Source organism: Streptococcus halichoeri, assembly GCF_009870755.1.
GTDB classification, from domain to species: domain Bacteria; phylum Bacillota; class Bacilli; order Lactobacillales; family Streptococcaceae; genus Streptococcus; species Streptococcus halichoeri.
The window spans coordinates 1-57,671 of sequence record NZ_WLZU01000001.1 but is presented as its reverse complement, the minus strand read 5'-3'; the positions used below and the strand labels follow the sequence as shown (position 1 = coordinate 57,671).

Below are 57,671 nucleotides of genomic sequence, written 5' to 3'. Positions count from 1 at the left end.
GACGGATACACCTCAATTAATCGACCAATTTTATTCTTTTCGCGTTTTCGGCCATTCTCAAGGGTGAGTTCCACTAATTGGCCTTCATGAGCCTTGATTTCCTCTTTTATTTTTTTCATTTTTGCTACATCAGCAAATGCATCACTCATAACACTTTTCTCCTTTATCTTTCCTCAAATTGGGCTATACTTGAAAATTTATTGTATTCTTTTTGGAACATCAATTTGACTGTCCCACGTGCACCAGAACGGTTTTTCTCAAGTATCACTTCAATAGTGTTATCTTCCATCGCATCGTCAGAGTCTTCTCCTTCTTTACGATAGTAATCATCACGGTATAAGAAGGCTACAATGTCCGCATCTTGCTCAATCGAACCAGATTCCCGAATATCTGATAAAACTGGACGCTTATCCTGGCGCTGCTCAACTCCACGTGACAACTGACTAAGGGCAATCACTGGAACTTTTAGTTCCTTAGCTAGAATTTTTAGTTGACGTGAAATATCTGACACTTCTTGTTGACGATTTTCAGGTCTAGTCCCGGTGATTAACTGTAAGTAGTCAATAACAATTAAGCCTAAGCCTTCTTCAACTTCCTGCGCCAATTTACGTGCTCTAGCTCGAATCTCAGTAATTTTAATCCCAGGAGTATCATCAATATAGATTGGAGCTTCTGCAAGGGCTCCTTGCGCTATGGTGACATTAGTCCAATCCTGATCGGTTAATTGACCTGTTCTTAGGCTGTGTGAGTCCACCAAGCCCTCAGCTGCAAGCATCCGATCAACCAAACTTTCTGCACCCATCTCCAAAGAAAAAATGGCGACTGCTTTTTTTTGCTTTGTTCCAACGTTTTGGGCAATATTCAATACAAAAGCTGTTTTCCCGACAGCTGGTCTTGCTGCAAGAATAATCAATTGATCAGGGTGTAAACCTGTTGTAATCTTATCCAAATCTCGAAAGCCAGTTGGTAAACCTGTCACATCTGAGGTTTGCTTAGAGCGCAGTTCCAGATTTTCATAATTGATTTTTAAAACATCTGCTATCTTTCGAAAACCACTCCGATTGCTATGCTCATTAATTTCTACCAATGCTTTTTCAGCACCAGCAATTATCTCATCTGAGGCGGTTGCACCTTCAAAAGCTTGGTTGACAGTCTCTGTCAACCTGGCAATAATATCACGCAGCATAGCCTTTTCAGCTACAATCTTAGCATAGTATTCTGCATTTGCACTTGTTGGCACACTATTGACAAGTTCAACAATGTAGGATAAGCCACCAATATTTTGTAAATCACCTTGATCATCAAGAATGGTTCGAACAGTGGTAGCATCAATAGCATCATTACGATCACTGAGAGTAATCATTGCCCGAAAAATGACTTTATGTGCATATTTGTAAAAATCATCTGGGCTAATAAATTCTCTAACCGTTATCAATTTATCAGGAGAAATAAAGATTGAACCTAAAACAGATTGCTCTGCTAATAAATCTTGGGGTTGAACGCGTAGTTCTGAAACTTCAGGCAACCTCAGCACCTCCACATCTTAACACATTTAAGCTTCTTTAATATTTAATTTGATTTCAGCAAGGACTTCTTTATGCAATTTAACAGGAACTTCAATTAGACCAATTGCTCGAATGGGATGGTCTAATTCAATGTGGCGTTTATCCACTTTTAAGCCATATTGTTTTAACAGCTCTTCTGAAATCTTTTTAGCTGTAATCGAACCAAAGGTGCGACCATCCGGTCCAACCTTCTCAGTAAATAAAACAACTGTTTTTTCATCAGCTAACTTTTCTTTAAGTGCTTTAGCTTCTGCTAGAATTTCAGCTTGTGCTTTAACTTCTGCCTTTTGCTTACCCTTTAATTCACCAATTGTTTGGCTAGTTGCTTCCTTTGCTAACTGCTTTTTCAATAGAAAATTTTGAGCATAGCCATTAGGAACTTCCTTAATTTCTCCTTTTTTACCTTTACCTTTTACATCTTGTAAGAAAATAACTTTCATTATTCCACCTCTTTAGTTTCTTTCATTGTAGTATCAATAGTGTCAATAAGTAATTGCTTGGCATCATCATAGGAAATGTCTTCCATTTGGCAAGCGGCTAAATTGAAATGGCCTCCGCCTCCCATTCGCTCCATAATCCTTTGCACGTTAATTTTACTTCTGCTACGTGCTGATACAATAATTCGGTTTGGGCTAGTTTTAACCATTGCAAAGCTTGCCTCAATACCTGCCATTTGCAACATGGTGTCAGCAGCCTTACTAGCAAAGACATTATTATAAAAGGTTTCTGGATTACCAGTTGCGACCATGATTGATTCATGATACTTTTCCCCTCTCAAAATAATCTCGTTAATTTGCTTATATTCTGTAAAATCTGTCGCAGAAATTTGTTGGATTTCTACACTATCACTTCCTCGATTTCGCAGATAGCTAGCGACATCAAAGGTACGACTCGTAACCCGCGTTGTAAAGTTTTTCGTATCTAACATGATCCCTGCCATCAAAATACTGGCTTGGACTTTACTAAGGCGTGCCTTCGCATTTTGAAACTGAATCAGTTCGGTTACCAATTCAGCTGCGCTACTAGCACCACTTTCGATAAAAGTGAGAATCGCATTTTCTGGAAAATCATCATCACGCCTGTGGTGATCAATGACAATAACATCTTTAAATAGGTCAAAAAAGGCTTGAGATAAGGTCAAAGAGACTTTTGAGTGGTCAACCATAATCAGTAGTGAACGTGAAGTAACCAGGCGCGTTGCTTGAGCCAAGCTAATCAAGCGTGTCTTACCATCGGCCTGCAAACGCTCTATCGCCCGTTCAATGTCAGAACCTAGTTCATCAGGATTGTATACAGCATAGCTATTTTCAATAATATTATGAGCAAAAAACTGCATTCCTACCGATGCCCCTAAGGCATCCATATCTAACTTACGGTGACCAACAATAAAAACATTGTCTACAGTCTTTATTTTATCAGCTATGGCCGTCATCATCGCGCGCGTCCTTGTTCTTGAACGTTTAACAGTTGATACTGATCCCCCACCAAAATAAATCGGATTTTTAGTATCGTCATTTTCTCGGATAACAATCTGATCACCCCCACGGACTAAGGCGATATTCAAATTTTCTAGGGCGACCTGACCGATTTGGTCATGGTTGTCATCACCATATGAAATCCCCATACTCAAGGTTAAGCGCAGCTTTTCTTCCTGAGCCTCTTTTCGAAAAACCTCAAGGATGGCAAATTTATTTTCCATGAGTTCAGATAAATTCGCATAATCTGTAAAGAAGTAAAACCGATCCATGTTGACACGGCGATAAAAAATATGGCGACTTTCCATGAATTCGGCAATAAAGCTAGCGACAAAGCTATTGATTTTTGAGACTTCTGTATCAGGTAGATTATCAGTAATGTCATCGTAATTATCAATAGAGATAATCCCAATAACCGGACGTAGCATATTAGCATCTGAGCTTTGACGACTGCCATGACTACAATCAAAAAAGTAGAACATGCCCGCAGACTCATCAACATACGAAGTATAGCGATTTCCTGAAACTTCAAAGGTCTGAGAAATATCACCCTTACGCTTTTCAGCAAGAATTTGCTGAATGCCTGCATCATCTAGGAAACCATCTTCTGTAGTAAAAATCAGCTCTGTATAGGGATTATACCATTCAACAGTATTCGTTTCTTGGTCAAATTGCACGATTCCAACAGGCATTTTTTCTAACAAGGCCTTAAGATTATTTTCTGTTTGCTCATTGAGCACTTCAATATGACCGAGATTTTCCAATTCATAGACTTCTTTTTGATACCACAATAGAGCCACTACAAAAAGCAAAACGAGAAAAATGGCTGATATAATAAGCTCTTTGGATTCAAGCAAACGAACGCTCAATGCCAATAAGCCAAATAAGATTAAGCCCATCATGACAAGATGGATTGTCCTAAACCGAAATTTTTTCATCATATATCCTCTTAAGCCCATATTATACCATAAAACAGCCCTGAGATACAGAACTGTTCCTTGTGATTATCTGGATTAAGTGATTAATCGATTTTGCGGCGAGCCTTTCCGTTACCTTCAATATAAACCATTAATATAGAAATATCAGCAGGATTAACCCCAGAAATACGGCTGGCTTGGCCAATTGTTTCAGGATTAATTTTTTTGAACTTTTGCCGAGCTTCAGTAGCAATCGAATCAATGGCATCCCAGTCAATAGTTTTTGGAATACGTTTTTCCTCCATGCGCTTCATCTTAGCTACCTGGTCAAGTGCCTTATTGATATAGCCTTCATATTTGATTTCTGTTTCCAGTAATTCAATGATTCTAGGACTTAGTTCTTCAGCTGCTGGACCAATAAAAGAAACCACTGTCTCATAATTGACACCCGGACGGCGCATGAATTCTTTGGCTGTCATAGCATCTGTTAGTGGCTTAAAGCCTAGAGCCTGCACCTTCTCATTGGTTTCCTTAATTGGTTTTAATTTGATACTCTCTAGGCGCTTTAGTTCATTAGTAAACTGATATTTTTTAATATTGAACTGCTGGTAGCGCACATCATCCACTAGTCCAACCTGACGTCCAATTTCTGTCAAGCGCATGTCTGCATTGTCATGCCGTAAAATCAGACGGTACTCAGCGCGGGACGTCAAAAGACGGTAGGGTTCCAATGTCCCTTTTGTCACCAAATCATCAATCATCACTCCAATATAAGCATCACTTCGCTTGAGAATAAGCTCTGGTTTACCTTGGACCTTTAGCGCAGCATTAATTCCCGCAATTAATCCTTGACCGGCTGCTTCTTCATAACCAGAAGTGCCATTTGTTTGACCTGCGGTAAATAGCCCAGCAATAACTTTGGTTTCAAGAGTTGCTCGCAATTGATGTGGCAAGACAATATCATATTCGATGGCATAGCCTGTTCGCATCATTTCTGCTTTTTCCAAGCCTTTGATGGAATGAATTAATTCTTTTTGGACATCCTCTGGAAGGCTAGTTGACAAGCCTTGCACATAAACTTCCTCCGTGTCCCAGCCCTCAGGTTCCAAAAATAGCTGATGCCTTGGTTTATCAGCAAACCGCACAATCTTATCTTCAATAGATGGACAGTAACGTGGACCAACGCCTTTGACAATCCCTGAGAACATTGGTGCACGGTAAAGATTTTTATTAATAATATCGTGACTAGTTTGATTCGTGTAGGTTAGCCAGCAAGGCACCTGGTCTTTTAGGTAATCCTCATCTTTGGATAAGAAAGAAAAATGGTTAGGTTTTGAATCACCTGGTTGAATCTCAGTTTCATCATAATTAATTGTTGAGGCTTTCACACGAGGGGGAGTTCCGGTTTTAAACCGTCCAATTTCTAAGCCAAGTTTTTTCAAATTATCAGCCAAGGTTACTGATGCCAAACTGTTATTAGGCCCAGAAGAATATTTAAGCTCTCCTAAAATAATCTCCCCACGCAGGGCTGTTCCTGTTGTCACTATCACAGCCTTAGCCGCAAATTTTTGTCCCGTTGCTGTTAAGACTCCAATAACCCGACCGTCTTCAACCAAAATATCATCAATCATAGCCTGTCTTAGGGTTAAGTTGTCCTGCTTTTCAACCGTATGCTTCATCTCCCGTGCATACAAAGCCTTATCAGCCTGCGCACGTAGGGCCCGAACAGCTGGCCCCTTACCCGTATTGAGCATTTTCATCTGGATATAGGTCTTATCAATGTTCTTACCCATTTCACCACCAAGAGCATCAATCTCTCGCACCACTATCCCTTTGGCAGAACCTCCAATTGAAGGATTACACGGCATAAAGGCCAGCATATCAAGGTTGATTGTTGCTAATAAGGTTTTACACCCCATACGGCTAGCCGCTAAGCTCGCTTCAACCCCAGCGTGACCTGCCCCGATGACAATAACGTCATAGCTTTCTGTAAATTCATGTGTCATTTTTTTCAAATCCTTTATTTAAGTCTATTAATTAAAGTAATCTTCTTTAGTTTAGTCTTCAATGTGAACAATATGACCTGACCATTTAGCCAGCTCAGTTTGTAAAAATTCAGGAACTAGCTTAATCTGATCTAGCCGATTAATTGGAATCCATTCACAAACCTGTTGCGTGGCATTCTCCATCATCTTGAGTTTAGGTTCTTCTAAAGGTCGTACGAAATAATGAAATTCAATATTATGCCAAAAAACATCGTTGATATAAAACCGATTTTCAACAATAAAAGCAAGTTGACCTACCTCAACTGGAATGTTAATTTCTTCCAACGTTTCACGTAAAACAGTCTCGCGTGTTTTTTCACCCACTAGGCTTGCACCACCAATCGTGTAATATTTGCCAGTTGCATCTCTGGTTAAAAAAATCTTATCATCTCTAACAATCAAAGCACTAGCTCTTAAACTGAAAGTTGTTTTGCCCTGAGTTGTTCTAAAATCTTGTTTCATTTTGTTTCCTCGCTACACAGACCAAACCATAAAAAGAGCCAAAACCCGAGAAGATTGCAGGACAAAAAACCTACAATTTTCATGAGCTTTGACCATCACTAATATTGTTGCTATCTATTTTACCAAAAGCTGGAAAGATGTCAAGAATCACAGTGTAAAGATGGCGTCAACTTATTTGACAACGGTGTAAAGATAGTGGCAACTGTGTCATAAGGTCATCTTAATTCCAGTCATTAACATTTCAATTCCGATTGTCATCAATATTAAGCCCATCATTCGTGTCATGACATTCATGGCATTAGAACCCAGTAGCTGTGTTATTTTCTTTGCACTAAGGAGGATCATGTACATCATCAGACATAGGAGAGCAAAAGCTAAAATAGTAATAAGCTTGGTTGAAGTATCATTTCCTACTAAACTAATTGCAGTAGCAATAGTGCCAGGCCCTGCTAGTAGTGGCATGGCTAAAGGTGAAATCGCAACATCCATGGGATCTTGCCTGCTTTCTTCTAAGTGTTTATTAGTAGGTGAATGCACACCATTAATCATTTTATAGCCAATAGCAGCAACTAAGATACCGCCCGAAATTTTTAAAGCACCCAAAGTAATCCCGAAAATGGTAAAAATAAAGTGACCTGTCAAAATAAAAAATACGACAATAATGAAGGCTGTCAACACTCCTTTACCAGCAATTTTACGTGAAATATTCTGATCATCATCAGCCACCAAAGCCATAAAAGCAGGTAAATTAGAAATAGGATTCATAATGGCAAAAAACGCCATAAAGGCTAGGAAAAATTTCGACAACATTCAACCTTCCTCTTATTCTTAGTCTGATTGCCCAGAAAGATTTAAATATACTGACAGGCTTGCCCATCTTGATAAGCCATGTCAATCAATCCACCGCCAAGGCATTCTTCTCCATCATAAAACACCACCGCCTGTCCAGGTGTAATAGCTCGCTGCTTTTCATCAAAGACAACCTCGGCCTGGTCACCCTTGACATGAACCGTTACCTTTGAATCAGGTTGACGGTAACGAAACTTGGCTGTACAGGTCATGGTAAATTCTTCAGGCATCTCCCGTGTAAAGTGAACAGTAGAGGCATCCAAGCTAGTTGACATCAATGACTCATGATAAAATCCTTGCCCAACATATAAAATGTTTTGACTAAGATCTTTGCCAACCACAAACCAAGGTTGATTATCACCGCCGTGTTGACCACCAATACCAAGCCCACCTCGCTGACCAATTGTATAATACATCAGCCCAGCATGCTGCCCCATATCACGTCCATCAACTGTAAGCATGCGTCCAGGCTGAGCAGGTAGATATTGACCAAGAAATTCTTTAAAATTCTTTTCACCAATAAAACAAATCCCTGTAGAATCTTTCTTTTTAGCAGTTGCTAATCCAGCTGCTTCAGCAATTTTACGTACCTCTGGTTTTTGCAAATGCCCCAGTGGAAAGAGTGTTTTTTGCAACTGTTCTTGTGATAACTGACTTAAAAAATAAGTCTGATCTTTTCCATTATCAGCTCCCCGAAGCATGTGCACCGTTCCATCAGAATCACGTACAGCTTGTGCATAGTGACCAGTAGCCACATAATCGGCACCCAAAGTCAATGCATAGTCTAAGAAAGCCTTAAATTTAATTTCTTTATTGCACATCACATCGGGATTTGGCGTTCGTCCAGCGCGGTATTCTGCCAAAAAATATTCAAAAACTCGGTCCCAGTACTCTTTTTCAAAATTTACGGAGTAATAGGGAATACCGATTTGATCTGCTACCGCAGCCACATCCTTGTAATCTTCCGTCGCGGTGCAGACACCAAATTCATCAGTATCGTCCCAGTTTTTCATAAATACACCGACAACATCATAGCCTTGTTCTTTTAATAGCAAGGCGGTAACGGAGGAGTCAACACCTCCACTCATGCCAACAACAACACGAGTATTTGCATTATCTGCCATAATTAGTCTCCCATCTTTTCGTTATAACGAACGATTTGAAGGTCGTCGTTAATCAAAAGTCGATTTGAAGGTCGATTTTGATGCGCCCTTTCAGCGCAGTCTATATTATAACAATTATATAGAAGGAAAGCCAATAATATCGCGATAAGAATAATTTTTTATTATAAGAATAATTTTTTATTTTAAATCACACTATTTTTAATCTTTTCTGTTATAATAAAGGTAGATAAAAAAAGATGGAGTTGCTTATGAAAACACAAAAATTTCAATCCGTTTTCGATATTATTGGCCCAGTAATGATCGGACCTTCCAGTAGTCATACAGCTGGCGCTGTAAGAATTGGCAAAGTTGTCAACTCAATCTTCGGAGAAATCCCTGAAGAAGTAACTTTCCACTTATATAACTCCTTTGCTAAAACCTACCGTGGACATGGGACTGATAAAGCACTAGTTGCCGGTATCATGGGAATGGATACTGATAATCCCGATATTAAAAACTCTCTTGAAATTGCTTCCAAAAAAGGCATCAAAATCTATTGGAATGTCATGAAAGAAAGCAACGCTCCCCATCCAAATACTGTCAAGATTTCTGTCAAAAAAGGGGATAAGAGCATGAGTATCACTGGAATCTCAATTGGTGGAGGTAATATTAACGTTACTGAACTAAATGGTTTCCCTGTCTCTTTATCAATGAACACCCCTACTATCATTACTGTTCACCAAGATATTCCTGGTATGATAGCTCAGGTAACTGAAATTCTTTCTGAGCATAATATCAATGTGGCACAAATGAATGTCACGCGCGAATCTGCTGGGCAAAAAGCAATTATGATTATCGAAGTTGACAGTCGTGATTGTCAAGAAGCTGTCAAGCAAATTGCTAAAATTCCCAACCTTCACAATGTCAATTTCTTCGGATAGAAAGGCTCGCCATGTTTTACACGATTAAAGAACTTGTTCAACAAGCCGACGACAATTACAACGGTAATGTCGCTGAATTAATGATTGCAACTGAAATAGAGTCAACGGGACGTAGCAAAGAAGAAATCATTTCTATTATGTCTCGTAATCTTGAAGTTATGAGAGAAGCAGTGGTTGATGGTTTAACACCTAGTAAGTCAATTAGTGGCTTAACAGGTGGCGATGCTCTTTTGATGGACAAATACATGGCAACTAAATCAACCTTGGCCGATTATACAGTGCTTTCTGCTGTACGCAATGCAATGGCTGTTAATGAACTCAATGCTAAAATGGGGCTTGTCTGTGCGACACCAACAGCAGGCAGTGCTGGTTGTTTACCAGCTGTCTTATCTATGGCAATCGAAAAGCTCAATCTTTCAGAAGAAAAGCAGTTAGAATTCTTGTTTACTGCTGGTGCCTTTGGCCTTGTTATTGGTAATAATGCTTCCATTTCTGGAGCAGAAGGTGGCTGTCAAGCTGAAGTGGGCTCAGCATCAGCTATGTGTGCAGCTGCGCTCGTTATGGCAGCTGGTGGAACAGCCTTTCAAGCCAGTCAGGCGATTGCCTTTGTTATCAAAAATATGTTGGGATTAATTTGTGATCCTGTAGCGGGACTTGTTGAAGTACCATGTGTAAAGCGTAATGCTCTAGGAGCAAGCTTTGCTATTGTAGCAGCTGATATGGCCTTAGCTGGTATCCGTTCTCAAATTCCAGTAGATGAAGTGGTTGACGCTATGTATCAAGTTGGCTCTGCTTTGCCATCTGCCTTTAGAGAAACTGCAGAAGGTGGCCTTGCTGCAACGCCAACAGGACGAAAACTACAAGCCCAAATCTTCGGAGAGTAGAGAAGAAGGATAAGAGGCACATGCATTGTTTGACTTAGATGGAACTCTAGCTCACTCAAGTAAAGGCGAAGGTATGAAAAATGCTTTTCAACAATCACAAATACCTAGCCCTGATTTAGCCACTTTAGCAACCATTAATGACACCCCTTTACCTGTAACCGATCATCTTATTTTCTCTTATAAGATGATTAGTTATATTAAATCTAGACGCATACAAAAAGTGGAGTAGAGCAGATGAATTTTCTCATCATGCTTTACTCCACTATTTTATAACCTAAGAATCAACGTTTTATTAAAATGCTCTGATTGCCTTACTTATGAAGACACTAGACAGGGAACACTTAGATAGAGTGTATAAGCCACCTCTTACAAGTAACCTAATAAGCCTATGTCAAGCCCAATCTCTATATAAAGCCATGACACAAGTTCTCCATTATGATATGGCACCTTCAGATGACAGTTTTAATAACCCCAAGCTGCTAGACCTTGAGCATTATAGGCCCTAATAGCTGAATTTACTTGATCTTGAACAGTTGCAGTTGACCCCCAGCCTGGCATTGTTTGGAAAAGTCCTGATGCCCCTGAAGCATTAGCTACATTGGGGTTACCATTAGACTCACGGGCAATGATGGCTTCCCAGGTTGCTTGTGAAACTCCTGTCGCAGAAGCCATCTGAGCTGCTGCTTGTCGACCCACAGCTCCTGCAGTATTCCCATTAGAAGCACTGACAATATGGCTTGTTTGAGCAACAGTATAAGCCTGTGCTTGTGGTTGGTCAGCTGTTGTTTGAACAGCAGCTACTTCTTGTAATGGGGCTTGAGTATCTTGTGCTTCTGCAGCGGCAGCTTGAGTTGCCGCTGGTGCAGCTGGCTTCGCCTCTGTTTTTACTTTTGCAGGCTCTTTGGGCACAGCTTTTTGACTTGCTTGCGTTTTTTTATTAGCAGAAGACTGCTTTGTTTTTGTACTTTTGACTGCTTTAGCATGAGATAAAGAGTCAGTGTTTACACTTTTACTGGAAAATGTAAATAAGATAGCAAGTATGCTCACTGCAATTGCAGCAACTCCAAAACTAATATAGCGTTTTTTAAACATTTCTTTCTTAAACATAAAATAATACCTCTTTTTTCTCCAGTGTCCATCATAACCTATGATTATTACTACGCGGTAGAGAATATATTAAAAATGTTACAAAGAGATGTAATTATAATAATAAAGACACTATATCTAGTTGTTTGAAGGTGATTTTAAGCAAAATAACACTATACCTAGTATTACCATCCCGACAATGGCTAAGCTATCTTGAAAATGCCATTGTAATAGACGATACTTACTTCGGCCTTCTCCCCCCTGATAACCACGTGCTTCCATTGCAATTGCTAAAGCATCAGCACGCTTAAAACTCGAAGCAAACAAGGGAATTAAAATCGGAATAATGGATTTAACCTTTTGAAAGAGACTGCCTTCTCCAAAGTCAACGCCTCTTGCTCTTTGTGCATTCATAATACGAGTAGTATCATCCATTAATGTAGGCACAAATCGTAAACTAAGAGACAGCATCAGCCCAATTTCATGTGCCGGAATTTTAATCACTGCTAAAGGTTTCAAGAGCGACTCTACAGCATCTGATAAACTCAAAGGTGTAGTGGTTAAGGTTAATAGAGTCGAAAAAAAGATAATTAAAACAAAACGCGTAAAAATCAATGCCGCCTGATTAAATCCATTTGAGGTGATATTTAGAATTCCCCAATGAAAGTAAGTGTGCCCCCCAGTAGCAAAAAACATTTGAAACAAGGTTGTAAAAAGAATAATTCCAATCATCGGTTTTAAACCTTTCAAAAAGAAAGACAGGCTTACCCTAGAAAGGAAGACCACAAGAAGTGTAAACACAAGCATAATAATATTGGTGATTAAGTTATTAGCCCAAAAAATGATTATAATATAGACAATCATAGCTAATAATTTACTTCTTGGATCTAAGCGATGAATAATCGAATCTCCAGGAATATATCTTCCTAGAATTAATTTATCCATGTTGCATTTCCTCTCTCAATTCTTCTAAGGTAACAGGTAACTGTTCTAGTTGCCATCCCCTTTTAACCAAACCTTCTGCAAACTTAGTCACTTTAGGAACCCCTAACTGTTTTGCTTCTAAAAAGGCAACATGTTGAAAAACCTGTTTTGGTGTTCCAGATAAGATGATGCGTCCTGTTTCTAATACGTAGACAAAATCAGCATAATTAGCTACATCATCCATTAAATGCGTTACTAAAACGATAGTCAAACCAGCTTGATGCAATTTTTTAAATAAGGTCATGAGCTCTAGACGTCCCTTTGGATCAAGTCCAGCTGTTGGCTCATCAAGTACCAATACTGAAGGCTGCATCGCAAGAATTCCAGCAATTGCCACACGGCGCATCTGACCACCAGATAACTCAAAGGGATTTTTAGTAAATAAATCCTCTGTAATCCCCACAATAGCTAATTTTTCACGGGCAATCTGCTCAGCTTCTTCTTGCGCAATACCAAAATTTTGTGGTCCAAATGCTACATCCTTTAAAACGGTTTCTTCAAATAATTGGCTTTCAGGAAATTGAAAAACTAGACCAACTTTTTTACGGATGGCTCTGATAGATTTGTGTTTTGTTTTAGATGTAATGACTTGATCATCAACCCTAATCTCTCCAGTGGACGGGACCAGTAAACCATTCAACAACTGCATAATCGTTGACTTACCAGATCCTGTATGGCCAATGAAAGCAGTATAGGAACCGTCTTGAATATCCAGAGAAATGTCAAAAAGGGCACGCCCTTCAAAAGGTGTACCAGCTTGATAAGTATAGTCTACATTTTGGAAATGAATTGCCATAATTGATTTTCTAATTCCTCTTCTGTAAGGTAGTGACCACTGATAGGATAACCTTCAGCTTGCAGCATGTTTACTACTGCATTAGTAAAAGGAACATCCAAGCCAAGCTCAATAAGTTCATTACCTCGTTCAAACAACTGGGCAGGGGTCGAACTTGATTCAATTTGACCTTTCTGCATAACAAGAACACGGTCACTTAACGCAACTTCATCTAAATCATGAGTAATCGAAATAACTGTCAAACCATAATCCTTACGAATCGCTTGAATGGTCTGAATCAGGTCTAAACGCCCTTTTGGATCAAGCATACTCGTGGCCTCATCTAAGATAATAATCTTTGGGCGCAAAGCAACTGCCCCAGCAATGGCAACACGTTGTTTTTGCCCTCCAGACAGTCGCGCCGGCTCACGAGAAGAAAAATGAGTCATTCCAACCAACCGCAAGGACTCTTGAACCCGTTCAACCATTTCTTGATGAGGGATCCCTTTATTTTCTAAACCAAAGGCAACATCATCTTCTACTGTCGCACCAACAAATTGATTATCTGGATTTTGAAAAACCATGCCTATTTTTTGTCGGATAGTCCACACATTATCTGCAGTTAGCTGTTCACCGTCAATAAAAATCCGACCGGATTCAGCTTCCAAGAGACCATTTAATAAACGCACAGTTGTGGATTTGCCAGAACCATTGTGACCAATAATAGATAGCCATTCACCTTGTTCCACGTGAAACGAAACATCCTTGAGAGTATAATCTGACTGCTCTTTATGGTATTTAAAAAAGACATTTTCCACTTCAATCATTGTTGCAACCATTATTTGAACGTATCCTTAAATAAGAAACGAGCACCCTTAAAGTAGTCATAGCCTGAATATATAGTAAAGAATAATGCAATATATAAGAGAATCGTTCCTACAAGAGTGAGATGACATAGTAAAAAGATAATAGAAAGCATCTGCGTGGCTGTTTTAATCTTTCCGGGCATAGCTGCCGCAAGCACCGTTCCACCAGTTTCCACAAGGAGGAGGCGCAGACCAGTCACCGCTAACTCTCGACAGACAATGATAGCTGCAATCCAGGCAGGAGCTAATCCTAATCCAACTAACATGATAAAAGCACTCATAACAAGCATTTTATCAGCAAGAGGATCCGCAAATTTACCAAAGTTACTAACCACTTGCCACTTGCGAGCCAGGTATCCATCTAGGTAATCTGTTATGCTGGCAACTGCAAAAAGAATAGCCGCAAATACATGCCAACCAACTGCATGCGTCAATGACGTTATCAGCAAAAAGAAGGGAATCAGCAGGATTCGCAAAATGGTCAATACATTTGGCAGATTTTCTTTTTTTGTCATAATTTGTCCTTTTTAATCTTCAAAAGTGAACGTAATATAATTGGTTGCAGTATTTGCTAGACCAGATAAATCAACTACTTGACCATCAACGGTGACTTCCATTCCTTGAGTAATTCCTAAGGTGAGAATAGATTGTTTGGTTTGCGCTGGAAGAACCGCACTATAAGACGGTGTCTCTTTGGTTAAGGTCATTCCGGTTTCAGCAATATCAGATGATGTCAAGGAAATCCAACTACTATCACCTTCTTTAAGCGTAACTGTGATTTCAGGTTGCTCTTTTGCACCTTTTACCGTCACACCTAGATTATCTTCTTGTGGGACAAGGACTAATTTGGGTTTATGATTTTTCGAAGAAGATAAACCTGTCGAATTATCCTTTAAATATCTGTCATCTGCCGTCTCTTGAACTGTTTTTTGAGCTTGAGGAGAAACATGTGATTTTCCAAATTGCTTCCACACAGCAAATAAGACCAAACTAAAGACTAGTAAAGTTAATAAACCTAGTAAAAGACCTGATAGAAAAGGTTTGGATTTTTTTTCTAAGACCTGTTGACGACTCAAACGTTCGTGATGAGATTTTTTGCGAGAGTGAGGCTTAGCTGCAAGAAATTCTGGTTCATTTGCCGTTTTATAGGGTTTATAAGGTTTTTTATGGGAATAGGATACTTTATAAGTATTTTTCGCATTTTGAAAATTACTATGTGATAAATCAGAATGTGGTAAATCAGGCTCTGAATAAGCATGTTGCTTGCTTAATTTTTCTTCTACAATTTCCGTCACACTGGGATGATCAGACACTTTTTTCATCCGTGTTTGCTGCATGTAACGTGCCTTTAGCAAATCATAATCCAGACCAACTTCTTGACCATAGACTCTTAAAAAATAATCAATATCATTGGTTGGAATAATTTTAAATTGGTTTAATTCCATGGCCAACAAATAGTGAGAGGAAATGCCTGTTTTCCTCTCAAGATCATCTAAAGTAATTTGTTTACTAACACGTGTTTCGCGTAGTAAGTCACCTAAACTATAATTTCTCATACTGGTACCTCTATGAAATTTTTACGTTATTACTATTATATCAAATTTCTACATTAAATTTACTTTTACTTTGGAAAAACAGTAAAATCAGAAGTTTCAGCATTTTTAAAAAAATGCTCACCCGCTGCTATCACATGCTTTAACGTTAAGGATTGCAGGACACTTGGCAAATCATAATAAGATTCATCCTCACTGAAATAAAGATTAAATTGGCTACCTAACTCTTCAATATTATCTAAACTTTGAATAAAATCTCCATAGAGTTCCTTTTTAACCAACTCTAAATGTTGCTCATTAACATCCTCAGCTCTTTGATAATGCTTAATTTTTTTTCTGATATTACTGGACATAGCTATCGGTTGATTAGAATCCAAAGTAATCATTAAAAAAATAAATTCTTGTTGAACTTCTATTTCAACAGTAAAAGAATCATCAATTTTTCCTTCTTCGTACCACGCCTGGTAGGTCTTAGAAGTCCATCCAAACAGCATATTTAATAATAACCGTAGTGCAAGTTTATAAGTCAAAAGAGAAATGTCGTCTCCTAACGGCTTTCCTCGGTAGCCAATAGCTAGCTTGGGAAATGAAACTTCCATACTGATAGAGCTGGTTGTAATTACTGGGTGGTAAGTTATTGATTCTCTTGTTATAGTTGCTCTTCTTTTTTTCTCAAATTGCTGTTCAAAACTTTCTAATTGGCTAAACAATTCAGATGGGTTAAGGTCACCTATGATAATCATGTTCATTTGAGAGGGCCTGTAAAACAAATGATAGTTTTCCAGCAGGAATTCTGGACTAATCTTTTCAATAGACGTTTTTGAACCAGCAATATCTTCTGCTAAACTGGTTTTGGGAAACAAATTTCCCAACATTCCACTGTAAAGCCTGAAGTCAGGATCGTCAAGGTACATGTCAATCTCCTGGGCAATTATTTTCTTTTCCCTATCTATTGAATCCTGGGTGAAGTGAGCAGTATTAACTAGTTTTAACAGGAGTAGTAAACTTTGATAAAAATCTCCGCTCGTTGACATTACAAAGCTTGTCTTATCAAAAGTTGTAAAGGCATTGACATCAGAACCTATTTCTGTAAACTTTAGTGTAAAATCTTTTCCATCTTCATCTTCAAATAACTTATGCTCCAAAAAATGCGCAATCCCTGTAGGATAGGACCGTCTCTTTCGGTAATAAGTAAATATATTGTCAAGCGAACCAAAGGCGACTGACAGTATCGCTAACTTTTCTGAGTAGGCCTTCTTAGGAATAAACTGCACTGTCATACCATTAGCCAACTTAGCGGAAATTATTTCTTCATTTATTATTGGAAAAAGGCGTTGTGTCAGCTTAACCATTTTATATTCCTTTCAAAAAGTAAATTGCTTGTAGCCTCATTTGTTTAGCCAGCAAAATTAAGTCTAATTTTTTTACCTTGTCAACCTTGTTAACCCATGTTGACAGAGCATAATCCTTGTCAATATAATCTCTGATATAGGAAATATCAATTAAATTTTTATAATAGTCATCTGTTTGAAGGGCTTCATTGATAATCATTCTTTTAGTCTTATTTAGCATATCAATAGAAAAACGTCCCAGCTTAATGTCATTTAATTCTTTGATAATGAGCTGAAGTGCCTTTGTTTTATCCTCTTTAGAAATGCCTACATAGATTTCAAACAAGCCTGTGAAACTATCAAAACGACACCCTAGGTGATAAGCCAAGCCCTCTTGCTCTCTTAGCCGACTAAATAACTTGGAGTGGGCAAAGGATCCTAATAAACCACTAAGCACAATCAGTGCATAATAATTTTCATCAGCAAAAGAAACAGGGTGATGGTAAGCAACTTCTAGAACTGACTGGTTAGCTGGCTTACTTTCAGTAACCTCTTGGACAACATTATGATAAGGCTGCTCATATTGGAATTGAAGACTTTTCTTTCGAGCTTCAAATGGATAAGTATGAAATAATTGGACAACTCTATAGTCATCAAATTCACCCACCAAGTAGATGTCAATCTGATCTTCCATTATCATTTTATGAAATTCTTGGTAGGCTGTAAAGGCAGTTTCCTTGTCAACTAAGTCAGCATCTGCTTCATTAGACACCTGTAAATCTAACTGGTGATAGAATAATTTTTTTAATGCTAAATGACTATAATAGAAAGAATCTTCATTATCTGCCTGCAAATAAGAGATTAAATTCTTCTTTTCTAACTCAAAGACCTTTGGTTGGTATTGGGCAACTTTTAATAAAGGAGAAAAGAGAACGCCTTTAATAAAGGTGATAACTTCTTCTAAGAGTGACTCTCTTTGTAACGTAAAAGCATCTCGAATAAAGATAACATCAATATCAACAATATGCGTCAAACCTTTACTTGAGACACTTGTTGACAAGGTTGCACCATATAAATGAGCTAAAGCTGCGCGAAACTGCTTTGCCGTTGGAAATACTTCATTTGCTGTTTCCAACATTTGAGCAACTAAAGCACGCTTAGCAACAGACTTTGCTGCCAATTCTCCAGAGAACCGGATAGTGAGATGATTAGTCTTAAATTTATCGGTTTTAAGCAGATGTAGGTTAACACCTTCAACAATTTCCATATTATTTCCTTGCATCAAACGGTATTTCCTTAAATTATACCATTTTTAGAGCTATTTATTTAGCTTTAGGTTTAGACTTTTACATTTAATCTCTCTCAAAAAGTTTCAAACCTGCTTTTTTATTTAATGACCTACCATATAAAATAAGAATCTAGCATATAACTGCAGCATCGATTACTTCTTTGTAAAAATGTAATTTACCTTCATTTATGCTATAATGACTTGAATTAGTTAGAGGAGAACACCATGCAATACAAATTATATTCTGAATACATAACCCTTCAAGCCCTCTTAAAAGAATTATCTCTTATCCCAAGTGGCGGTGCGATCAAAGGCTTTCTTGCCGAGCATGTAGTCTTGTTCAACAATGAGGTCGAAACAAGGCGCGGCAAAAAAATCCGTCTTGGTGATATGATTACATTACCTGAGCAAGACTTAACAATCACCATTATTGAGCCAACACCTGAAGAACAAGAACAACACCTTGTAGAGATAGAAGAAAAAAAGCGGGTTGCTCAAATGGTCAAAGAAATAAATCAACAGCAAAAGGGGAAAACGAAGAAAAATGCGCAGACGCCAGCTAAAACTAAACGCATGCGCTTTCCAGGAGTTAACTAATGTGGATTGAGCAATTAACCCTACATCATTATCGTAATTATCTTTCTTTAAATGCTGAGTTTTCTCCACATTTAAATGTTTTTATCGGAAATAACGCACAAGGGAAAACTAATTTTTTAGAGGCCATCTATTTTTTATCTTTAACGCGCAGCCATCGAACTAGAACCGATAAAGAACTAATCCATTTTTCTAAAAAAGAGGTCGAACTCTCCGGTAAAATTAATCGTCTAAGTGGTAGTATTACTCTAGAGATTCAACTCTCAGACAAAGGACGAATCACCAAAATCAACTCACTTAAACAGTCTAAGCTATCGGACTACGTTGGTAATATGATGGTTGTTTTGTTTGCACCAGAAGATTTACAATTGGTAAAGGGAGCACCTAGTCTTCGACGAAAGTTTATTGATATTGATTTGGGGCAAATAAAGCCTGTCTACCTTGCTGATCTTTCTCAATATAACCATGTTTTAAAGCAACGCAATAGCTACCTTAAGCATAATCAGATAATTGATAAGGACTTTTTGGCTGTTTTAGATGAACAACTTGCTTACTTTGGCAGTCGTGTCATCCAACAACGCCTTGATTTTATCACTGCTTTAGAAAAAGAAGCTAAAAAGCACCATTTATCCATTTCTAATCAACAAGAAGAATTAGCTATCCATTACCAGTCATCCTTTCCTCTAAATAAGAATGAAGAACTCCTCACACAGTTTATGAAGGCACTCGCAGCTAATCACAAACGAGATATGTTTCGACGTAATACTAGCCTTGGCCCCCACCGCGATGACTTAATTTTTTATATTAATGAGGTAGACGCCAACTACGCAAGTCAAGGCCAACACCGCAGTTTAATCCTTTCATTAAAACTAGCAGAAGTTGGCTTAATGAAAGCTTTAACCGGGGACAATCCTATTTTACTTCTTGATGATGTGATGAGTGAGTTAGACAATACCAGACAGACTAAGTTATTAGAGACTGTTATTAATGAGCATGTCCAGACATTTATCACCACAACTAGTCTTGAACACCTCTCACAATTGCCAACTGATATTAAAACGTTTACAATCGAAAAAGGTAGCATAAAAGCAGACTCCTAAAGTCTGCTTTTTATTGGCTTAACTAAGCTTTTACAATTCCTAACATAACTGCGCCAAGGACAAAACAGGCAATACCAATCCAGACCCAACGCATTTCTCGTTTTGACTTTTTCTCACCTAACAAAAAGATACTGCCGATAATAGAAATAATTGCTCCTACTTGTGAAAAACTAAATGCAATTGCTAAGCCGGCTTTTGAAGCAGCTAGTAGCATAAAGACATTTCCAATTCCCCACATGAGACCGACAACACTGTTTTTTATGACATAACGATCAAAACTAAGCTTGAAGGACATAAAATAAGCTGCACCAAGGACCATCCCAATAGCCATAGGAAATAATACTGCAAGAAGATCAAATTTCATGATGTTGTTAAATAACACAACATACATAACATAACCTATTGTTGAAATGGTTAAGGCTCTAAAACCTTTTGGATAATCGCGGTGCTGCGTATCCGATTGACCCGTGCTATCTTTTTTACTTGAAAAATAAAATCCAATCGCTAAGAGTATTAAAGCGGTGAAACCTAAAACATAGTGCCAAGTTTGGACCCATTCATGAAAAAAGAGCACTCCAATTAGGCTCCCTAAGACTAGCTGTGATCCACTTGATAATGGATTTGCGACTGAGACTCCCATGTATTGCATGGCTTTGAACTGGCCATTTTGCCCAATAGCCCATAAAATACCACCTAAAATACCAAATACCCATAAGTTCAGAGAGGTCTCTGGTTTTACAACGATAAAAACCATAAGGGCAAACCCTAAAGCCCCAAGGGTCATACCAAAGGTTTGTTGCGATGGCTTTCCACCAAAAATATTGCTCACTAAACCAATACTTCCCCAGGCAACCATTGGAACTAGAGCATATAAAATCCCTTCCATTTACACTCCTTTTACTGTCAATATAATTTACAAAACTGTAAACAACTAGTAAAGATAGCTTTATTTACAGCACTTGAACAATTATTATATCGTAAGCTGCCATTAATTTCAAGGAACTAAAAAAGACTAGCATCGATTCTTCGATTGCTTTTTCTTAGTCCACAAGAATTGCAGAGCAAAAAGTATGTAAGGCAAACCATAGCTCGGCAACTCTTACAAGGAGCTGCTTTTTCTTATCACTTAAACAACCTTCTTTTCATCCCTACTTCACGCAAACAAAAAAGAATAGTTAAAAATCAGCCAACTATTCTTTAGAGTAAATCACATTTCATTTATCATCATAGAGCAAAAAAACAAGTTATGCTTTATTGATAAAGGTGAGAAAATAAGCAACGCTTGCAACTAAGTCACGATTATATCTTACTTTATTTGACAGAGTAATTCGGTGCTTCATTGGTTATTTGAACATCATGTGGATGGCTTTCAATCAAGCCTGCACCTGACATTTCAATAAATTGAGCCGTGTCATGTAATGCTTTTAGATCGGCAGCTCCAACATAACCCATCCCAGAGCGAATACCACCTAGCATTTGAAAGACAATATCGGCTACTGCACCTTTATAGGCCACACGTCCTTCAATTCCTTCTGGAACAAGTTTGTTAGCTTCATTAACTGAACCTTGGAAGTAGCGATCACTTGAACCTTTTTTCATAGCTGCGATTGAACCCATTCCGCGATAGGTTTTGAATTTGCGGCCTTGGAAAATTTCTGTTTCACCCGGTGCTTCATCAGTACCTGCAAACATAGAACCAAGCATCACGGCATTACCACCAGCAGCAAGGGCTTTAACAATGTCACCAGAATACTTAATCCCACCATCAGCAATAATAGTTTTTCCATATTCACGCGCAACAGCTGCGGCATCATAAATAGCTGTTATTTGTGGAACACCTACACCAGCAACTACTCGAGTCGTACAAATAGATCCTGGGCCAATTCCCACCTTGACCACATCAACGCCGGCATCATATAAAGCGCGTGCCCCAGCGGCAGTTGCAATGTTACCAGCGATGAGTGTTTTCTTAGGGAAGTGCGCTCTAATCTCAGCAATTTTACGAAGGACACCGGCAGAATGACCATGTGCTGTATCAATGACAATAGCATCCGCCCCAGCCTCAAATAGGGCCTCTGCCCGATCAAAAGTATCAGAAGTAACCCCTACAGCAGCAGCAACTAATAAGCGGCCAAATTCATCCTTAGCAGCATTAGGGAATTCGATAACTTTTTCAATATCCTTAATTGTAATTAAACCAGATAATCGCCCGTTATCATCTACCAACGGTAATTTCTCAATACGATGCTCATGTAAGATGCGTTCTGCTGTTTCCAAATCAGTCCCTACTGGAGCAGTTACCAATTTTTCACTAGTCATGTGTTGAGAGATTGGAGAATTAAAATCAGAGATGAAACGCATATCACGATTGGTAATAATCCCTACTAATTTGCGATTTGCAAGGGAATCAACAATCGGCACCCCACTAATGCGATAACGTTGCATCAATTCTTCAGCTTCAGCTACTTGATGATCAGGAGTTAAAAAGAACGGATCAATAATGACCCCATTTTCTGAGCGCTTTACCTTACGAACTTCCTCGGCTTGTTCAGCTATGGACATATTTTTATGAATAATACCAAGCCCCCCAGCACGTGCTATTGCAATGGCCATCTTACTGTCTGTAACGGTATCCATCGCTGCTGTAATAATCGGGATGTTCAATGTTAAATTAGGAGCAAGTTTTGTTTTAAGATTCACTTCGTTTGGAAGAACATGGCTTTCAGCAGGAATTAGCAAGACATCATCAAAGGTATAGCCTTTTTTTACGAATTTATTATCCCAATTCGACATTCAATCATCCTCTTTTCTTTAGACATTATAGGTAAAAATACCCAGCTTATTTTTATTGTTACTATCATAACACGCTATTACCATTTGTCAATAACGGAAAATGACGACCAGAAAGCAAGCAAACTTTCCTGATTTTAAAAATAATTAATTCCCATAGCTGCTTTTACTTCTGAAAGGGTTTTTGCGGCAACGGCTTGCGCTGCTTGACTTCCTTGATCTAGTATATGAAAGACTTCTCCCATATCTTTAGCATAGTCTAAGCGGCGCTCACGAATAGGTGCTAATTCCCGTTCCAAAATATCCAAAAGGTAGCGTTTTGTTTTGACATCGCCAAGCCCACCTCTTTGATAATGTTCTTTCATTGCCTGCACCTCTGCCAAATCTTCCTTGCGGGCAAATATATCCAGATAGTGAAAAACCATATTTCCTTCAATCTGACCGGGATCTTCCACCTTAATATGATTAGGATCTGTATACATACTCATAACTTTTTTGCGAACAGTATCCATATCATCAGAAAGGTAAATACCATTGCCTAATGACTTCGACATTTTAGCATTGCCATCTAGCCCTGGTAAACGACCAGCTCCTGCACTACTTGGGTAAATCCCTTCTGGTTCCACTAAGCAAGTTGTTTTATAGGTATGATTGAAACTACGAACAATTTCACGTGTTTGTTCAATCATTGGTTTTTGATCATTACCTACTGGTACTAAGTTTGCTTTAAAAGCAGTAATATCAGCGGCCTGTGAAATGGGATATACCAAAAAGCCTGTTGGGATACTCTCTCCAAAACCTTTTTGAGCAATTTCTGACTTAACAGTTGGATTGCGTTCTAAGCGAGCCAAAGAGACCAAATTCATATAGTACATCGTTAATTCAGCTAACTCCGGAATTTGACTTTGAATGAAAAGGGTTGATTTTTTAGGATCCAAGCCAACTGATAAATAATCCAAAGCCACATTGCCAATAGATTCTTTAATTATTTCAGAATCCTTTGCATGATCTGTTAATGCCTGTTGGTCTGCTAGAAAAACAAACAATTGATATTTGTCTTCATTTTGCAATCGTACTCGATTTTTCAGACTGCCAACGTAATGACCTAAATGCAGTTTTCCCGTTGGGCGATCGCCTGTTAAAATAATTGGTTTTGTCATTATTACCTCCTTAAACTATTAAAAAATCCCTCACGTCAAAAAACGCGAGGGCGTCTAATCTTGTTAGCGCGGTACCACCTCAATTAATTCCTCCTAATTAGGAATTATCTCATTCTTCTCTATAACCAAAGAAGCTGCACGATAAGGAGTGCTAATCCTGAGAGTTATGGTTTGCTCTCAATCATACCATTAGTCCAATTCATCCTGAGGCATACTAGTTTGCAGCAACCACTAGCTCTCTATAAAGCTCTTCAAGACTACTCTCTAATTAAGCTTCATTTTATGAAAATTTGAAACCTTTGTCAATAACTTTTCATTTTTTTCAGAGATTTTACTTGACTGATGTCCTGTCTTTAAGAGATAATAAGTCTCTACAATTTCAACATAATCTAAAATAAAGAAAAGGAGTTGATGACATGCAAAAAAGGGTCATGGATTTTTTTTATGTTACCATTGGAACTTTAATTACCGCTGTGGGTTTTAATACGATGTTTGTTCATAATAACATTGCCTCAGGTGGAATGGTTGGTATTTCTGTTATTATAAAAGAATTATTTGGCATCAGTCCATCACTCTTTTTAATGCTTAGCAATATTCCATTATTATTGCTTTGTTACTTTTTTCTAGGTAAGCAGACTTTTTTAAAAACCTTGTATGGTTCGTGGATTTATCCCTTTGCTATTAAGTTAACCAACTTTCTCCCCACAATAACGACTAATCAATTACTAGCTGCTATTTTTGGCGGCATTATTGTTGGTTTAGGCCTTGGCTTAGTTTTTTGGGGAAATTCCTCAACCGGCGGAACAGGGATTTTGACCCAAATCTTACACAAATACTCACCACTATCGCTTGGAGTAGCCATGACAATTGTTGATGGTATCAGTGTATTACTAGGCTTTATTGCTCTATCACCTGATGATGTTATGTATTCAACTATAGGTTTACTGGTGATTGGCTATGTTATTAATGCCATGGAAACTGGTTTTGTTTCTTCTAAAAATGTTATGATTATTTCAGAACACTATCAACCAATTAAAGACCATATCACCCAAGTTATGGATCGTGGCGTTACCAAAATCCCTATTCGAGGTGGTTACACAGTTACTGACAAGGTCATGTTAATGGCCATTGTTACCACCTATGAGCTACCTGCTCTTCAAGATAAAATCCTAGAGATTGATGATACCGCATTTATGGTCGTTATGCCCGCAGCACAAGTTATGGGACGCGGCTTTAGCCTTACCAAACATTACAAAATGGAAGATCAAGATGTCTTACTTCCAATGTAGACTGATAACTCCCCCTTACAATTGAAAAAAGGGGCTTTTTTAGGTACAATAATGTTTAGAGAAAATAGATGAGGTGAACTAGTGTTAACAGTTTCTGATGTGTCACTCCGTTTTAGTGACCGCAAACTTTTTGATGATGTTAATATCAAATTTACAGGTGGAAATACCTATGGTTTAATTGGTGCCAACGGTGCTGGAAAATCTACCTTTTTAAAAATTCTAGCTGGTGATATTGAACCAACAACAGGTCACATAGCTTTAGGCCAGGATGAGCGTCTGTCAGTATTGCGCCAAAATCACTTCGACTATGAAGAAGAACGAGCTATTGATGTTGTTATCATGGGTAATGAACAGCTCTATAATATTATGAAAGAAAAAGATGCTATCTACATGAAAGCAGACTTTTCAGAAGAAGATGGTGTCCGAGCAGCTGAATTAGAAGGGCAGTTTGCTGAATTAGGTGGTTGGGAAGCTGAAAGTGAAGCTTCACAATTGCTACAAAACCTCAATATTGCTGAAGCCCTTCATTATCAAAATATGAGTGAACTCGCAAATGGTGATAAGGTTAAAGTCCTTTTAGCAAAGGCTTTATTTGGAAAGCCAGATGTCTTATTACTTGATGAACCAACCAATGGACTTGATATTCAATCGATTGCTTGGTTAGAAGATTTCCTCATTGATTTTGAAAATACAGTTATTGTTGTTTCCCATGACCGGCATTTCCTAAATAAAGTATGCACCCATATGGCTGATTTAGATTTTGGAAAGATTAAGTTATATGTCGGTAATTACGATTTCTGGAAGCAATCCTCAGAATTAGCCGCCCGCTTACAAGCTGATCGCAATGCAAAAGCAGAAGAGAAAATCAAAGAATTACAAGAATTCGTGGCCCGTTTTTCAGCTAATGCTTCTAAATCTAAACAAGCAACCTCTCGGAAAAAAATGCTTGATAAAATTGAATTAGAAGAAATAGTCCCGTCCAGTCGGAAATACCCTTTTATCAACTTCAAATCCGAACGTGAAATGGGAAATGATTTTCTAACCGTAGAAAATTTATCTGTCACAATTGAAGGTGAAAAAATCATTGATAATATTAGCTTTATTCTTCGACCAGGTGATAAAGCTGCTATTATTGGTCAAAATGATATTCAAACAACTGCCTTAATGCGTGCTCTTATGGATGATATTGATTATGAGGGAACAATCAAATGGGGAGTAACCACCAGTCGCTCTTACTTACCAAAAGATAATTCCAAAGATTTTGCCACAGATGAGTCTATTTTAGAATGGCTTCGCCAATTTGCTGCAAAAGAAGAAGACGATAATACATTTTTACGTGGTTTCTTAGGACGCATGCTCTTTTCTGGCGATGACGTTAACAAGTCTGTCAACGTGCTTTCAGGTGGAGAAAAAGTACGTGTCATGTTATCAAAACTCATGTTATTGAAATCAAATGTCCTGATCCTTGATGATCCGACTAATCACCTTGATTTAGAATCTATTTCAAGTCTTAATGATGGTATTAAGGATTTCAAAGAATCCGTAATCTTTGCTAGTCATGACCACGAATTTATCCAGACAATCGCCAATCATATTGTTGTAATTTCAAAAAATGGCGTCATTGACCGCATTGATGAAACCTATGATGAATTTCTGGCAAATGAAGAAATTCAAGCAAAAGTTGCACAACTATGGCGTTAACACTTTTTTATGTTTCGAGGATTTACTTCGTTAAGCAACAAAGAGAACTTTAAAAATATAAATTCTTATAAATCCTGTTTTAACAGAGTTTATAAGAATTTTTTGCTTAAGCGATAAACTAATGATAGAAGCAAATAGGCCAATCAATTTAAGCTTTTATCTGAGATAAGACTAGTTGAGCTTATCTTTTTGGCATAGAAAGGTATCAATAATGTCTACCAAGTCCAAGAGTTCTATTTATTACTATTTGTGCAGTTTTCTACTTCCTCCGCTTATACTTGGAAGCGTTCTTTTTTCAATGGGAATTTACTGGGGAAGTGATAAGACGATTTTAGCAAGTGATGCCTTTCATCAATATGTGATTTTTGCACAAGCATTCCGCAACATTTTACATGGAAATGACAGCTTCTTTTACACCTTTACAAGTGGTCTTGGCTTAAATTTTTATGCCTTAATTAGTTATTATCTCGGTAGCTTCTTTTCGCCTTTATATTACTTTTTTGATATAAAGAGGATGCCAGATGCAATCTATCTTGTTACCCTATTAAAGTTTGCTAGCATCGGCTTGGCTTCCTTTTTTAGCTTCAAGCACATTTACAAGGGTGTCAAGGACTACTTGACATTGCTACTAGCCATGTGCTTTACACTTATGAGTTTTTTGACCAGCCAACTTGAATTGAATACCTGGTTAGATGTCTTTATTCTCATTCCCTTAATCTTATTAGGATTTCAACACTTAAAAAGAAAACAGCAAAGTTTACTTTACTACTTTACCTTAGCCTTATTATTTTTCCAAAATTATTATTTTGGTTATATGATGTCCTTGTTTCTCATTATCTACTTCAGTATTGAAGTTTCTGAAATAAGGCCTTTAAAACAAAAAGTGGCTTTTTTTGGTAAATTTACATTTGTGTCAATATGTGCAGCCTTAACCAGTGCCGTGATGCTTTTGCCTACTATTTTAGATTTAAAAGAACATGGTGAAACCCTGTCAACCAGCACTCATTTCTTTATTGAAGGAAGGGGGGTACTAGATCTATTAGCAAAATACCAATTAGGTGCTTTTGACACCACTAAATTTAATGCAATTCCTATGATCTATGTTGGGATTTTGCCTTTGTTTTTATCTTGTATCTTTTTCACCATGTCTGCTTTCTCCATTAAGCGTCGTCTTGCCTATGCCGTGAGCCTCTTGATTATTGGTGTCAGTTTTTACATTGAACCCTTGGATTTAGTTTGGCAAGGAATGCACGCGCCAAATATGTTTTTGCATCGTTATGCTTGGTGTTTTTCATTATTGCTTATCCTCATCTCATTTGAAACCTTATCACAATTTCACCAAATAACTAAAAAGCAACTCTATCTTAGCTTTCTTATCTTAGGAACCTGTTTAGCTCTTCCTTATATTAATCTTGATCGTTATTCTTTTTTAGCAGTTCATCTTTTATTTCTAACACTAGCAATTTTAGTGGCCTACTTCATTATTATTTGGGTAGAGTTTGAAAATAATGTTCCTCGTCTGGTGATTATTAGTTTTTTACTTATTTTTAGTTTACTTGATGTATCTCTAAATACTTTTTATCAAATTCAAGGAATCAGTAATGAATGGGTCTTTCCTTCACGTTCTGCCTATCATAAAAATTTAACAGCGATAGATACACTAGTCAAACAAACCCGTGCTACCCATTCAAATTTCTACCGTATGGAGCAGTTAGTTCCCCAAACAGGTAACGATAGTATGAAATACAATTATTATGGTATATCTCAATTTTCATCTATCCGTAATCGTTCTTCCAGCCAGTTGCTTGATCGCCTCGGCTATAAATCAGATGGTAGCAATCTCAATCTGAGATACCAAAACAATACTCTCTTGATGGATAGTCTTTTTAATATAAAATACAATCTAAGCCCCTGGCCCTTAGCTAAATTTGGCTTTAGTAGGCAAGCCTTCAAAAATGGCATTATCCTTTATCAAAATCACTATGCCAATGATTTGGCAATCATGTCCAAAAAAGTGTATCAAGATATTCCAATCTCCATAAACACACTTGATAATCAAACGCGATTTTTAAATCACATCAATCAAACCAAGTACAACTATTTTAAAGAAATTCAGGCAAAGCCAGTAACTAAATTAGTAGGCCTTAATCATCGCTTTACGGTTAAAGCTTTAGAAAACTCCAAAGATACGCTCGTTCGCTATACCCTTAAAATACCAGCCAATCAGCAAGTCTACCTTAGTTTGCCTCACTTAAATGTTTCCAATGCTCAAGAAAAAAACCTTTCCATTCGAATAAACCAAGGTTTAATGAACTATACCCTTGATAATACCTTTTCATTGTTTGATTTAGGATACATTAATGAAGAAAAAACTAGTGATGTCGAATTGATTTTTCCAAATAGTCAGAGCGTTTCTTTTGATCAACCGCATTTTTATGCCTTGGATATTGACACTTATCAAAAAAGCTTTACAGCTATCATGCAACGAAAAGTAACAAGTCAAGTGGCTAAAAACAACATTTTCACAACATATCAAGCTCCCCACCCTTCCACCTTAATCTACACTATTCCCTACGATAGGGGCTGGAAGGCTAAGGTGAACGGTCGATCTGTCACCTTACGCAAAATTCAAAATGGTCTTGTTGGCATTAACATTCCATCTGGTAAAGGTAAAGTGGTTCTAACTTTTCTTCCTTATGGGCTAAAAACGGGCGGTTTAATCAGTGTTCTAGGTTGCCTATTATACTTTAGTAGCTATTATTACAGTAAGAAAAAAAGACAGGCTTAATGTTTTAAGTCTGTCCTTTTGGGTTAACTGATGCTTGGTAAGAGGACTGATGTTTAACACAAGAGTAAATCAAGTTAATCCTCACTTGGCCCTAGTGACGCACTCTTGTTGAGAATCAATCACTTTTTAAGACTCCGGCAGTAGGACTCGAACCTACGACATCATGATTAACAGTCATGCGCTACTACCAACTGAGCTATGCCGGATAATTTAACATAAAAAAACTCTATAATTTCTGTAGTGGGTAACGCCACTCTAGAGATTATGAGCCTTTTTTCCAGCAGACAAAAAGTCCCATATGACTTATAATGAAAAGTAACCAAACCACTCATTAGAAAGCATCATATGGAACAACTCTATCACATACTACAGAAGTAATCGGAATTAAAGATAAACATATCACATTAGATAACGTTTTTAAATGTGAGACGCACATTGAAGTCTATGTAAGGTTTGATTATGAGCCTAAAGGGTGTCCGACTTGTGGAGGAAAACAAGTAAAATACGACTTCCAAAAGCCGTCGAAAATGCCATTTCTTTGACCTGATAACAGAGGCTTGCCCCAACCTCAATCAAGCTTTCAGGATTGCTCTCAATACCCTTGTTCGCTACAAAAAATAGGTCACTAATGCCATCCAACTGCCTTATTCGAACGCCAAGCCTGAGGCAACAAACAAACTTATCAAAGATATTAAGCGCAATGCCTTTGGTTTTCGAAACTTTGAACATTTTAAAACTCGCATCCTTATCGCTTTGAACATAACAAAAGAGAAGACGAATTTCGTCTCCTCTCGCGCTTAGCTATAAGTCACCCACTACAGTAAACATAGAGCTAAATAATTGCCATAGGCAATTAAATAGTCCGTACGGGATTCGAACCCGTGTTACCGCCGTGAAAAGGCGGTGTCTTAACCCCTTGACCAACGGACCAGAAGTTGTTTAAGAGAGGCATCTCCTTAACACTCTTATTATTATATCAGAATGTTTTGGTTTGTCTAGACTTTTTTAAAAAAATTTTTTATTTTTTCTAAATGTTTTTTATTTTATCAATGACAATCATAACAAGTAGTGTTAAAGGCAATTTGACAAAAGTAGAGCATTTTTGTAAAATAATGGAGTTGAGGTCTCATAGCTCAGCTGGATAGAGCATTCGCCTTCTAAGCGAACGGTCGCAGGTTCGAATCCTGCTGGGATCAAAGGAAAAGTAGCAAGTGATTACTTGCTGCTTTTTTTGTTTCACATGAAACCGTTATTGTTTATTTATGATAAGGACTACCTTCTTGAATCATAAAACCACGATAAATTTGCTCAACAAGAACTAAGCGCATTAATTGATGAGGGAGGGTCAGCTTTCCAAAACTTAAAAGCTGGTGGCCTCTGTTTTTAATCTCTTTTGCTAGGCCTAAACTGCCTCCAATAATAAAGGTTAAATCGGAATATCCCCTTAAAGTAGCTTGCTGGATCATCTCACTAAATTGTTCAGAGGATAACTGCTTTCCTTCAATAGCCAACACAACAATGAAGTCTCTTGCGCCAATTTTGTTGAGAATTCTCTTTGCTTCCTTTGCCATGATAAGCTCTTTTTCAGTCGAACTTGCTTTATCTGGTGTTTTTTCATCCGGTAACTCAATGACCTCAAACTGGCAAAAACGCGATAGCCTCTTTTGGTATTCAGCAATACCGTTTTTAAGATAAGCTTCTTTTAATTTGCCGACACAAATAATTTTTACTTTCATGCTCATCATTATAGCATAAAATAATGCAAATCACACTTTATCCACATTTCTTAAAGGCTTAGTTTTTCCCTTAAAGTGCATAAACTAAGCTTTTTTATAATCCTTAGTAAAAGTTTTCCACAAGCTGTGGATTTCTTTCATTTTACAGGCATTTAAGGTATAATTAAGCAGAGTTTTATAAGCTATGTAGAAAATTAGGAGGAAAGTTCGTGTCAACATTCAAAAAATATTCTCAATTTTTCTGGGTTCTTATTGCAGGTTTTTTAGGTGGCTTCCTTGCGACCCTCTTATTAAATGGAATCAACCATTCCAATACGCCACAAGAAGTCAATTCTAATCCTACAACCGTCAGTAAAGTAACCTATAAAAACACAACTAACACTACAAAGGCTGTTAAAGTTGTGCAAAATGCGGTCGTTTCAGTTATTAACTATCAAAAAGTATCCTCTGGTTCCATTCTTGATCCATCTAAAAATTTATTTGGCAATAATAATGATAATTCCAAAAAAGATGATGGGTTAGCTATCTACAGCGAAGGCTCCGGAGTAATCTATAAAAAAGATGGGAACTCTGCTTATTTAGTTACCAATAATCATGTTATTGACGGTGCTGAACGTATTGAAATCTTACTAGCAGACGGAACAAAAGTTGTTGGTAAATTAATTGGTGCAGATACTTATTCTGATTTGGCTGTTGTTAAAATTCCATCTGATAAGGTAAAAACAGTTGCCCATTTCGCCAACTCTGCTAAATTAAGCGTTGGGGAAGAAGCCATTGCTATTGGTAGCCCACTTGGAACTGAGTATGCTAACTCTGTTACTGAAGGGATTGTCTCAAGTTTGAGTCGAACAGTAACCCTTAAAAACGAAAGTGGCCAAACTGTTTCTACAAACGCTATTCAAACAGATGCTGCAATCAATCCTGGGAACTCAGGAGGGCCTCTTATTAATATTGAAGGTCAGGTTATCGGGATTAATTCTAGTAAGATTTCATCTACTTCTGCCAGTGCATCTGGTGGTGCTGTTGAAGGGATTGGTTTTGCCATTCCAGCAAATGATGTCCTTAAAATAATCAATAAATTAGAAGCAAATGGTGAAGTTATCCGCCCAGCACTTGGCATTGGAATGGTGAACTTAAGTGATCTTTCTACTAATGCACTTAATCAAATAGGGGTCCCCAAAAATGTCACAAGTGGTATCGTCGTAGCCTCTGTCAACAAGCATATGCCAGCAGCCGGTAAGTTAGAACAATATGATATTATTACTGAAATTGACGGTGAGGCCGTCCAATTAAGCAGTGATTTACAGAGTCAACTTTATGGTCATGAAATAAATGACACCATTAAAATCACATTCTATCGAGGAAATAGTAAAAAAACAACAACTATTAAGTTGACAAAAACTACTAAGGATTTACCTCGAAGATAGCTTAGCTTGACAAACTATCCTAAAAACCTTTACACTAATGTAAAGGTTTTTACAGTGTAAAGAGGTACTTATGACTGAACAAATTATTAATATTCCGGTAGAAGAAATTGTAGCAAATCCTCACCAACCTCGTCTAACATTTGACCAAGCTGAATTATTAGAACTAGCAGAATCAATAAAAATGAATGGGCTGATTCAACCCATCCTGGTCCGAAAATCAGAGGTATACGGTTATGAATTAATCGCTGGTGAAAGGCGCTTTAAGGCCACTCAAATAGCAGGCTTAACGCAAATTCCAGCTATTGTCAGACAGTTATCAACCACTGAAAGTATGCAGCAAGCTATTGTTGAAAATTTACAGCGGAGCAATTTAAGCCCGTTGGAAGAAGCTAAAGCTTATCAAAAGATTCTTGATAAAAAGCAAATGACCCATGAGCAATTAGCCAAATTTATGGGCAAATCACGACCTTACATTACTAATACTATTCGTTTATTGCAACTTCCTGCACTAATAAGTCAGTCCTTGGAGGCAAAAGAAATCAGCTCTGGTCACGCACGCGCCTTATTAAGTGTTGACGACCAAAAAGAACAGCTTTTGTTTTTTGATAACATTCGGCGCTATCATTTAAGTGTTCGTCAAACAGAACAGCTCATTAGAGAGCAACATCAAAAGGTCAAAAAAGTAAAATCTAAGGACATTTTCATTCAAGCAATTGAACAAGAAATAGCCCAATCTTTAGGCTTAGATACTTCTGTTTCTTATCATCCTCAAAAACAAAGTGGTGCTATTACGATTCATTTTGCCAATGAGCAAGAAATGAACAGAATTATCAACAAATTGACATAAACTGTTTATAAGCCTACTATCTTGTACGGATTTTTCCACAGAGAGAATGGTGTTACTTCCTTGATTCTAATGGTTTTTAAGTTCTTTCCACAAGCTGTGGAAAACTATAAATAACAATGTGCAAAACTTATCCACATCCTGTGAGTAAGTCCAGTTTTCCACACACACTTGTGGAAAACTTTTTTATTTTGTGGTAGAATAAAGCACGTATAACCTACTAGAAGGAATTCCTAATGACTGAAAATGAACAATTGTTTTGGAATAGGATCTTAGAGCTTGCACAAAGCCAATTAAAACAAGCTACTTTTGAATTTTTTGTGCTTGATGCACGCCTTATTAATGTCGAAAACCAAGTAGCAACAATTTACCTAGACCATATGAAGGAACTTTTTTGGGAAAAAAATCTAAAAGATGTTATTTTGACAGCCGGTTTTGAGATTTTTAATGCTCAAATTTCAGTCAAATATGTCTTTGAAGATGATTTAGAAGCATTAAATCCACAAACCCAACCACAGCATCATGTTTTTTCCAGAGAGGCTATCCAACCAGTCCCTCTAATGACTTCCGATTTAAATCCTAAATATAGTTTTGAAAATTTCATTCAAGGAGATGAAAATCGCTGGGCTGTAGCTGCATCAATAGCTGTCGCTAATACCCCAGGGACCACTTATAACCCTTTATTTATTTGGGGTGGACCTGGACTTGGAAAGACGCATCTATTAAATGCCATTGGTAATGCTGTCTTATTGGAGCGGCCAAATGCTCGCATTAAATACATTACTGCTGAAAATTTTATTAATGAATTCGTAACTAATATCCGATTAGACACTATGGATGAGTTAAAAGAAAAATTCAGAAACTTAGACTTGTTGTTAATTGATGACATTCAATCTTTAGCTAAAAAAACCCTTCAAAGTACCCAGGAAGAATTTTTTAACACCTTTAATGCTCTGCATAATAACAATAAGCAAATTGTTCTAACCAGTGATCGAACACCAGACCAGCTAAATGATTTAGAACAGCGGCTTGTGACGCGTTTTAAATGGGGTTTGACGGTTCAAATCACACCACCAGATTTTGAAACACGTGTAGCTATTTTAACCAATAAAATTCAAGACTATCATTTTACTTTTCCACAAGATACCATTGACTACCTGGCTGGGCAATTTGATTCCAATGTACGTGACCTAGAGGGGGCTTTAAAAGACATTAGCCTAGTGGCTAACTTTAAGCAAATTGATGTGATTACCGTTGATATTGCAGCTGAAGCTATCCGTGCCCGCAAATTAGACACACCAAAAATGACCATTATCCCAATTGAAGATATTCAACAAGAGGTCGGTAAATTTTATGGGGTTACTGTAAAGGAAATCAAAGCTACCAAACGCACTCAAGATATTGTCTTAGCAAGACAAGTAGCCATGTTTTTAGCGCGTGAAATGACGGATAATTCACTGCCCAAAATTGGAAAAGAATTTGGTGGCCGAGATCATTCAACTGTTCTACACGCTTTCAATAAAATCAAAAATATGATTGCCCAAGATGACAGTCTTAGAATTGAAATTGAAACCATCAAAAATAAAATAAAATAGGGCTGTTGATAAGTCTTAGCAATTCTTCTAAGTTATCCACAAGTTGTGAACAGACTAGAAGCATTGCCCTCACTATACTAGGCTTACTTATCCCCTTTGTACACAAGACCTACTACTACTATTACAATTTATATTATAATTAAAGGAGTTCCCATGATTCAATTTTCTATTAATCGCTCTTTATTTATCCAAGCACTAAGTGCTACTAAACGAGCTATCAGTTCAAAGAATGCTATTCCGATTTTATCTACTATCAAAATTGAGGTTAATCAAACAGATGTTACCTTAACAGGATCTAATGGGCAAATATCTATTGAAAATACCATTCCAGTAAGTAATGAAAATGCAGGGCTGTTGATTACTGATACAGGAGCTATTCTATTAGAGGCATCTTTTTTCATCAATATTGTTTCTAGTATGCCAGATGTCAGCCTTGAGTTTAAGGAAATTGAAAATCAACAAGTTGTGTTAACCAGTGGTAAATCAGAAATCACCTTAAAGGGAAAGGATGTTGTTCAGTATCCACGGTTACAGGAAGTTTCAACTGAAAATCCTCTTGTTTTGGAAACAAAATTGCTAAAAACGATTATTTCAGAGACTGCTTTTGCAGCTAGTCTTCAAGAAAGTCGGCCAATTCTAACAGGGGTGCACTTGGTCTTGAGTAATCATAAAGAGTTTAAAGCTGTGGCTACAGACTCGCATCGTATGTCGCAACGCCTTTTAACCTTAGATAAAACAGCAAGTAATTTTGATGTGGTTATCCCAAGTAAATCACTTCGTGAATTTGCCACCGTCTTTACAGATGATATTGAACAGGTTGAAATTTTCTTCTCACCTAGTCAAATTCTCTTTAGAAGTGAACATATATCCTTTTATACGCGGCTGCTTGAAGGAAATTATCCTGATACCGATCGTTTGTTAATGAAGCAATTTGAAACCGAAGTCGTATTTAATACTCAAGCTTTACGCTACGCCATGGAACGAGCTTTCTTAGTTTCAAATGCTACCCAAAGTGGAACGGTTAAGCTTGAAATTGCTGGTGATACCATCACTGCTTTAGTTAATTCACCAGAAGTTGGTAAAGTTAATGAAGAATTGGAAAGTTTAGAAAAATCAGGTTCTGATTTAACCATTTCTTTTAACCCCACTTATTTAATTGAGTCATTGAAGGCTTTAAAAAGTGAAACAGTCCGCATTCGTTTTGTTTCTCCTGTTCGTCCATTTACACTAATGCCTGGTGAAGAAGAAACGGATTTTATTCAGCTCATTACGCCAGTTAGAACAAATTAAGACTAGCCCCCTTAAACACGACTCTTCTTATATCAAAAATAAGTCCTTGGGGCTTATTTTTTGGTATGATATAACTAAACTAATCATGGTAAGGAGACCTTATGTATCAACTTGGTTCAATTGTGGAATTAAAAAAACCCCATGCTTGTATCATTAAGGCAACTGGAAAAAAAGCAAATGAATGGCAAATTATGCGACTAGGGGCAGATATTAAAATTCAGTGCACTAACTGTCAGCATTTTGTGATGATGAGTCGGCATGATTTTGAGCGGAGATTAAAAAAAGTGCTGCAACCGTAAAAATCCTTTTAAGCCAGGGATTTTAGTCATATTTGCAACCCATGTTTGCTTCAATAATTGCTAGTATGTCTTTGAAAAATCAGTTATTCTAAAGGTATTAAAAGACGAAAGGTAATCATAACTAATGACAACAGTTGCAGAACAATTAAAGCAATTACGATTGAAACATCAGTTATCTCAAGATGCCCTAGCAGCACAGTTATTTGTTTCTCGGCAGGCCGTATCAAAATGGGAAAACGGAGATAGCACTCCGGATTTAGATAATTTAATCAGGCTAGCTGACATTTTTGACGTGACACTTGATTACTTAGTGAGAGGAAAAGAATCAGCGTCATCATTAGATAAGGAAACTATTCTAGAAAATGACAGCCTGAATCTTCTTAAAGGTAGAGAATATGCCATTAATCCAGAGACAGGAAAATATGAAAAACGTGATGGCCTTGCAATTTTCATTGACCTTGTATCAGAATATTGGTGGATTGTAATCCTGATATTTTGGATAGTTTTTATCTTTTGGATAATATTTTAATATTCTCGGGTATAAAATGCTTCTTAGTTAATAGGCATTTAACCCTATTTTTTGATATAATATAAGTGATTGAAATTTTGAACGGAGATTTAGTAACCATGGCATTAACAGCAGGTATTGTAGGCTTACCAAATGTTGGTAAATCAACTTTATTTAACGCTATTACAAAAGTAGGGGCAGAAGCTGCTAATTATCCTTTTGCCACGATTGATCCAAATGTTGGAATGGTTGAGGTGCCAGATGAGCGCTTACAAAAATTGACAGAGCTGATTTCTCCGAAAAAAACTGTTCCTACAACTTTTGAATTTACTGATATTGCTGGTATCGTTAAGGGAGCATCTAAAGGCGAAGGGTTAGGGAATAAATTCCTAGCAAATATTCGTGAGGTTGATGCGATTGTACACGTTGTTCGCGCTTTTGATGATGAAAATGTCATGCGTGAACAGGGCCGTGAAGACGCTTTTGTTGATCCAATGGCTGATATTGATACCATTAATCTTGAATTGATTTTAGCTGACTTAGAGTCTATTAATAAGCGTTATGCGCGTGTTGAAAAAATGGCTCGCACACAAAAAGATAAAGATTCAGTGGCAGAATTTACTGTTCTTGAAAAAATCAAACCTGTTCTTGAAGACGGCAAGTCGGCTCGTACTATTGCATTTACAGAAGAAGAGCAACGTATTGTCAAGCAATTATTTTTGTTGACAACAAAACCAGTCCTCTATGTAGCTAACGTTGATGAAGACAAGGTTGCTGATCCAGATGCTATTACCTATGTCAAGCAAATTCGTGAATTTGCTGCTACTGAAAATGCAGAAGTAGTTGTTATTTCAGCGCGTGCAGAGGAAGAAATTTCAGAACTTGATGATGAAGATAAGGCAGAATTCTTGGAAGCTATCGGTTTAACAGAGTCTGGCGTCGATAAATTAACCCGTGCTGCCTATCATCTGCTCGGTTTAGGAACTTACTTTACTGCTGGTGAAAAAGAAGTAAGGGCTTGGACCTTTAAGCGAGGTATTAAAGCGCCACAGGCTGCTGGTATTATTCATTCTGATTTTGAGCGAGGCTTTATTCGTGCTGTAACCATGTCTTATGACGATTTAATGACCTATGGTTCAGAAAAAACAGTCAAAGAGGCAGGCCGCCTACGTGAAGAAGGTAAAGACTACGTCGTTCAAGATGGTGACATAATGGAATTTCGGTTTAATGTCTAAGATGAAGATTGAATAATGAAAAGGTTGGAAAAACTTTCCAGCCCTTTTCCTATTTAAGAAAGGATAAAAAATGGTAAAAATGATTGTGGGACTAGGTAACCCAGGTTCTAAATATGAGGGGACACGACACAATGTTGGTTTTATGGCAATTGACAGCATTGTCAATAATCTTGACGTCACCTTTACAGAAAATAAAACGTTCAAAGCCCTTGTTGGAGCTGCTTTCCTCAATCAGGAAAAAGTCTACTTTGTAAAGCCGACTACTTTTATGAATAATAGTGGCTTAGCTGTCAAGGCACTGTTAACATATTACAATATTTCGGTCAAAGATATGATTGTCATCTATGATGATTTAGATATGGAGATTGGTAAACTTCGCTTTCGCCAAAAGGGTTCTGCAGGTGGTCATAATGGCATAAAGTCAATCATTGCACAAGTCGGAACACAGCAATTTAATCGCATTAAAATCGGTATAGGCAGACCTGCTAAAAATATGACGGTTATCAATCATGTCTTAGGAAAATTTGATAAGGAAGCAGCAATTGCGATTGATATTGCTTTAGAAAAGGTTGTCAATGCTGTCAACTTTTATTTACAAGAACAAGACTTTGCATTGACCATGCAAAAATACAATGGGTAATTATGGATATTATAGAATTATTTAGGCAGAATAAACAAATTGCAGCTTGGCAAGAGGCATTAGGAAAAAAAACTCGTCAATTAATCATGGGCTTATCGGCTTCTAGTAAAGCCCTTGCGGTAGCTTGTGCTTATCGTACCACTTCAGGAAAATTACTTATTATTACTGCCAGTCAAAATGAAGCTGAAAAGTTAGCTAGTGAATTAGTGACATTGCTAGGAGAAAAAGCTGTTTTTCCATTTTTTGCAGATGATGCTGCCGCTGCAGAATTCCTGTTTTCGTCACTAGATAAAGCTGTTTCAAGGATTCAGGCTTTACAATTTTTACTTGATCCTACCCAATCAGGGGTTGTAGTAACGAGCCTTGTAGGAACGCGTATTTTATTGCCAGATCCTAAGATATTTTTAAATAGTATGCCTCATTTACAAGTAGGTTTAGACCTAGATCCTGACTCTTTGGTTCATCAATTGGTGGCTATGGGGTTTGAACGTGTTAATCAAGTTATGAATCCGGGTGAATTTAGTAAACGCGGTGATATTATTGACATTTATGATCTGACCCAAGAATGGCCTATCAGGATAGAATTTTTTGGTGATGAGATTGATGGCATTCGTCAATTTAATCCGGAAAATCAAAAATCCTCTCAAACTTTAGAGAACTTTTTGATTACCCCAGCAACGGAGTTTATTTTGCTGGATGATGATTATATCAGAGGAGTAGAGGCACTTGAAAAAGCAATTCAATTAAGCCAATTAGAAGATAAGACCTATCTTCAAGATATATTTGCAGCAAGCAAGGAACACTTTAAACATAGGGATTTAAGAAAGTTTAGTTCCCTTTTTTATGCAAAAGAATGGACTTTGTTAGACTACCTACCAAAAGAAACTCCCATTTTTATTGATGACTTTCAAAAAATAGTAGATAAAAATGCGACATTTGATTTAGAGACCGCTCATTTGTTAACAGAAGATTTACAACAAGGTAAAGCAGTGTCAAGACTTCGTTATTTTGCAGACTCCTATCAAGCACTTAGGAGCTATAAACCAGCTACTTATTTTTCAAATTTTCATAAGGGATTAGGAAATATTAAGTTTGAAAAGATCTATAATTTCACCCAATACCCTATGCAAGAATTTTTCAATCAATTTCCCTTATTAATCGATGAAATAAAACGTTATCATAAAAATCAGGCTACTGTTATTATCCAGGTTGATTCTCATAAGGGGTATGAGCGGTTACTTAAAAATTTGGCTGATTTTGATTATAGTATTCCGCTTGTTAATAGCAAAGCTATTCAACCAAAAACTACTCAAATTATTGTTGGTCAATTATCTGCAGGTTTTTATTTTGCCGATGAAAAGCTTGCTCTGATCACAGAACAGGAAATTTACCATAAAAAAATCAAGCGACGTGTTCGTCGTACTTCTATTACGAATGCTGAGCGGCTTAAAGACTATGACGAACTAACAAAAGGAGACTATGTTGTCCATAGTGTTCATGGTATTGGCCAGTTTATGGGCATTGAAACCATCAAAATCCAGGGCGTCCATCGCGATTATGTGACCATCCAATATCAAAATAATGATCGTATTTCGTTGCCAGTAGAACAAATCCAAACCTTATCAAAGTATGTCTCTGCTGATGGTAAAACGCCTAAAATCAACAAACTAAATGATGGGCGTTTTCAAAAAGCAAAGCAAAAAGTTTCAAAGCAAGTTGAAGATATAGCAGATGATTTATTAAAATTATATGCTGAACGTAGCCAACAAAAAGGTTTTGCCTTTTCTCCTGATGATGATTTACAGCATGCTTTTGATGATGACTTTGCCTTTGTGGAAACTGCGGACCAATTGCGCTCCATAAAAGAAATTAAGCGTGACATGGAAAGTAACCGTCCTATGGATCGCCTTTTAGTAGGTGATGTTGGGTTTGGGAAAACAGAGGTGGCTATGCGTGCAGCCTTTAAGGCTGTAAAAGATAATAAACAAGTAGCTATCTTGGTTCCCACAACAGTCCTTGCTCAGCAACACTATGATAATTTTCGAGAACGGTTTGAAAATTATCCCATACACGTAGATGTTTTGAGCCGATTTAGAAGCAAGAAGGAGCAAAATCAAACTTTAGATAAACTTCGGCAAGGCCACATTGATATTATTATTGGGACCCATCGTTTGTTATCAAAAGACGTCGTTTTTTCAGATTTAGGATTGATCGTTATTGACGAAGAGCAGCGTTTTGGCGTAAAACATAAAGAAAGGCTCAAAGAATTAAAAACAAAAGTTGACGTCCTAACTCTAACTGCGACCCCAATTCCACGAACTCTACACATGTCTATGTTAGGTATTCGGGATCTATCTGTAATAGAAACACCGCCGACCAATCGTTACCCAGTGCAAACTTATGTCATGGAAGTAAATCTAGGCATTATTCGCGATGCGATTATTCGGGAAATAGAGCGGAGCGGGCAGATTTTTTATGTTTACAACAAAGTTGACACTATTGACAAGAAAGTTGCTGAGCTACAAGAATTAGTGCCAGAAGCCTCCATTGGTTTTGTTCATGGTCAAATGAGTGAAATGCAACTGGAAAATACATTGATTGATTTTATCAACGGAGACTATGATATTTTAGTTGCTACTACCATTATTGAAACGGGCGTGGATATTTCCAATGTTAATACGTTGTTTGTAGAAAATGCAGATCATATGGGCTTGTCAACCTTGTATCAATTGCGAGGACGGGTTGGTCGCTCTAACCGCATTGCCTATGCGTATCTGATGTATCGTCCTGATAAGATCTTAACAGAAGTTTCTGAAAAACGCTTAGAAGCGATTAAGGGATTCACCGAACTAGGCTCAGGCTTTAAAATTGCCATGCGCGATCTTTCTATCCGTGGTGCAGGTAATCTCTTGGGCGCTTCTCAAAGCGGCTTTATTGATTCAGTCGGCTTTGAAATGTACTCCCAGATGTTAGAACAAGCAATCGCTGAAAAGCAAGGTAAACAGCACATTCGTCTCAAAGGTAATGTGGAAATTAACCTTATGATTGATGCTTTTTTACCTAGTGACTATATTGAAGATGAACGACAAAAAATTGATATTTACAAACGCATTAGAGAAATAGAAGGCCACACAGATTATCAAGCTTTGCAGGATGAATTAATCGATCGATTTGGGGAATACCCTGATCAAGCGGCCTATTTGCTAGAAATTGGTTTATTAAAATGGTATATGGACACTGCTTTTGCAGAAATAATTGAAAAACGAGGTTCTACAGTCTTTGTTCGATTTGAAAAAGTCTCTTTACATTATTTTATGACCCAAGATTATTTTGGGGCCTTATCAAAAACGCAATTGAAAGCTACGATTAGTGAGCAGCGAGGTAAAATCGAAATTACATTTGATGTTAGAGGAAAAAAAGATTATCAGATATTAGAAGAATTAATGCTATTTGGGGAAGCACTCAGTGAGATTAAACAAAAAAAACTATCTTCAATTAACAAAACAGTCTAGCTTCATCATTACAATTAGTGGTTTAGTGTCCAAAATCTTGGCTGCTATCTATCGGATTCCCTATCAAAACCTGGTGGGTGATAGAGGTTTCTTTGCTTACCAGCAAATTTACCCGCTTTTAGCTATTATAACAACCTTGAGTTTAACTGCTTTGCCAAATGTTGTCGCTAGTCTCTCTCAAACTACAGAAAAAAAGCAGCTAGGACACTTATTTCAATTACAACTCTTAGTGAGTGCTGCGTTGTCTTTTGTTTTAATTGTATGTCATCAATGGCTTGCAAATAGTATTGGCAGTCCTGCTTTAGCGCCAGCAATTATCATCAGTGGATTGGTTTTACTAACCGTTCCTTTCACCTCGTTTTATCGTGGCTTAGCTCAAGCAGATGATAATATGGTCCCAACAGCAGTGAGTCAAGTGCTTGAGCAGACCATTCGCATTGCCATAATTATTGCGGCAGCTCTTTGTTACTATTGCTTTCATTGGACTATTTATCTTACTGCCAATGTTGCTGCGGCAGGAAATGTTATTGCTAGTGTCGTTATTTTACTCTATTTCTATTTCACTAGTCCTTATTCGCTTAGTTCTTATTTTCATCAGAAGTTTATGCCAAGTCAGGTGTTAAAAAAGCTGGGTCTTTCAAGTTTTGTTTATATTTTTTATGCCCTGTATTTATTATTGTTTCAGCTGATTGATGCCTTAGTGATTAAAAATAGCCTGATAGCCAAAGGGATGTCAGAGGCCTTGGCAGAGACTACTAAAGGCATTTATGATCGTGGCCAACCCTTATTACAATTTGGACTTATTTTTTCAACCGCTCTCTTTACGAGTTTTTTACCTCAGTTGACACGTTACTATGCTGTTAATAGCGACGTTTATCGGACTGAAAGCCAATCTTTCTTTACCTTTATTTATTATTTTAATGTCACTTTGACCGCGGGATTTTTGGCTATCTTACCTTTAATGAATGTTGTTTTATTTAAGGATAATCGTGGCTGGTTGGCATTGAGTTTTTATGTTATCATCATCAGTTTAGCCAGCCTAATACAATTTTTTCATCAGCAATTGTTTATTGAGCAACATAGTGTGGTGTCACTCTTGTTTTTAACAATTGGACTTGGCTTGAAAATCATGTTAACCGTTCCAATGACCATGCAGTGGTCCATTGTTGGCAGTGCCTTGGCGACTGTCTTACCTTTGCTGGTTGTTTTAGGCTTGTACGCTTATTATTGTAAAATAGATTTTAAAAGCTTAGCTAATGGTAAATTTTATGTTATTTTGGTGATAATGGTTTTGACTGTTATAAGTTTAGCTCGCCTTTTACCCCATGTTGGAAGAATGTCTAGTCTCATCACACTTCTAATAGCAACATTGTCAGGATTAGCGCTTTTTGTTGCGCTAGCGATTTTCCTAAGGATCTTTCCCCAAAAATTATGGTCTTATCTACCAATTAACACTAAAAAATGATAGAATGTAAGGGATTGTGAGGTAAGGTATGAGATTAGATAAGTTTTTGAAAGTTTCTCGAATTATAAAGCGTCGTCCGGTAGCTAAAGAAGTAGCAGATAAAGGACGTATTAAGGTTAATGGCGTTTTAGCGAAATCCTCGACTGATTTAAAAGTCAATGATGCCATTGAAATTCAGTTTGGAACTAAGCTTTTAAGTGTTCGTGTTTTGGAAATGAAAGACAGTACCAAAAAAGAAGACGCCAGACAAATGTATGAAATAATCAAAGAAACAAGGATTCACTCTGATGAAGAAGTCTAGTATCGTTCAACTAAATAATTCTTATATCAATGAAGAAAATACTAAAAAACGATTTGAAGAAGAGGAACATCATAGACACAACCGTCTGTTAGGCTGGATTTTAATTGTTATGGTGTTTCTATTTATCCTGCCGACCTATAACCTGGTTAAAAGTTATGTAGGACTTGAAAAACAGGCTCAGCAAGTAAAGCACCTGCATCAAGAATATAAGGATTTAGAGAGACATACACAACAAGAAAAGGAATTGGCTAATCGTTTGAAAGACGATGACTATGTCAAAAAATATGCCCGGGCAAAATACTATCTTTCTCGTGAGGGAGAGACGATTTATCCAACCCCAGGTTTATTACCAAAATAAATATGGAAGATATTCTAAAAAAAGTAGAGCTCTTTTTGGCCCACTCAGAAGAGAAGCTCAAAGACTTGCATCAGCAAAATCAATCCTTACGTGAGAAGGACCCAAAAGAAGAAAATGACTAGAAGGGAGTTACCATGAAAAAATTATTAGCTGTTATGTTAATTCCTTTTTTTCTAGCTCCCGTTCCAATCATTAGTACTGATAAGGGTACGAAATACAGTCAAGCCAATTTATTCCAATTACAGCAAACAGCTGCCAACCAGACCCTATACTTTTCTACTATTCCTATTAATCCAACTGCTAAGCAAGATATTACTACTTACCATGATGCTGATTTAACATTATCATCTGAGATAATAGGGTCAAATCAACCTCTTCAAATTGTCAATATGGAGATTAATAGTCAGCAACTTCCCGTTTTTGAGCTATCTAATGGCTCTTATATTGTAGCTGCCAAACAGGATGTCACTGAAGATACTATTGTGTCACAAAGATCAATTTCCCAAGATTTTTGGCTACAGCCGCATTTTACGGTCTATAGTCAACCCTATGTTTATGGAACCAGCTCTGTTAGGACCTCTTTACAAGCTTTTCAAAAAGTACATGCTGACCAAGTAGCTACCACACCCAAAGGCATCTTCTACGACATTGAAGGCAAAGGCTGGATTGCTGAGAGTGACCTTTCTCTTGCTGATAATCGCATGATCAAGGTGCAAGACCTGCTCAATCAAAAATATAACAAAGCCAATTATTCTATTTTTGTGAAGCAGCTAGATACGCAAGCTAGTGTAGGGGTAAATGCTGACAAAACAATGTATTCTGCCAGCATTGCAAAATTAGCAACACTCTATTATGTGCAACATAAGCTTAATAATGGCAGCATTAAGAGTAAGGATACATTGAAATATATTGGAGCTGTTAATCATTTTTATGGTGATTATAGTCCTTTAGGCAGTGGTGATATGCCAAAAAAAGCTGATAATGCTAGCTATTCCATTGATTTTCTCTTACAAGCCGTTGCTAAACATTCAGATAATGTCGCAACTAATTTGTTAGGTTATTATGTGGCTAATCAATATGATAAAGACTTCCATAATCACATACAGTCCTTGTCTGGGAGTTATTGGGACATGGAAAAGCGTGACCTTTCTGCTAAGGAAGCTGCGCTATTAATGGAAGCTATTTATTATCAAAAAGGACGATTGACGACTTATCTAACAAAGACTGATTTTGATCAACAACGCATTCCAAAGAATATCGATGTGCCAGTAGCTCACAAAATTGGTGATGCTTATGATTACCGGCATGATGTCGCCATCGTTTATGCAAAATCACCTTATATTATTTCAATTTTTACTAATGATTCTTCTTATGACAAAATAACTGCTATATCAGACGATATTTATGCCATTTTAAAATAATGAAGCAAGAAATTTACCAGTATATTGTAAAAAATGCATTTTTTAAAAACCACCAAAAGGTTTTAATAGCTGTATCAGGTGGAGCAGATTCGATGGCTCTTCTTCATTTATTGCAGTGCTACCAGACGAAACTTGGTATAAGCATTGGCATTGCGCATGTCAATCACAAGCAACGCGCTGCTTCTGAAGATGAGGAAGCTTATCTACGTTCTTGGGCCCAAAAAAATCAGATTCCGATCTATGTAGGCTACTTTTCTGGTTTGTTTACAGAGCAAAGAGCACGAGACTTTCGGTATCATTTTTTTGCCTCCATCATGGAAAAAGAACAGTACACAGCTTTGGTAACAGCCCATCATATGGATGATCAAGCTGAAACAGTTTTAATGCGACTAATTCGAGGAAGCCGGCTTCGGCATCTAGCAGGAATCAGACCTGTTCAAGCTTTTGCGTCTGGCGAACTGATCCGTCCTTTTTTGACATTTAGAAAAAAGGAGCTGCCAAGCTATTATCATTTTGAGGATGAGAGTAACTCTGACCACAGTTATTTCCGTAATCGGATCCGACAGTCGTTACTGCCTGAATTAACAAAGGAAAACCCCCAACTTGTTAAAGCCTTATCAGAGGTCGCAAGTGAGATAAGTCTCTTAAATGAAGCCTTTCACTATTTAACAGCAGATATACCAATTACAAATATGGCAAGTTTTCTTCAACAACCAGCGGCTATTCAGTATTTTCTTTTGCAAGATTATATTGCAAAAATTGGCCATTTGAATTTAGCTAAGTCTCAGTTTGACACGGTTTTAACCTTGCTTCAACATCACAAGTGTGGTACTTATTCGCTTAAAGGAGGTTATGCATTAAGCATTGATGAACATACATTTACAATTGCTAAAATCATTCCCAAGACTGATAAAGACTTGACTCCAATTGTGTTAAACTGTGACAGTGCTATAGACTATTTAGGGTATCAGTTTTTCTATTCCCTTTTTGAACCTTGCTTAGCATATGATACTATGATTCCATTATATAGTCTTTCTTCAGTGACTATACGAAGAAGGCAAGCGGGGGATAGTATTAATTTTGGGACCTTTACTAAAAAATTGCGGCGCCTATTTATTGATAACAAAATTCCACAGAAGGCGCGTGAAAGAGCAATTATTGGTGAGCAAAATGGTCAAGTCATATTTATATTAGTGAATGGTGAAACATATTTGAGAAAAGCAGCTAATCATGATATAATGTTGGGCAAGTTGTATATTGCAAAAATAGAGAAAAGGTGACATCATGCTTGAGCAAGATATTAAAAAAGTCCTCTATTCTGAAGAAGATATCATCGTTAAAACGAGAGAATTAGGACAACAACTCACTAAAGATTATCAGGAAAAAAATCCTTTAATGGTGGGAGTCTTAAAAGGCTCTGTTCCTTTTATGGCCGAATTAATGAAGCACATTGACGTCCATGTTGAAATTGACTTTATGGTGGTTTCTAGCTACCATGGTGGGACTTCCAGCAGTGGTGAAGTGAAAATTTTAAAAGACGTAGATACTAATATTGAAGGACGAGATATTATCTTTGTTGAGGATATTATTGATACTGGTCGTACTTTAAAATATCTGCGAGACATGTTTAAATACCGTAAAGCAAATTCTGTAAAAATTGCCACATTATTTGATAAACCAGAGGGGCGTGTCGTTGATATTGAAGCGGACTATGTTTGCTATGATGTGCCAAATGAATTTATTGTAGGATATGGTTTAGATTATGCAGAAAAGTATCGTAATCTTCCATACGTTGGTGTCTTAAAGGAAGAAGTCTATACTAACTAGAAAAAAGGTCAATTAATACTTTATGAAAAATAATAAAAATAACGGCTTTGTAAAAAACTCGTTCATTTATATTCTATTGATTGTGGTCATTATCACTGGTTTTCAATATTACGTAAAAGGGACGAGTACACAAAGCCAGCAAATTAACTATAGTAAACTTGTTAAACACATTAAGGCTGGTGATGTTAAAAATATTACTTACCAACCAAGTGGAAGCATCATTGAAGTACGCGGTAAATATACCACCCCTCAAAAAGTTTCGGTAAATGAAGGTTTGTCATTTCTTGGTGGATCAGCAACCACTACAGTTAATGAATTTACCTCATTAGTGTTGGCAAATGATTCGACGCTAAAAGAAATAACAGATGTTGCTAATAAAAATGGGACACAAATAACTGTTAAGCAAGAAAGCTCAAGTGGTGCCTGGATTTCCTTCTTAGTTAGTTTCCTTCCCATTGTCATCTTTGCCATTTTTATGGTTATGATGATGAACCAAGGCGGCGGTGGTGCCAGAGGTGCGATGAGTTTTGGTAAAAACAAAGCCAAATCTCAATCAAAATCAGATGTAAAAGTTCGTTTCACCGATGTTGCTGGTGCTGAAGAAGAAAAACAAGAACTGGTAGAAGTTGTTGACTTCTTAAAAAATCCTAAAAAATATACCACTTTGGGTGCACGCATCCCATCTGGCGTTTTACTAGAGGGCCCTCCAGGAACAGGTAAAACCCTACTTGCGAAAGCTGTTGCGGGTGAAGCTGGCGTTCCTTTCTTTAGTATTTCTGGATCAGACTTCGTGGAAATGTTTGTCGGAGTCGGTGCTAGCCGTGTTCGTTCGCTTTTTGAGGATGCTAAAAAAGCCGAACGTGCTATTATTTTTATTGATGAGATTGATGCTGTGGGACGTCGCCGTGGCGCCGGAATGGGCGGCGGTAATGACGAACGGGAGCAAACCCTCAATCAGCTTCTCATTGAAATGGATGGTTTTGAAGGAAATGAAAGCATTATCGTTATTGCGGCAACAAACCGTAGTGACGTTTTAGACCCAGCGCTTCTACGTCCAGGACGTTTTGACCGAAAAGTCTTAGTAGGTCAACCTGATGTTAAAGGACGTGAAGCAATCTTGCGCGTTCATGCTAAAAATAAACCAATGGCAGAAGATGTGGATTTGAAAGTTGTTGCCCAACAAACTCCTGGTTTTGTGGGGGCTGATCTTGAAAATGTACTGAATGAGGCCGCTCTTGTTGCTGCCCGTCGTAACAAAACAAAAATTGACGCTAGTGACATTGATGAAGCAGAAGATCGAGTTATAGCTGGTCCTTCTAAGAAAGATCGAACTATTTCTCAAAAAGAACGTGAAATGGTTGCCTACCACGAAGCTGGACATACCATTGTTGGTTTAGTCCTTTCCAATGCGCGTGTTGTTCATAAAGTAACCATTGTTCCTCGTGGTCGAGCTGGTGGTTATATGATTGCTCTTCCTAAGGAAGATCAAAACTTACTTTCTAAGAGTGATTTAAAAGAACAGCTAGCTGGCCTTATGGGTGGACGTGTCGCTGAGGAAATTATTTTTAATGCTCAAACCACTGGCGCATCAAATGACTTTGAGCAAGCAACGCAAATGGCTCGGGCAATGGTTACAGAATATGGTATGAGTGATAAACTCGGCCCTGTTCAATATGAAGGTAATCATGCCATGATGCCAGGACAAATGTCAGCTGAAAAATCCTACTCAGCTCAAACTGCCCAGCTCATTGATGATGAAGTCAGAGAACTCCTTAACCAAGCTCGTAATCAAGCAGCTGATATTATCAACGAAAATCGTGAAACACATAAATTAATTGCAGAAGCGCTTCTTAAATATGAAACACTTGATGCAGCGCAAATTAGATCTATTTATGAAACGGGTAAAATGCCAGAGGAGAACAATTTAGAAAATGATGATGTTCATGCATTATCATATGATGAAGTAAAAGATAAAATGACCGAATCAAAATCTGCTGAATAATAATGATTATATAAAAAGTTAAGTTTGAGGTAGCTCAGCTTAACTTTTTTAGTTAGTGACTAACTGCAATCAATTAGGGAGATGAAATTTACAATCATTAGTAACTATGATAAACTTAGTAAATAACTCTTTACTATTATTAGAAAGTGATACTATGACTATTTTTCGTAAAAAAAAGAAAGAGCTCACTAAAACAGAAATGCATCGACACCTTAAGGTTACTGATTTAGTCTTCTTAGGACTAGGTTCAATGGTTGGGACAGGTATTTTTACCATTACAGGTATCGGTGCTGCCAATTATGCTGGACCTGCCTTAACGATTTCGATTATCATTTCAGCTATTGCGATTGGTATTTTAGCCTTATTTTATGCAGAGTTTGCGTCTCGAATTCCTTCTAATGGCGGAGCTTATAGCTATGTTTATGCAACATTAGGTGAATTCCCAGCCTGGATTGTCGGTTGGTATATTATGATGGAATTCTTAACAGCAGTATCTAGCGTTGCGGTCGGATGGGGCAGTTATTTAAAAGGTTTACTAGCTAATTATGGAATAGTTTTACCAAATGCTTTAAATGGGACTTTTGATCCTAAAAATGGAACTTACATTGATCTTTTACCTGTTCTAGTCATGATTTTTGTTACTGGTATTGTACTGATGAATTCCAAAGCTGCTTTGAGGTTTAATAGTTTTTTGGTGCTTTTAAAATTCTCAGCATTGGCTTTATTTATCCTAGTGGGACTTTTTTTTATTAATGGTCATAATTGGTCGCCGTTTGCTCCTTATGGATTAGGACAGCTTTATGGGGGAAAATCTGGTATATTTGCAGGAGCTTCTGTCATGTTCTTTGCATTTTTAGGATTTGAATCCATCTCCATGACAGTTGACGAAGTGAGAGAACCCCAAAAAACAATTCCCAAAGGAATTGTTTTATCATTAACGATTGTTACTATACTATATGTCGTCGTTACCATGATTCTAACTGGTATTGTTCACTATACCAAGTTAAATGTACCTGATGCAGTTGCTTTTGCTCTGCGAAGTATTGGTCTTAATTGGGCAGCAAACTATGTTTCCGTCGTTGCTATTTTAACACTTATTACAGTCTGTATTTCTATGACCTATGCTCTAGCTAGAACTGTTTATAGTATTAGTAGAGATGGTTTACTACCCAAATCACTTTCTGCCCTCACTAACAAGAGCAAAATCCCTAAAAATGCGACTATCCTAGTTGGAGGACTTGCTATGATTTGTGCTGGTCTATTTCCATTAGCAAGCTTAGCAGAGTTTGTTAATATTTGTACTCTAGCGTATTTGATTATCATGTCCTTTGCCATTATCAGACTCAGGAAAACAGAAGGAAAACCAAAAGCTGGTGAATTTAAAACGCCTTTAGTTCCTTTTTTACCAGTTTTAGCGATTGTCATTTGTGCTTCTTTTATGAGTCAATATACAGTCTTTACTTGGCTTACTTTTACTGTTACGACTGTTTTAGGCACTCTGGTCTATATTTACTATGGTTATAAGCACTCAAAAGAACATAAATAGGATTATAGTTAATCGTTTCAGTTGTCTATTTCTTATTCTTATTGACATCTCATAAATATGGAGAATAACAGCTCCATTTATGAGGTGTTTTTATATTATTATCTAAGCATTAGTCAAAGAACTCGCTAAACGCCCCGTAACAGAGTATAGTGAAAACGTTCCAGAGTCAGCTTGACTTTGGAACGTTTTTTTTTACAAAACTGCTCTTATGTGACTAACTATTTCAAAAGAGATAAGGAGAGCATTTTTTGATAGGGTAGCTTAATAAAGCCCTTCATTATGAGGAGAGCGCTAGCGTGTGTTAATGCTAATGTCACCACAAAGATAACTTTTCCTTGATTAGGCACAGCTAAAGGCGTTGCTTTTAAACAGTAAGAGACTATGCCGATAAAAAGAGGATGAAGGAAAAAGTAATAGACACTTAATTGCTTAAGATGACTTAAGCAATGGTCCTTAAACAGTGACGTACGTATACTCCAGTTAAATAAGAACACTGCACATAAAGGCCCTAGTAGGAAGAAATTTTTATCCAATCCTTGATTAAAATAAATAAGCACATTCTCTACAGCTAAGAGTAAGAGAAATACAGTATACTTAAGACCACGAGATGTGGTAAAGAGCTCAGTATTAAAATAATCATAAAGTAAATAGCCTGCTAGGAGATAAATTGGAGTATAAAATAATCCGTTTCGCGTTGTCTGGAAAACTGACATGTAGGCGGAAATCAGTGGATAAAACTTTGTCGGCTGGACAAAAGCAGAGTAGGTTTCTAATGCTCCAATACAATAAAGTGCAACAACAGTGATAACTGTTCCTCTAGTTCCTAGATACTTCAATAATCCTTGAATAATCACCCAACCTAAAATGACCGCAGGAATGTACCACAGAGTATGTGACATCCCTAAATACAAAAAGGCCACAATAAAACCAGGCAATAAATAGACCTTTGCTATATTTAGAGATTCAAAAAAGAAATAGCCATAAGGCAAATAGATTAGGGTCCATATGCTATACTTTTTAATCCGTTTACGACAATAGGCTTGATGACACAAACCTTGATGTATACGACCTCTCAAAAAGAAAGCAGAACAGATCAAAAAATAAGGGACAGCCATCCGACCTAGAAAACTTTTAAAGGTAAAATGAATGGCATCTTGACTAAATAATCTTCCACTATGAACTAAAATGACCAGTATGGAAAAAGGATATTGTAGCAAGCTAATCATTGAGGTGTTATATTGATTATTATCTGCGCACGGCTTTCTCGTCATCTGTAACATTACTTTCTGTAAATGATCATTCCCATTTTACCAATCTCCCTAGAAAAATATCTCAGTTGCCTTAAATGGTATGTGACAATTATTTTCAATGCTCTATTAGCATTATTAGGATTAAAAAAAGCTGCTTTCTCAAAAGGAAATCAGCTTAGAAAACAAAAGCTCATTGTCAACTGTAGTGAGTGCCAATGAGCCTTTAGTGTTCAGATAATTATTAGATTCTTTATAAACTTCTTCGTCGCATTAAACGATAGGTATAACTGATTAATAGCCCTGCAATTAACAGACGAATACTGATTAGACAGATTTCATTAGCAAAAAAATGATCAAAGAAAAAGCCATTGCTGCCATTACGTGATAATTTTAAAAGTAAACCTGGAGTATCTGTCGTTGATACCGAGAAAATAGTTAATAACTTGTTAATCACACCTTGATTAAAAATAACCATTAAAAAGCCAGGCGCAAAAAAGGCAAGCGTTGAAACAGCAAAAGACGTTAATGGCGAATTTGTGATACTTGAGATGAAGAAATTAAGACTGGCTATAAAAAGGAGCCCAACAAATTGTAAGACAATAATATGAATAAAAGCAGTTGATATTGTCATCGGTACAGGAAATCCCATAATATTAGCAAAGGGGGATGTCCAATATAAATTGAGTTGAACACTTGTCTCCCAGCCACTAAAACTAAAATAATCTGCAAATACCATCAGGATGATGGCATAAGCTAAGATAAATGTGGAAATCCCGATAGTCATTGTGCTCGCTAACTTAGCCCAGGTCAGTTGACCACGTCCATACTGAGTCGTCAGTAATATAGGATTAATCTTCTTAGCCCTATCTCCTGAAAAAAGCGGAGCTGATAAAAATAGAGTAAATAAGACAATCACAATATAAGCACTGTTACTCACTTCGAAAAGTTGATTCCAGGGAGCAAAATTACCAAGCTTTAATTGTTTTAGTGGCAGCGCAGAACCTAGCTGTTTTTGCTTCTTAATATTTATTTTATTAAAATCAATGGTTTTATCATCTTTCAATTGATTATAGTAAATCAAGAAATCACGATCAAAAGTATCTATAACATAATAACTAAAAACATCAAATATAGGGGGGCGTCCTGCCGGCGGATTAACATAATTTTTAATAATATTTGTCACCCGTTCTTCAGATAAATCCCCTGAATATTTTTCAGCTATTCTACGATTAATGGCAACCGCTTCTGGACCATGTACCTTATCTGCAGAATAGCCGCTAATTTGCCCGACAAAAAAATGCTGATAAAATAGACCAAAGATAGCAAGAAGGAGAATAGTAAAAGTCCCCAATACTACCTTACGTTGTAGCAGTTTTTTTAATTCAAAAGGAAAAATTGATAGCATCTGACTTACTCCCCTCTAAAATGATAAATGTAGAAATCTTCTAGAGTTGGCATGACCAACTGTGCTGAATCACTAGGACAAATATCACTCACTACGCGAAATACCCGATTATCTGAAGTGACTTTTTCATTAACGATGGCAATATTTGGTGTCTGAGATAAGTCTGATTCCCTCGTTATTTCCCACACTTTTCCCTCAATGGTTTTCAATAACTGTGCGGTATTGCCATGTTCGATAAATTTGCCATTTTTTAATACGATGATTTCTTTGGCGACTGCTTCTACATCTGAAATAATATGCGTTGATAAAATGATAATTTTATTGGTGGCTAACTGACTCAAAATATGGCGAAATTTAACCCGTTCCTTAGGATCAAGCCCGACAGTTGGTTCATCCAGAATGAGTATTTCAGGGTCATTGATTAGGGCTTGAGCAATGCCTAGACGCTGCTTCATACCACCAGAATATGACGAAATCTTCTTTTTACCAACATCATCTAGTCCAACAAGTTCTAGTAACCTAGGCATTTCTTGTTTAGCTTTCTTTTTATCAATACCTTTTAAGGTAGCAATATAATTTAAAAAAGCAATGCCAGTAAATTGACCATAATAGCGAAAATGTTGCGGTAAAAACCCAATATGGCGGTAGAATTCTTCGGACTGCTCCTGGTCATTCCAATAAATATGACCACTATCTGCAAATGTAAAATGACTCATCAAATTCAATAAGGTGGTTTTTCCAGTACCATTTGCTCCTAAAAGCCCATACAAACCAGGGGTAAACTGATAGGAAATCTGGTTAAGTACTATTTTTTTACCGTAGCTTTTAGTGATATTATCTAGCTTTAATAGCATAGTATTGTCTCTCCTTATACAAATTTAAGCGACAGAAGAAGACTCCCCATCGCTTAATTTTTAAAAAAATAATTATACATTGTAGACACGACAAACGCTTCCAGGGTAAAGGGCCATATGATTTTTGCATTAGTCAAAGCAGTGCCATAACTAAGATGCCATGCACTTGTATCAGTGTGCTTACCATTCTTACTGCCTATCCATCTATAACCTACACCACCTTCAACATGTGTCAATGCTTCATTATCCACAAATTCTAATGGTTCAATTGATTTTATATTCATTTTGAATATCTCCTGGGTAGAATGTTCGTCTGTTGCAACTTGATACATCAAATATAGCATTAAATAAGCCTATAAAAGATTTATTTCCTGAAATGTCATCGAATCGCCTTAAATGGGAAAACTATATCTTTTATGCTCTCGTAAGAATTGTTGACAGCGTTTCTAGAGCTATTTAAGCTTATGTCAATAAGTATCTATTTTTTATGGCAAACTCTTAAAAAGAAAGTTTAATTATTGGAGAGTCCGATCCTAATGTCAGAAATAATCCACTTGACTAAAAATCATTTGGAGTCTAAATGACTAGAGTGGCAATTCTCATGACTGCAAAATCTAATGAAACTGGAAAATTAACCTATTAGTTCGGTATTTGAGACAAAGCTAGAATGAGATCCCAGTATCTTACTTTTTGAGAGACATGCGATAACCAAACAATACTACTATTTAGAAAAGAAATCCAAGATGAATCAAAATAAAACTTTGACATTTAAAACTAAATTTACCCAACTAACGCCCGACCAATTAAATAAAATTTCTGGAGGTGGTTGGATTGATAATATCAAGAAAATAATCAATTTAGATAAATTGAAATGTTTAAAACTATAATATGATTTCAAAAGTTTGGCGGAACTTGCAAACTTGCTTACTTGTTGCGATAGAAATATTCGGATAACGATTAATAATTTCTATGGCATTATAAAGGCCAATTCCTCTATTCTGACCTTTGCTACTTATCTCATAATTGAATAAAGTTGATGTATCAACTGCCTTTTCTTTACTTGAATTTTTTATTATAAAAATTTGTTTATGATTTAACGTAAAATAAGACATAAATGTATAAAATAGAGCTCATCATAGAACTCATATTCCTCTACCTCTTTGACTTTTCTCTATTACTACCATGATGTCTTTTATTTTATTACGAGAAATCAGACAATTTGCACCATTTTTAAAATAGATTAGTTTAGTTGATTTATCCACTTTAAAAACATTTAAGGGATTTACTAAAAAAGAGCGATGGCATTGGAAAAGTCTGGGTTCTTGTTTTAAAACATTTTCCAAAGTAGCTGTAAATTCCATTCGATCTTTTTCAGTATAAAGGACTACTCTATGTGATCTTAATGACGTTTCTATATAAAGGATATCGTTAAAAGGCACTTGTACTTGATTATAGCGTGATTTAAAATAAAAAGAATCTTCCAGTAACGTTTTACTGCAAGCGCTACTGGCATATAATAAAACGTTTTCAACTCTTTGACTAAATTTCTCCTTGGATAGCTCTTTATCAATATAATCTAAAGCTGATACTTGATAACGAAACGTTAAAGGCATCAATTCTGAATGATTTGTGACAAAAACAATCTGAGCATAGGGGTCAATTTGTCTAATCTGCCTTGCGACCTCTAAACCTTTTCGCTCTTCATTTTTTATTTCAATATCTAAGAAAAATAAATTATGCATACCTTTTTCACAGATTGATTCTAGTAATTGAGCTGGTTTTTCAAAGGTATTGATCGTTTTGCTATGTATATTTCTCTTACATTTAACTTCCTCAATTATTTTCTCTAAATATGCCTGTTGAATAAAATTATCCTCTAAAATAAAAATATTCACTTTCATCTCCTTGTATCCATTAACCTAATAGATAAACCAAATTATAATTTTTATTAAAATAATTTATAATAGTTGTTATTGTTTTATCATAATTACCTATGCATTCCAATCTCAGTAAGGAGTTAGATCATGTAAAATATTTTTTCCAAGAAGGTTCCCTAACCCCTGTTTTAGATACAAATTTAGGTTGCTTTTTAATCTATATGAAGTAAGCTAATCTAAAAATTTAAGCGTAAGCAACCCCATGACGGAGTATATTGAAAACGTGGACTTCTCTCCCTATCCGGGATTGACAATATAGGTTTGAATATAGGCTGAGAGGGTGACCAGCAACAGTATCATCCTTTTAGGTTTTTTATTATATTTTATTTTGAAATTAACTGGCACAACAGGCAGTTGTTAAGTAATTCCAATGTAAATGTAAAATATATGCAAGAAAAGTAAAAAAAGTATTGACAGATAGGGGTTAAATAACATATACTAAGAAAGTTGTCAGCTGATTAGCGCAAGTGTCAATAAAAAGTAAAAAAGTTATTGACAAAGCCTTAAGAAGCTGATAGAATAAAGAAGTTGCCTCGTAAGAGGGGAAAGACCTTTGAGAACTGAATAAGACGAACCAAAAAGTGAAGAGGGGTTTATAAGCAGTATAGACTCCGTCAAAGCAAAAATAAATCTGTCAGCGGACAGAAAAGAACGAGTAAGTTCAAACTAAATG

51 protein-coding genes, 3 tRNA genes, 2 pseudogenes and 1 other annotated feature (1 of these 57 running past the window's edge) are annotated in these 57,671 nt (G+C 37.0%); of the genes and pseudogenes, 28 read left to right on the top strand and 28 right to left on the bottom strand.

Features of this window, described 5'->3' with window-relative positions; translation table 11 throughout:
- The 8 genes from GWD08_RS00270 to mnmA all read right to left on the bottom strand — a co-directional run.
- On the bottom strand, nucleotides 1-149 hold the 5' portion of the coding sequence (locus tag GWD08_RS00270; RefSeq protein WP_159546075.1) for a Veg family protein. The gene continues 124 nt to the left of window position 1, outside the view; the window shows 149 of its 273 coding nt (coding positions 1-149); the start codon lies at nucleotides 147-149; the stop codon falls past the left edge of the window.
- A gap of 14 nt (nucleotides 150-163) precedes the next feature.
- Nucleotides 164-1,540 (bottom strand): replicative DNA helicase, encoded by a 1,377-nt coding sequence (gene dnaB / locus GWD08_RS00265; RefSeq protein ID WP_201448002.1) that lies wholly within the window; start codon nucleotides 1,538-1,540, stop codon nucleotides 164-166.
- Nucleotides 1,541-1,552: 12 nt separating this feature from the next.
- Nucleotides 1,553-2,005: a 50S ribosomal protein L9 gene (gene rplI, locus GWD08_RS00260; protein ID WP_159546077.1), complete on the bottom strand. Its 453-nt coding sequence runs from the start codon at nucleotides 2,003-2,005 to the stop codon at nucleotides 1,553-1,555.
- Nucleotides 2,005-3,978 (bottom strand): DHH family phosphoesterase, encoded by a 1,974-nt coding sequence (locus GWD08_RS00255; RefSeq protein ID WP_159563913.1) that lies wholly within the window; start codon nucleotides 3,976-3,978, stop codon nucleotides 2,005-2,007. The genes rplI and GWD08_RS00255 overlap by 1 nt, the downstream gene beginning before the upstream one ends.
- 83 nt (nucleotides 3,979-4,061) lie before the next feature.
- Nucleotides 4,062-5,963, bottom strand: a complete 1,902-nt coding sequence (gene mnmG, locus GWD08_RS00250; protein ID WP_159563864.1) for a tRNA uridine-5-carboxymethylaminomethyl(34) synthesis enzyme MnmG — start codon at nucleotides 5,961-5,963, stop codon at nucleotides 4,062-4,064.
- A 51-nt stretch (nucleotides 5,964-6,014) separates the two neighbouring features.
- On the bottom strand, nucleotides 6,015-6,464 hold the full coding sequence (locus GWD08_RS00245) for an NUDIX hydrolase (protein ID WP_159563863.1): 450 nt from the start codon (nucleotides 6,462-6,464) through the stop codon (nucleotides 6,015-6,017).
- A 207-nt stretch (nucleotides 6,465-6,671) separates the two neighbouring features.
- Nucleotides 6,672-7,274, bottom strand: coding sequence for a MarC family protein (locus GWD08_RS00240; RefSeq protein WP_159546080.1), 603 nt, complete (start codon nucleotides 7,272-7,274; stop codon nucleotides 6,672-6,674).
- Between the two features lie 41 nt (nucleotides 7,275-7,315).
- Nucleotides 7,316-8,437 (bottom strand): tRNA 2-thiouridine(34) synthase MnmA, encoded by a 1,122-nt coding sequence (gene mnmA, locus GWD08_RS00235; protein WP_159548284.1) that lies wholly within the window; start codon nucleotides 8,435-8,437, stop codon nucleotides 7,316-7,318.
- Between the two features lie 248 nt (nucleotides 8,438-8,685).
- Between mnmA and sdaAB the strand changes: the two genes are divergently transcribed.
- The 3 genes from sdaAB to GWD08_RS00220 are packed head-to-tail and all read left to right on the top strand — an operon-like array spanning nucleotide 8,686 to nucleotide 10,470.
- Nucleotides 8,686-9,357 (top strand): L-serine ammonia-lyase, iron-sulfur-dependent subunit beta, encoded by a 672-nt coding sequence (gene sdaAB / locus GWD08_RS00230; RefSeq protein ID WP_159546084.1) that lies wholly within the window; start codon nucleotides 8,686-8,688, stop codon nucleotides 9,355-9,357.
- A gap of 11 nt (nucleotides 9,358-9,368) precedes the next feature.
- The gene (gene sdaAA / locus GWD08_RS00225; protein ID WP_159546086.1) at nucleotides 9,369-10,241 is read left to right on the top strand and encodes an L-serine ammonia-lyase, iron-sulfur-dependent, subunit alpha; all 873 of its coding nucleotides are present in this window, start codon (nucleotides 9,369-9,371) and stop codon (nucleotides 10,239-10,241) included.
- A gap of 25 nt (nucleotides 10,242-10,266) precedes the next feature.
- Complete coding sequence (locus GWD08_RS00220; protein WP_159548282.1) at nucleotides 10,267-10,470, top strand: hypothetical protein; 204 nt, start codon at nucleotides 10,267-10,269, stop codon at nucleotides 10,468-10,470.
- Nucleotides 10,471-10,703: 233 nt separating this feature from the next.
- Here GWD08_RS00220 and GWD08_RS00215 read toward each other — a convergent pair whose 3' ends face one another.
- From GWD08_RS00215 to yfmF, 8 genes are all read right to left on the bottom strand, one after another.
- Nucleotides 10,704-11,348, bottom strand: coding sequence for a transglycosylase SLT domain-containing protein (locus GWD08_RS00215; RefSeq protein WP_159545456.1), 645 nt, complete (start codon nucleotides 11,346-11,348; stop codon nucleotides 10,704-10,706).
- A gap of 117 nt (nucleotides 11,349-11,465) precedes the next feature.
- Nucleotides 11,466-12,272 (bottom strand): energy-coupling factor transporter transmembrane component T family protein, encoded by an 807-nt coding sequence (locus tag GWD08_RS00210; RefSeq protein ID WP_159545458.1) that lies wholly within the window; start codon nucleotides 12,270-12,272, stop codon nucleotides 11,466-11,468.
- Complete coding sequence (locus tag GWD08_RS00205) at nucleotides 12,265-13,107, bottom strand: energy-coupling factor ABC transporter ATP-binding protein (protein WP_159563862.1); 843 nt, start codon at nucleotides 13,105-13,107, stop codon at nucleotides 12,265-12,267. The genes GWD08_RS00210 and GWD08_RS00205 overlap by 8 nt, the downstream gene beginning before the upstream one ends.
- Complete coding sequence (locus GWD08_RS00200; RefSeq protein WP_159545462.1) at nucleotides 13,083-13,925, bottom strand: energy-coupling factor ABC transporter ATP-binding protein; 843 nt, start codon at nucleotides 13,923-13,925, stop codon at nucleotides 13,083-13,085. The genes GWD08_RS00205 and GWD08_RS00200 overlap by 25 nt, the downstream gene beginning before the upstream one ends.
- Nucleotides 13,925-14,467, bottom strand: a complete 543-nt coding sequence (gene pgsA, locus GWD08_RS00195) for a CDP-diacylglycerol--glycerol-3-phosphate 3-phosphatidyltransferase (protein ID WP_159545464.1) — start codon at nucleotides 14,465-14,467, stop codon at nucleotides 13,925-13,927. Before pgsA ends, GWD08_RS00200 begins: the two co-directional genes overlap by 1 nt.
- Nucleotides 14,468-14,479: 12 nt before the next feature.
- Nucleotides 14,480-15,508 carry a helix-turn-helix domain-containing protein gene (locus GWD08_RS00190; protein WP_159563861.1) on the bottom strand — a complete coding sequence of 343 codons (1,029 nt, stop codon included), beginning with the start codon at nucleotides 15,506-15,508 and terminating at the stop codon, nucleotides 14,480-14,482.
- A 65-nt stretch (nucleotides 15,509-15,573) separates the two neighbouring features.
- Entirely contained in the window at nucleotides 15,574-16,857 is a 1,284-nt protein-coding gene (gene yfmH, locus GWD08_RS00185) for an EF-P 5-aminopentanol modification-associated protein YfmH (protein WP_159563860.1), read from the bottom strand.
- 1 nt (nucleotide 16,858) lies between these two features.
- Entirely contained in the window at nucleotides 16,859-18,103 is a 1,245-nt protein-coding gene (gene yfmF / locus GWD08_RS00180; protein WP_159545470.1) for an EF-P 5-aminopentanol modification-associated protein YfmF, read from the bottom strand.
- A 246-nt stretch (nucleotides 18,104-18,349) separates the two neighbouring features.
- On the opposite strand from yfmF, the gene yaaA reads away from it, so the two are divergent.
- A complete protein-coding gene (gene yaaA, locus GWD08_RS00175; RefSeq protein ID WP_159563859.1) occupies nucleotides 18,350-18,721 on the top strand; it encodes a S4 domain-containing protein YaaA in 372 nt (123 codons plus the stop codon).
- Nucleotides 18,721-19,818, top strand: coding sequence for a DNA replication/repair protein RecF (gene recF, locus GWD08_RS00170; RefSeq protein ID WP_159560128.1), 1,098 nt, complete (start codon nucleotides 18,721-18,723; stop codon nucleotides 19,816-19,818). The genes yaaA and recF overlap by 1 nt, the downstream gene beginning before the upstream one ends.
- 22 nt (nucleotides 19,819-19,840) lie before the next feature.
- On the opposite strand, the gene GWD08_RS00165 is transcribed toward recF, so the two are convergent.
- From GWD08_RS00165 to trpS, 3 genes are all read right to left on the bottom strand, one after another.
- Nucleotides 19,841-20,704, bottom strand: a complete 864-nt coding sequence (locus tag GWD08_RS00165; protein ID WP_159563858.1) for a GRP family sugar transporter — start codon at nucleotides 20,702-20,704, stop codon at nucleotides 19,841-19,843.
- Between the two features lie 425 nt (nucleotides 20,705-21,129).
- Entirely contained in the window at nucleotides 21,130-22,611 is a 1,482-nt protein-coding gene (guaB, locus tag GWD08_RS00160) for an IMP dehydrogenase (RefSeq protein ID WP_159545479.1), read from the bottom strand.
- Between the two features lie 134 nt (nucleotides 22,612-22,745).
- The gene (gene trpS, locus GWD08_RS00155) at nucleotides 22,746-23,768 is read right to left on the bottom strand and encodes a tryptophan--tRNA ligase (protein ID WP_159563857.1); all 1,023 of its coding nucleotides are present in this window, start codon (nucleotides 23,766-23,768) and stop codon (nucleotides 22,746-22,748) included.
- Between the two features lie 43 nt (nucleotides 23,769-23,811).
- Nucleotides 23,812-24,050, bottom strand: a binding site (T-box leader).
- Nucleotides 24,051-24,184: 134 nt separating this feature from the next.
- Here trpS and GWD08_RS00150 point away from each other — a divergent pair.
- The 3 genes from GWD08_RS00150 to GWD08_RS00140 all read left to right on the top strand — a co-directional run bounded on the left by GWD08_RS00150 (nucleotide 24,185) and on the right by GWD08_RS00140 (nucleotide 29,546).
- Complete coding sequence (locus GWD08_RS00150; RefSeq protein ID WP_159545483.1) at nucleotides 24,185-25,057, top strand: YitT family protein; 873 nt, start codon at nucleotides 24,185-24,187, stop codon at nucleotides 25,055-25,057.
- Between the two features lie 81 nt (nucleotides 25,058-25,138).
- A complete protein-coding gene (locus GWD08_RS00145; RefSeq protein ID WP_159545485.1) occupies nucleotides 25,139-26,758 on the top strand; it encodes an ATP-binding cassette domain-containing protein in 1,620 nt (539 codons plus the stop codon).
- Nucleotides 26,759-26,969: 211 nt separating this feature from the next.
- Nucleotides 26,970-29,546 (top strand): YfhO family protein, encoded by a 2,577-nt coding sequence (locus GWD08_RS00140; RefSeq protein WP_159563856.1) that lies wholly within the window; start codon nucleotides 26,970-26,972, stop codon nucleotides 29,544-29,546.
- Nucleotides 29,547-29,678: 132 nt separating this feature from the next.
- Here GWD08_RS00140 and GWD08_RS00135 read toward each other — a convergent pair.
- Nucleotides 29,679-29,752: transfer RNA gene (locus GWD08_RS00135), tRNA-Asn, on the bottom strand.
- 421 nt (nucleotides 29,753-30,173) lie between these two features.
- Between GWD08_RS00135 and GWD08_RS00130 the strand changes: the two are divergent.
- A pseudogene (locus tag GWD08_RS00130) lies at nucleotides 30,174-30,347 on the top strand (transposase); the annotation flags it as partial.
- A gap of 57 nt (nucleotides 30,348-30,404) precedes the next feature.
- Here the strand turns inward: GWD08_RS00130 and GWD08_RS00125 are convergent.
- A tRNA-Glu gene (locus GWD08_RS00125) sits at nucleotides 30,405-30,476 on the bottom strand.
- Nucleotides 30,477-30,668: 192 nt separating this feature from the next.
- Here GWD08_RS00125 and GWD08_RS00120 point away from each other — a divergent pair.
- A tRNA-Arg gene (locus GWD08_RS00120) sits at nucleotides 30,669-30,742 on the top strand.
- A gap of 60 nt (nucleotides 30,743-30,802) precedes the next feature.
- Here GWD08_RS00120 and rlmH read toward each other — a convergent pair.
- Entirely contained in the window at nucleotides 30,803-31,282 is a 480-nt protein-coding gene (rlmH, locus tag GWD08_RS00115; protein ID WP_159563855.1) for a 23S rRNA (pseudouridine(1915)-N(3))-methyltransferase RlmH, read from the bottom strand.
- Between the two features lie 209 nt (nucleotides 31,283-31,491).
- On the opposite strand from rlmH, the gene GWD08_RS00110 reads away from it, so the two are divergent.
- The 18 genes from GWD08_RS00110 (at nucleotide 31,492) to GWD08_RS00030 (ending at nucleotide 51,552) form a co-directional block, all read left to right on the top strand.
- Nucleotides 31,492-32,709 carry a S1C family serine protease gene (locus GWD08_RS00110; RefSeq protein ID WP_159548270.1) on the top strand — a complete coding sequence of 406 codons (1,218 nt, stop codon included), beginning with the start codon at nucleotides 31,492-31,494 and terminating at the stop codon, nucleotides 32,707-32,709.
- 70 nt (nucleotides 32,710-32,779) lie between these two features.
- On the top strand, nucleotides 32,780-33,556 hold the full coding sequence (locus tag GWD08_RS00105) for a ParB/RepB/Spo0J family partition protein (RefSeq protein WP_159561453.1): 777 nt from the start codon (nucleotides 32,780-32,782) through the stop codon (nucleotides 33,554-33,556).
- 233 nt (nucleotides 33,557-33,789) lie between these two features.
- A complete protein-coding gene (gene dnaA / locus GWD08_RS00100) occupies nucleotides 33,790-35,148 on the top strand; it encodes a chromosomal replication initiator protein DnaA (protein WP_159563854.1) in 1,359 nt (452 codons plus the stop codon).
- 153 nt (nucleotides 35,149-35,301) lie between these two features.
- Entirely contained in the window at nucleotides 35,302-36,438 is a 1,137-nt protein-coding gene (gene dnaN, locus GWD08_RS00095; RefSeq protein WP_159548266.1) for a DNA polymerase III subunit beta, read from the top strand.
- A gap of 101 nt (nucleotides 36,439-36,539) precedes the next feature.
- Nucleotides 36,540-36,737 carry a DUF951 domain-containing protein gene (locus GWD08_RS00090; RefSeq protein ID WP_159545499.1) on the top strand — a complete coding sequence of 66 codons (198 nt, stop codon included), beginning with the start codon at nucleotides 36,540-36,542 and terminating at the stop codon, nucleotides 36,735-36,737.
- A gap of 124 nt (nucleotides 36,738-36,861) precedes the next feature.
- Nucleotides 36,862-37,266, top strand: a complete 405-nt coding sequence (locus GWD08_RS00085; RefSeq protein WP_159545501.1) for a helix-turn-helix domain-containing protein — start codon at nucleotides 36,862-36,864, stop codon at nucleotides 37,264-37,266.
- Nucleotides 37,267-37,364: 98 nt separating this feature from the next.
- A complete protein-coding gene (ychF, locus tag GWD08_RS00080) occupies nucleotides 37,365-38,480 on the top strand; it encodes a redox-regulated ATPase YchF (protein ID WP_159563853.1) in 1,116 nt (371 codons plus the stop codon).
- Nucleotides 38,481-38,550: 70 nt separating this feature from the next.
- Nucleotides 38,551-39,120 (top strand): aminoacyl-tRNA hydrolase, encoded by a 570-nt coding sequence (gene pth / locus GWD08_RS00075; RefSeq protein WP_159563852.1) that lies wholly within the window; start codon nucleotides 38,551-38,553, stop codon nucleotides 39,118-39,120.
- Nucleotides 39,121-39,122: 2 nt separating this feature from the next.
- Nucleotides 39,123-42,632: a transcription-repair coupling factor gene (gene mfd / locus GWD08_RS00070; RefSeq protein ID WP_159563851.1), complete on the top strand. Its 3,510-nt coding sequence runs from the start codon at nucleotides 39,123-39,125 to the stop codon at nucleotides 42,630-42,632.
- Nucleotides 42,586-44,097 carry an oligosaccharide flippase family protein gene (locus GWD08_RS00065; RefSeq protein WP_159563850.1) on the top strand — a complete coding sequence of 504 codons (1,512 nt, stop codon included), beginning with the start codon at nucleotides 42,586-42,588 and terminating at the stop codon, nucleotides 44,095-44,097. The genes mfd and GWD08_RS00065 overlap by 47 nt, the downstream gene beginning before the upstream one ends.
- A gap of 28 nt (nucleotides 44,098-44,125) precedes the next feature.
- Nucleotides 44,126-44,398, top strand: coding sequence for an RNA-binding S4 domain-containing protein (locus GWD08_RS00060; RefSeq protein ID WP_159545511.1), 273 nt, complete (start codon nucleotides 44,126-44,128; stop codon nucleotides 44,396-44,398).
- A complete protein-coding gene (locus tag GWD08_RS00055) occupies nucleotides 44,385-44,756 on the top strand; it encodes an FtsB family cell division protein (protein WP_159545513.1) in 372 nt (123 codons plus the stop codon). Before GWD08_RS00060 ends, GWD08_RS00055 begins: the two co-directional genes overlap by 14 nt.
- A 2-nt stretch (nucleotides 44,757-44,758) precedes the next feature.
- Nucleotides 44,759-44,878 carry an SP_0009 family protein gene (locus GWD08_RS08690; protein WP_159581138.1) on the top strand — a complete coding sequence of 40 codons (120 nt, stop codon included), beginning with the start codon at nucleotides 44,759-44,761 and terminating at the stop codon, nucleotides 44,876-44,878.
- 12 nt (nucleotides 44,879-44,890) lie between these two features.
- Nucleotides 44,891-46,177 (top strand): serine hydrolase, encoded by a 1,287-nt coding sequence (locus GWD08_RS00050; RefSeq protein WP_159563849.1) that lies wholly within the window; start codon nucleotides 44,891-44,893, stop codon nucleotides 46,175-46,177.
- On the top strand, nucleotides 46,174-47,457 hold the full coding sequence (gene tilS, locus GWD08_RS00045) for a tRNA lysidine(34) synthetase TilS (protein ID WP_244295450.1): 1,284 nt from the start codon (nucleotides 46,174-46,176) through the stop codon (nucleotides 47,455-47,457). Before GWD08_RS00050 ends, tilS begins: the two co-directional genes overlap by 4 nt.
- Nucleotides 47,458-47,461: 4 nt before the next feature.
- On the top strand, nucleotides 47,462-48,004 hold the full coding sequence (gene hpt, locus GWD08_RS00040) for a hypoxanthine phosphoribosyltransferase (RefSeq protein WP_159545519.1): 543 nt from the start codon (nucleotides 47,462-47,464) through the stop codon (nucleotides 48,002-48,004).
- 22 nt (nucleotides 48,005-48,026) lie between these two features.
- A complete protein-coding gene (ftsH, locus tag GWD08_RS00035) occupies nucleotides 48,027-50,006 on the top strand; it encodes an ATP-dependent zinc metalloprotease FtsH (protein ID WP_159561425.1) in 1,980 nt (659 codons plus the stop codon).
- 154 nt (nucleotides 50,007-50,160) lie between these two features.
- Entirely contained in the window at nucleotides 50,161-51,552 is a 1,392-nt protein-coding gene (locus GWD08_RS00030; RefSeq protein WP_159563847.1) for an APC family permease, read from the top strand.
- A gap of 218 nt (nucleotides 51,553-51,770) precedes the next feature.
- Here the strand turns inward: GWD08_RS00030 and GWD08_RS00025 are convergent, their stop codons facing one another.
- The 6 genes and pseudogenes from GWD08_RS00025 to GWD08_RS00005 form a co-directional block, all read right to left on the bottom strand.
- Nucleotides 51,771-52,823 (bottom strand): acyltransferase, encoded by a 1,053-nt coding sequence (locus GWD08_RS00025; protein WP_167547755.1) that lies wholly within the window; start codon nucleotides 52,821-52,823, stop codon nucleotides 51,771-51,773.
- Between the two features lie 229 nt (nucleotides 52,824-53,052).
- Entirely contained in the window at nucleotides 53,053-54,207 is a 1,155-nt protein-coding gene (locus GWD08_RS00020) for an ABC transporter permease subunit (RefSeq protein WP_159563845.1), read from the bottom strand.
- A gap of 5 nt (nucleotides 54,208-54,212) precedes the next feature.
- A complete protein-coding gene (locus tag GWD08_RS00015) occupies nucleotides 54,213-55,061 on the bottom strand; it encodes an ABC transporter ATP-binding protein (protein ID WP_159563844.1) in 849 nt (282 codons plus the stop codon).
- 72 nt (nucleotides 55,062-55,133) lie between these two features.
- A pseudogene (locus tag GWD08_RS00010) lies at nucleotides 55,134-55,345 on the bottom strand (ComC/BlpC family peptide pheromone/bacteriocin).
- Between the two features lie 597 nt (nucleotides 55,346-55,942).
- Nucleotides 55,943-56,173: a GHKL domain-containing protein gene (locus GWD08_RS08685; RefSeq protein WP_221913287.1), complete on the bottom strand. Its 231-nt coding sequence runs from the start codon at nucleotides 56,171-56,173 to the stop codon at nucleotides 55,943-55,945.
- Nucleotides 56,174-56,203: 30 nt separating this feature from the next.
- On the bottom strand, nucleotides 56,204-56,956 hold the full coding sequence (locus GWD08_RS00005) for a response regulator transcription factor (RefSeq protein ID WP_159563843.1): 753 nt from the start codon (nucleotides 56,954-56,956) through the stop codon (nucleotides 56,204-56,206).
- Between the last annotated feature and the right edge of the window lie 715 nt (nucleotides 56,957-57,671).

Coding starts and splice junctions, on each gene's coding strand:
- rplI (WP_159546077.1), bottom strand. CDS start 2,005: ATGAAAGTTATTTTCTTACAAGATGTAAAAGGTAAAGGTAAAAAAGGA.
- GWD08_RS00255 (WP_159563913.1), bottom strand. CDS start 3,978: ATGAAAAAATTTCGGTTTAGGACAATCCATCTTGTCATGATGGGCTTA.
- mnmG (WP_159563864.1), bottom strand. CDS start 5,963: ATGACACATGAATTTACAGAAAGCTATGACGTTATTGTCATCGGGGCA.
- GWD08_RS00245 (WP_159563863.1), bottom strand. CDS start 6,464: ATGAAACAAGATTTTAGAACAACTCAGGGCAAAACAACTTTCAGTTTA.
- GWD08_RS00240 (WP_159546080.1), bottom strand. CDS start 7,274: ATGTTGTCGAAATTTTTCCTAGCCTTTATGGCGTTTTTTGCCATTATG.
- mnmA (WP_159548284.1), bottom strand. CDS start 8,437: ATGGCAGATAATGCAAATACTCGTGTTGTTGTTGGCATGAGTGGAGGT.
- sdaAB (WP_159546084.1), top strand. CDS start 8,686: ATGAAAACACAAAAATTTCAATCCGTTTTCGATATTATTGGCCCAGTA.
- sdaAA (WP_159546086.1), top strand. CDS start 9,369: ATGTTTTACACGATTAAAGAACTTGTTCAACAAGCCGACGACAATTAC.
- GWD08_RS00215 (WP_159545456.1), bottom strand. CDS start 11,348: ATGTTTAAGAAAGAAATGTTTAAAAAACGCTATATTAGTTTTGGAGTT.
- GWD08_RS00210 (WP_159545458.1), bottom strand. CDS start 12,272: ATGGATAAATTAATTCTAGGAAGATATATTCCTGGAGATTCGATTATT.
- GWD08_RS00205 (WP_159563862.1), bottom strand. CDS start 13,107: ATGGCAATTCATTTCCAAAATGTAGACTATACTTATCAAGCTGGTACA.
- GWD08_RS00200 (WP_159545462.1), bottom strand. CDS start 13,925: ATGGTTGCAACAATGATTGAAGTGGAAAATGTCTTTTTTAAATACCAT.
- pgsA (WP_159545464.1), bottom strand. CDS start 14,467: ATGACAAAAAAAGAAAATCTGCCAAATGTATTGACCATTTTGCGAATC.
- GWD08_RS00190 (WP_159563861.1), bottom strand. CDS start 15,508: ATGAGAAATTATAGTTTAGGTGACTTACTACGCGAAACACGTGTTAGT.
- yfmH (WP_159563860.1), bottom strand. CDS start 16,857: ATGGTTAAGCTGACACAACGCCTTTTTCCAATAATAAATGAAGAAATA.
- yfmF (WP_159545470.1), bottom strand. CDS start 18,103: ATGGAAATTGTTGAAGGTGTTAACCTACATCTGCTTAAAACCGATAAA.
- yaaA (WP_159563859.1), top strand. CDS start 18,350: ATGCAATACAAATTATATTCTGAATACATAACCCTTCAAGCCCTCTTA.
- recF (WP_159560128.1), top strand. CDS start 18,721: ATGTGGATTGAGCAATTAACCCTACATCATTATCGTAATTATCTTTCT.
- GWD08_RS00165 (WP_159563858.1), bottom strand. CDS start 20,704: ATGGAAGGGATTTTATATGCTCTAGTTCCAATGGTTGCCTGGGGAAGT.
- guaB (WP_159545479.1), bottom strand. CDS start 22,611: ATGTCGAATTGGGATAATAAATTCGTAAAAAAAGGCTATACCTTTGAT.
- trpS (WP_159563857.1), bottom strand. CDS start 23,768: ATGACAAAACCAATTATTTTAACAGGCGATCGCCCAACGGGAAAACTG.
- GWD08_RS00150 (WP_159545483.1), top strand. CDS start 24,185: ATGCAAAAAAGGGTCATGGATTTTTTTTATGTTACCATTGGAACTTTA.
- GWD08_RS00140 (WP_159563856.1), top strand. CDS start 26,970: ATGTCTACCAAGTCCAAGAGTTCTATTTATTACTATTTGTGCAGTTTT.
- rlmH (WP_159563855.1), bottom strand. CDS start 31,282: ATGAAAGTAAAAATTATTTGTGTCGGCAAATTAAAAGAAGCTTATCTT.
- GWD08_RS00105 (WP_159561453.1), top strand. CDS start 32,780: ATGACTGAACAAATTATTAATATTCCGGTAGAAGAAATTGTAGCAAAT.
- dnaA (WP_159563854.1), top strand. CDS start 33,790: ATGACTGAAAATGAACAATTGTTTTGGAATAGGATCTTAGAGCTTGCA.
- dnaN (WP_159548266.1), top strand. CDS start 35,302: ATGATTCAATTTTCTATTAATCGCTCTTTATTTATCCAAGCACTAAGT.
- GWD08_RS00090 (WP_159545499.1), top strand. CDS start 36,540: ATGTATCAACTTGGTTCAATTGTGGAATTAAAAAAACCCCATGCTTGT.
- GWD08_RS00085 (WP_159545501.1), top strand. CDS start 36,862: ATGACAACAGTTGCAGAACAATTAAAGCAATTACGATTGAAACATCAG.
- ychF (WP_159563853.1), top strand. CDS start 37,365: ATGGCATTAACAGCAGGTATTGTAGGCTTACCAAATGTTGGTAAATCA.
- pth (WP_159563852.1), top strand. CDS start 38,551: ATGGTAAAAATGATTGTGGGACTAGGTAACCCAGGTTCTAAATATGAG.
- mfd (WP_159563851.1), top strand. CDS start 39,123: ATGGATATTATAGAATTATTTAGGCAGAATAAACAAATTGCAGCTTGG.
- GWD08_RS00060 (WP_159545511.1), top strand. CDS start 44,126: ATGAGATTAGATAAGTTTTTGAAAGTTTCTCGAATTATAAAGCGTCGT.
- GWD08_RS00055 (WP_159545513.1), top strand. CDS start 44,385: ATGAAGAAGTCTAGTATCGTTCAACTAAATAATTCTTATATCAATGAA.
- GWD08_RS08690 (WP_159581138.1), top strand. CDS start 44,759: ATGGAAGATATTCTAAAAAAAGTAGAGCTCTTTTTGGCCCACTCAGAA.
- GWD08_RS00050 (WP_159563849.1), top strand. CDS start 44,891: ATGAAAAAATTATTAGCTGTTATGTTAATTCCTTTTTTTCTAGCTCCC.
- hpt (WP_159545519.1), top strand. CDS start 47,462: ATGCTTGAGCAAGATATTAAAAAAGTCCTCTATTCTGAAGAAGATATC.
- ftsH (WP_159561425.1), top strand. CDS start 48,027: ATGAAAAATAATAAAAATAACGGCTTTGTAAAAAACTCGTTCATTTAT.
- GWD08_RS00030 (WP_159563847.1), top strand. CDS start 50,161: ATGACTATTTTTCGTAAAAAAAAGAAAGAGCTCACTAAAACAGAAATG.
- GWD08_RS00025 (WP_167547755.1), bottom strand. CDS start 52,823: ATGACGAGAAAGCCGTGCGCAGATAATAATCAATATAACACCTCAATG.
- GWD08_RS00020 (WP_159563845.1), bottom strand. CDS start 54,207: ATGCTATCAATTTTTCCTTTTGAATTAAAAAAACTGCTACAACGTAAG.
- GWD08_RS00015 (WP_159563844.1), bottom strand. CDS start 55,061: ATGCTATTAAAGCTAGATAATATCACTAAAAGCTACGGTAAAAAAATA.
- GWD08_RS08685 (WP_221913287.1), bottom strand. CDS start 56,173: ATGTCTTATTTTACGTTAAATCATAAACAAATTTTTATAATAAAAAAT.